General features: G+C 60.3%; 49 protein-coding genes and 2 pseudogenes (1 of these 51 running past the window's edge). 38 read left to right on the top strand and 13 right to left on the bottom strand.

Translation table 11 applies throughout. The annotated features are described in order from the left end of the window. Window positions 1-1,024 carry the 5' portion of an EAL domain-containing protein gene (locus FQ755_RS23345; RefSeq protein WP_144157380.1) on the bottom strand. It extends 446 nt beyond the left edge of the window, so the window shows 1,024 of its 1,470 coding nt (coding positions 1-1,024); its start codon is at window positions 1,022-1,024; its stop codon lies off the left edge, out of view. 146 nt (window positions 1,025-1,170) lie between these two features. Next, window positions 1,171-1,965 carry an EAL domain-containing protein gene (locus tag FQ755_RS23340; RefSeq protein WP_260858813.1) on the bottom strand — a complete coding sequence of 265 codons (795 nt, stop codon included), beginning with the start codon at window positions 1,963-1,965 and terminating at the stop codon, window positions 1,171-1,173. Between the two features lie 351 nt (window positions 1,966-2,316). Here FQ755_RS23340 and FQ755_RS23335 point away from each other — a divergent pair, with 351 nt between their 5' ends. From FQ755_RS23335 to FQ755_RS23320, 4 genes are all read left to right on the top strand, one after another. Further along, window positions 2,317-2,868: a recombinase family protein gene (locus tag FQ755_RS23335; RefSeq protein ID WP_144157379.1), complete on the top strand. Its 552-nt coding sequence runs from the start codon at window positions 2,317-2,319 to the stop codon at window positions 2,866-2,868. Window positions 2,869-3,444: 576 nt separating this feature from the next. Next, window positions 3,445-4,167: a hypothetical protein gene (locus tag FQ755_RS23330; RefSeq protein WP_144157389.1), complete on the top strand. Its 723-nt coding sequence runs from the start codon at window positions 3,445-3,447 to the stop codon at window positions 4,165-4,167. Window positions 4,168-4,777: 610 nt separating this feature from the next. Further along, a complete protein-coding gene (locus FQ755_RS23325) occupies window positions 4,778-5,050 on the top strand; it encodes an antitoxin (protein ID WP_144157378.1) in 273 nt (90 codons plus the stop codon). Further along, a complete protein-coding gene (locus tag FQ755_RS23320; protein WP_144157377.1) occupies window positions 5,047-5,451 on the top strand; it encodes a type II toxin-antitoxin system VapC family toxin in 405 nt (134 codons plus the stop codon). The genes FQ755_RS23325 and FQ755_RS23320 overlap by 4 nt, the downstream gene beginning before the upstream one ends. Window positions 5,452-6,117: 666 nt before the next feature. Here the strand turns inward: FQ755_RS23320 and dinB are convergent. The 4 genes from dinB to FQ755_RS23300 form a co-directional block, all read right to left on the bottom strand. Beyond that, a complete protein-coding gene (dinB, locus tag FQ755_RS23315; RefSeq protein ID WP_144157376.1) occupies window positions 6,118-7,275 on the bottom strand; it encodes a DNA polymerase IV in 1,158 nt (385 codons plus the stop codon). Window positions 7,276-7,309: 34 nt separating this feature from the next. Then, window positions 7,310-8,221 (bottom strand): DUF72 domain-containing protein, encoded by a 912-nt coding sequence (locus tag FQ755_RS23310; RefSeq protein WP_144157388.1) that lies wholly within the window; start codon window positions 8,219-8,221, stop codon window positions 7,310-7,312. 31 nt (window positions 8,222-8,252) lie between these two features. Then, window positions 8,253-8,612: a hypothetical protein gene (locus FQ755_RS23305; protein WP_144157375.1), complete on the bottom strand. Its 360-nt coding sequence runs from the start codon at window positions 8,610-8,612 to the stop codon at window positions 8,253-8,255. Between the two features lie 436 nt (window positions 8,613-9,048). Further along, a complete protein-coding gene (locus tag FQ755_RS23300) occupies window positions 9,049-9,330 on the bottom strand; it encodes a hypothetical protein (protein ID WP_144157374.1) in 282 nt (93 codons plus the stop codon). 89 nt (window positions 9,331-9,419) lie between these two features. On the opposite strand from FQ755_RS23300, the gene imuA reads away from it, so the two are divergent. The 4 genes from imuA to FQ755_RS23280 all read left to right on the top strand — a co-directional run bounded on the left by imuA (window position 9,420) and on the right by FQ755_RS23280 (window position 15,043). After that, window positions 9,420-10,127: a translesion DNA synthesis-associated protein ImuA gene (imuA, locus tag FQ755_RS23295; RefSeq protein ID WP_144157373.1), complete on the top strand. Its 708-nt coding sequence runs from the start codon at window positions 9,420-9,422 to the stop codon at window positions 10,125-10,127. After that, window positions 10,057-11,523: a Y-family DNA polymerase gene (locus tag FQ755_RS23290; protein ID WP_144157372.1), complete on the top strand. Its 1,467-nt coding sequence runs from the start codon at window positions 10,057-10,059 to the stop codon at window positions 11,521-11,523. The genes imuA and FQ755_RS23290 overlap by 71 nt, the downstream gene beginning before the upstream one ends. 6 nt (window positions 11,524-11,529) lie before the next feature. After that, window positions 11,530-14,679 (top strand): error-prone DNA polymerase, encoded by a 3,150-nt coding sequence (locus FQ755_RS23285; protein WP_144157371.1) that lies wholly within the window; start codon window positions 11,530-11,532, stop codon window positions 14,677-14,679. 115 nt (window positions 14,680-14,794) lie between these two features. Further along, window positions 14,795-15,043: a hypothetical protein gene (locus FQ755_RS23280; protein ID WP_144157370.1), complete on the top strand. Its 249-nt coding sequence runs from the start codon at window positions 14,795-14,797 to the stop codon at window positions 15,041-15,043. Window positions 15,044-15,091: 48 nt separating this feature from the next. Here FQ755_RS23280 and FQ755_RS23275 read toward each other — a convergent pair whose 3' ends face one another. Further along, on the bottom strand, window positions 15,092-16,105 hold the full coding sequence (locus tag FQ755_RS23275) for a zinc-dependent alcohol dehydrogenase family protein (RefSeq protein ID WP_144157369.1): 1,014 nt from the start codon (window positions 16,103-16,105) through the stop codon (window positions 15,092-15,094). Between the two features lie 101 nt (window positions 16,106-16,206). Between FQ755_RS23275 and FQ755_RS23270 the strand changes: the two genes are divergently transcribed. Then, the gene (locus FQ755_RS23270; RefSeq protein ID WP_144157368.1) at window positions 16,207-17,142 is read left to right on the top strand and encodes a LysR family transcriptional regulator; all 936 of its coding nucleotides are present in this window, start codon (window positions 16,207-16,209) and stop codon (window positions 17,140-17,142) included. Here FQ755_RS23270 and FQ755_RS23265 read toward each other — a convergent pair. Continuing rightward, window positions 17,135-17,467 (bottom strand): hypothetical protein, encoded by a 333-nt coding sequence (locus FQ755_RS23265; RefSeq protein WP_144157367.1) that lies wholly within the window; start codon window positions 17,465-17,467, stop codon window positions 17,135-17,137. The genes FQ755_RS23270 and FQ755_RS23265 overlap by 8 nt on opposite strands. Before the next feature lie 17 nt (window positions 17,468-17,484). Continuing rightward, window positions 17,485-18,015 carry a GNAT family N-acetyltransferase gene (locus FQ755_RS23260; RefSeq protein WP_144157366.1) on the bottom strand — a complete coding sequence of 177 codons (531 nt, stop codon included), beginning with the start codon at window positions 18,013-18,015 and terminating at the stop codon, window positions 17,485-17,487. Between the two features lie 93 nt (window positions 18,016-18,108). Between FQ755_RS23260 and FQ755_RS23255 the strand changes: the two genes are divergently transcribed. From FQ755_RS23255 to FQ755_RS23215, 10 genes and pseudogenes are all read left to right on the top strand, one after another. Beyond that, complete coding sequence (locus FQ755_RS23255; RefSeq protein WP_186308634.1) at window positions 18,109-19,029, top strand: Y-family DNA polymerase; 921 nt, start codon at window positions 18,109-18,111, stop codon at window positions 19,027-19,029. Window positions 19,030-19,135: 106 nt separating this feature from the next. After that, a pseudogene (locus FQ755_RS38265) lies at window positions 19,136-19,451 on the top strand (IS5/IS1182 family transposase); the annotation flags it as partial. Between the two features lie 1,222 nt (window positions 19,452-20,673). After that, a complete protein-coding gene (gene wecB / locus FQ755_RS23250) occupies window positions 20,674-21,897 on the top strand; it encodes a non-hydrolyzing UDP-N-acetylglucosamine 2-epimerase (protein ID WP_144157365.1) in 1,224 nt (407 codons plus the stop codon). Further along, a complete protein-coding gene (locus FQ755_RS23245) occupies window positions 21,894-22,631 on the top strand; it encodes a hypothetical protein (RefSeq protein ID WP_144157364.1) in 738 nt (245 codons plus the stop codon). Before wecB ends, FQ755_RS23245 begins: the two co-directional genes overlap by 4 nt. Beyond that, a complete protein-coding gene (locus tag FQ755_RS23240; protein WP_144157363.1) occupies window positions 22,621-23,892 on the top strand; it encodes an FG-GAP repeat domain-containing protein in 1,272 nt (423 codons plus the stop codon). The genes FQ755_RS23245 and FQ755_RS23240 overlap by 11 nt, the downstream gene beginning before the upstream one ends. A gap of 247 nt (window positions 23,893-24,139) precedes the next feature. After that, window positions 24,140-25,327 carry an acyltransferase family protein gene (locus tag FQ755_RS23235; protein WP_144157362.1) on the top strand — a complete coding sequence of 396 codons (1,188 nt, stop codon included), beginning with the start codon at window positions 24,140-24,142 and terminating at the stop codon, window positions 25,325-25,327. Between the two features lie 102 nt (window positions 25,328-25,429). Beyond that, a complete protein-coding gene (locus FQ755_RS23230; protein ID WP_144157361.1) occupies window positions 25,430-27,085 on the top strand; it encodes an FAD-dependent oxidoreductase in 1,656 nt (551 codons plus the stop codon). Window positions 27,086-27,323: 238 nt separating this feature from the next. Then, on the top strand, window positions 27,324-28,565 hold the full coding sequence (locus FQ755_RS23225; protein WP_144157360.1) for an efflux RND transporter periplasmic adaptor subunit: 1,242 nt from the start codon (window positions 27,324-27,326) through the stop codon (window positions 28,563-28,565). Continuing rightward, the gene (locus tag FQ755_RS23220) at window positions 28,562-31,750 is read left to right on the top strand and encodes an efflux RND transporter permease subunit (protein ID WP_144157359.1); all 3,189 of its coding nucleotides are present in this window, start codon (window positions 28,562-28,564) and stop codon (window positions 31,748-31,750) included. The genes FQ755_RS23225 and FQ755_RS23220 overlap by 4 nt, the downstream gene beginning before the upstream one ends. Continuing rightward, complete coding sequence (locus FQ755_RS23215; protein ID WP_144157358.1) at window positions 31,747-33,204, top strand: efflux transporter outer membrane subunit; 1,458 nt, start codon at window positions 31,747-31,749, stop codon at window positions 33,202-33,204. Before FQ755_RS23220 ends, FQ755_RS23215 begins: the two co-directional genes overlap by 4 nt. Before the next feature lie 93 nt (window positions 33,205-33,297). Here FQ755_RS23215 and FQ755_RS23210 read toward each other — a convergent pair whose 3' ends face one another. Further along, a complete protein-coding gene (locus tag FQ755_RS23210; protein WP_222105775.1) occupies window positions 33,298-34,200 on the bottom strand; it encodes a LysR family transcriptional regulator in 903 nt (300 codons plus the stop codon). A gap of 591 nt (window positions 34,201-34,791) precedes the next feature. Here FQ755_RS23210 and FQ755_RS23205 point away from each other — a divergent pair. From FQ755_RS23205 to FQ755_RS23135, 15 genes are all read left to right on the top strand, one after another. Then, window positions 34,792-35,967, top strand: coding sequence for an MFS transporter (locus FQ755_RS23205; protein WP_144157357.1), 1,176 nt, complete (start codon window positions 34,792-34,794; stop codon window positions 35,965-35,967). Further along, the gene (locus FQ755_RS23200; RefSeq protein ID WP_222105774.1) at window positions 35,964-37,184 is read left to right on the top strand and encodes an SGNH/GDSL hydrolase family protein; all 1,221 of its coding nucleotides are present in this window, start codon (window positions 35,964-35,966) and stop codon (window positions 37,182-37,184) included. Before FQ755_RS23205 ends, FQ755_RS23200 begins: the two co-directional genes overlap by 4 nt. Before the next feature lie 40 nt (window positions 37,185-37,224). Next, window positions 37,225-38,259 (top strand): aldo/keto reductase, encoded by a 1,035-nt coding sequence (locus FQ755_RS23195; protein ID WP_144157356.1) that lies wholly within the window; start codon window positions 37,225-37,227, stop codon window positions 38,257-38,259. A gap of 292 nt (window positions 38,260-38,551) precedes the next feature. Next, window positions 38,552-38,887 carry a tyrosine-type recombinase/integrase gene (locus FQ755_RS23190; protein ID WP_186308632.1) on the top strand — a complete coding sequence of 112 codons (336 nt, stop codon included), beginning with the start codon at window positions 38,552-38,554 and terminating at the stop codon, window positions 38,885-38,887. An 829-nt stretch (window positions 38,888-39,716) separates the two neighbouring features. Continuing rightward, a complete protein-coding gene (locus FQ755_RS23185) occupies window positions 39,717-40,097 on the top strand; it encodes a lytic transglycosylase domain-containing protein (protein ID WP_260858811.1) in 381 nt (126 codons plus the stop codon). A 347-nt stretch (window positions 40,098-40,444) separates the two neighbouring features. Beyond that, window positions 40,445-40,726 (top strand): toxin co-regulated pilus biosynthesis Q family protein, encoded by a 282-nt coding sequence (locus tag FQ755_RS23180; RefSeq protein ID WP_186308631.1) that lies wholly within the window; start codon window positions 40,445-40,447, stop codon window positions 40,724-40,726. Further along, on the top strand, window positions 40,723-42,489 hold the full coding sequence (locus tag FQ755_RS23175) for a secretin N-terminal domain-containing protein (RefSeq protein WP_144157352.1): 1,767 nt from the start codon (window positions 40,723-40,725) through the stop codon (window positions 42,487-42,489). The genes FQ755_RS23180 and FQ755_RS23175 overlap by 4 nt, the downstream gene beginning before the upstream one ends. An 11-nt stretch (window positions 42,490-42,500) precedes the next feature. Beyond that, window positions 42,501-43,064, top strand: a complete 564-nt coding sequence (pilP, locus tag FQ755_RS23170) for a type IV pilus biogenesis protein PilP (protein ID WP_144157351.1) — start codon at window positions 42,501-42,503, stop codon at window positions 43,062-43,064. A gap of 1 nt (window position 43,065) precedes the next feature. Then, entirely contained in the window at window positions 43,066-44,361 is a 1,296-nt protein-coding gene (pilO2, locus tag FQ755_RS23165; protein WP_144157350.1) for a type 4b pilus protein PilO2, read from the top strand. Next, window positions 44,358-46,142, top strand: coding sequence for a GspE/PulE family protein (locus FQ755_RS23160; protein WP_260858810.1), 1,785 nt, complete (start codon window positions 44,358-44,360; stop codon window positions 46,140-46,142). The genes pilO2 and FQ755_RS23160 overlap by 4 nt, the downstream gene beginning before the upstream one ends. Further along, complete coding sequence (locus tag FQ755_RS23155) at window positions 46,139-47,194, top strand: type II secretion system F family protein (RefSeq protein WP_260858809.1); 1,056 nt, start codon at window positions 46,139-46,141, stop codon at window positions 47,192-47,194. Before FQ755_RS23160 ends, FQ755_RS23155 begins: the two co-directional genes overlap by 4 nt. Window positions 47,195-47,236: 42 nt before the next feature. Further along, the gene (locus FQ755_RS23150) at window positions 47,237-47,737 is read left to right on the top strand and encodes a type 4 pilus major pilin (RefSeq protein ID WP_144157349.1); all 501 of its coding nucleotides are present in this window, start codon (window positions 47,237-47,239) and stop codon (window positions 47,735-47,737) included. 52 nt (window positions 47,738-47,789) lie between these two features. Next, complete coding sequence (locus FQ755_RS23145) at window positions 47,790-48,269, top strand: hypothetical protein (protein WP_144157348.1); 480 nt, start codon at window positions 47,790-47,792, stop codon at window positions 48,267-48,269. Between the two features lie 10 nt (window positions 48,270-48,279). After that, a complete protein-coding gene (gene pilV, locus FQ755_RS23140) occupies window positions 48,280-49,572 on the top strand; it encodes a shufflon system plasmid conjugative transfer pilus tip adhesin PilV (RefSeq protein WP_144157347.1) in 1,293 nt (430 codons plus the stop codon). Between the two features lie 2,902 nt (window positions 49,573-52,474). After that, on the top strand, window positions 52,475-52,879 hold the full coding sequence (locus FQ755_RS23135) for a hypothetical protein (protein WP_144157346.1): 405 nt from the start codon (window positions 52,475-52,477) through the stop codon (window positions 52,877-52,879). Between the two features lie 715 nt (window positions 52,880-53,594). Here the strand turns inward: FQ755_RS23135 and FQ755_RS23130 are convergent. Continuing rightward, a complete protein-coding gene (locus FQ755_RS23130) occupies window positions 53,595-53,822 on the bottom strand; it encodes a hypothetical protein (RefSeq protein ID WP_144157345.1) in 228 nt (75 codons plus the stop codon). 191 nt (window positions 53,823-54,013) lie between these two features. On the opposite strand from FQ755_RS23130, the gene FQ755_RS23125 reads away from it, so the two are divergent. Further along, window positions 54,014-54,967 carry an IS5 family transposase gene (locus FQ755_RS23125; protein WP_144157383.1) on the top strand — a complete coding sequence of 318 codons (954 nt, stop codon included), beginning with the start codon at window positions 54,014-54,016 and terminating at the stop codon, window positions 54,965-54,967. A gap of 72 nt (window positions 54,968-55,039) precedes the next feature. Here the strand turns inward: FQ755_RS23125 and FQ755_RS23120 are convergent, their stop codons facing one another. Then, complete coding sequence (locus FQ755_RS23120; protein ID WP_144157344.1) at window positions 55,040-55,606, bottom strand: DUF2971 domain-containing protein; 567 nt, start codon at window positions 55,604-55,606, stop codon at window positions 55,040-55,042. A gap of 242 nt (window positions 55,607-55,848) precedes the next feature. On the opposite strand from FQ755_RS23120, the gene FQ755_RS23115 reads away from it, so the two are divergent. Together FQ755_RS23115 and tnpA are read left to right on the top strand one after the other, a co-directional pair. Beyond that, window positions 55,849-56,430 (top strand): hypothetical protein, encoded by a 582-nt coding sequence (locus tag FQ755_RS23115; protein WP_144157343.1) that lies wholly within the window; start codon window positions 55,849-55,851, stop codon window positions 56,428-56,430. A 50-nt stretch (window positions 56,431-56,480) separates the two neighbouring features. Next, window positions 56,481-56,798: pseudogene (tnpA, locus tag FQ755_RS23110) on the top strand (IS66-like element accessory protein TnpA); the annotation flags it as partial. 110 nt (window positions 56,799-56,908) lie between these two features. On the opposite strand, the gene FQ755_RS23105 reads toward tnpA, so the two are convergent. Then, a complete protein-coding gene (locus FQ755_RS23105; RefSeq protein ID WP_260858808.1) occupies window positions 56,909-57,457 on the bottom strand; it encodes a hypothetical protein in 549 nt (182 codons plus the stop codon). A gap of 31 nt (window positions 57,458-57,488) precedes the next feature. Between FQ755_RS23105 and FQ755_RS37840 the strand changes: the two genes are divergently transcribed. After that, window positions 57,489-57,671: hypothetical protein (locus FQ755_RS37840; protein WP_222105776.1), on the top strand; the 183-nt coding region annotated here is incomplete at its 3' end.

The following is a 57,671-nucleotide window of genomic DNA, read 5'->3' as shown; positions in this document are numbered from 1 at the left end:
ACGACTTCGCCTTCGCGGCGATGAGGGAAAGGCATGCCTCATTGTCGAGGCACGTTTTCCACAGATTGATCATCAGATACAGCTTGCGGTCGTCGGCGAGACTGCCCAGTTCAGTCTCGGCAGTGGAAAGAACGAAAGCGACGATCTTCCTGGCTGATCGGCGGTCGACGAGCCTGTCCATATACCACGCCTCGCCCCGCAGGCCGTACGCAATGTTTTTCCAGCGCAGCGCGACTTCCAGCCCGATGCATTTACGGGTACCGATATAAAAGACGGGTTGATATTCGAGGTAGAACTCACTACGCCTCAATCCACGATTGACTGCGCGGGCGAGGATTGCATGTTCGCTAAACCATCGGAGGTACACGAGCATGCCGACCAGGCCGATCAGTGCTAGCAGAGCGAGTGCCAGAAGCAGGACAAATACGAACAGAAACCAGCGGTAGTGGGGCGAGGACACTGTTTCGTTCGCATCCCCGGCGCGTCTGCTTACCTGACGGGGGCGGATTCCAGGGATGGCCCGACCCAGCCGGTCAGGCGCAGACAGTCCAGACAGAGGTACCGCGGGCCTCGGCGTGGGAGTGGCACTTTCTATCTCCCGGTCGGCGAGGCGTGGCGAGGGATCCGTTTCGGCCGGAGACGCGGACAATGCCGTTCCCGGGAAACCATCAGTCGGCGTGTGGAAGGTTCCCGTGGCACGCTGTATTTCGTTCGTGTCAGAGGCGTCAAAGAAATTCAATCGGGATACGTCTTGGCTTCTGGTGTGGAACGCGCAGGTCGTCCGCGTACCGTCTGCCTGAACGAACGCATGCATTCCGGCATCGCCGAACGGCGCCGGTAGCAGAAACGCACTCGCTTCGACACATCCATGGCCGGGGAAGGCACCGGCCCCAGCGCGTTCTGAATTCGTAATTGCCGTCGCTTGAGGGATCAGGTAGGGAAAGGTGGCTTCGTCGTCGGCATGGCAGGCCGCAGATAGAGAGAACAAAAGGCCTGTGAGGAAGTAATGTGCTCCAGTTTTCATATCGGTCCCGAACCGGGGGACTGAGATTACCTCTCGAGCGTCGCGAGGAACTCATTCCACGAATAAAAAAGGCCGGAGTAAACCGGCCAAAAGCTTCGGCTATTCCGAGAGCATGCCGAAGCCTGAGAGAAAGCTGACGTCACGAATCAACCTGTTTTTGAAGCCGGCGCATCGGCAGCGTCGACGTAATAGCCCTGAATCCACTGCACCCCGGCGTCGCGCGCGATCAGGACATCGTCGGGCGTTTCGATACCCTCGATGACGAGCAGCGGCGCGATGCAACGTGCCATCCTGACCAGGCGACTCAATTCGGCAGCGCCAAGCGTGCCCTGCCGGACACGCCGCAGAAACGAGCGGTCCAACTTGATGATGTCGGGCTCGCACACACGTGCTGCGTCTGCGGAAAAGCCGACGCCGAAGTCGTCGACGGCAACGCGCACACCCAGCCCCTTCAAACGCCGGACAAATGCGCGTCCGTCAACCGGCGAGACCGGTGTCGATTCGGTGATTTCCACGATCAACCGCGTCGCAAGACCGGGCTCGGCCGCGAGCTCGAGAAAGAGCGATTTCCACCAGTGATCGTCTCGCGCACTTTGGGCCGACACGTTGCAGCCGAGATGCGCGCCGGGCGTCGCCCGCAGCGTGTCGAGCGTGCTACGCAGAACGAAGCAGTCGAACGGGCGCATCAGCGAAAGCCTTTCCAGCGCCGGAATAAAGCGGCCTGGCGGCAGAACCGTGTCACCCACCTTCATCCGCACCAGAGTCTCGCGATAGAGGGCACGTTCCGGAGCGTCGATCGAGCAAATCACCTCTTGCTGAAAGAACAGCCGATCTTCCTCAATGGCGCCGAAAACCTCCCGGGCAATCTCCCCGTCGGCAGTGTCCGGCGTCACGGCATCGCTGTGCCCGTCCGCAGCCAGATCACCCAGCATCGCAACCATCCAGCCGTGGTCCGGAACGTCGGGTCAAGTTTTCGACTGCTGGCATTTCGCCTCCGGACATGGGACGAAGCACGGTCACCCCTCGCGTTGCGCACAAATACTTACAGTTTCGTCAGTTCGTCGCCAAAACTTCGTGGTGCAAAATTGGCCCTTTTTGCCAATATCATCAGATGAATAGGTGATCATGGCGGAGCGGCCGCAGGCAAAGGCCTGAGCCATTGAATTTGCCGGGAGACAAAAAGGGCCGTTTTTGTCAACTGGATGGTGTCGGCGTTGCCGGGAGACCGACACAACATGCCGCTTCACTTACCACCAGTTAGGCAGAGGGCCTCTTCCTTTTCCGGAAAACACATGAAAATCGGTTATGCACGCGTTTCAACTCACGAACAAAGCCTTGCACTGCAACTCGACGCATTACGCGCGGCGGGCTGCCACAAGTTCTTCACGGATCACGGGGTGTCAGGTACGGAGTTCTGCCGGCGCGGGCTGGACGCCGCGCTGTCTGAAGCAAAGGAAGGCGACACGCTTGTCGTGTGGCGACTGGACAGACTTGGGCGGTCGTTGAGCAAGCTGGTTGACTTGATTACTCACCTTGAGCGGCGAGGCATCGAGTTCGTCTCGCTGAATGAATCGATCAATACCAGTTCGTCTGGGGGCATGCTCATCTTCCACATGATGGCCGCGCTCGCCGAGTTCGAACGGAATCTGATCAGCGAGCGAACCCGCGCAGGCATCGCGGCCGCCCGCGCCCGTGGGAGCAAACTCGGGAGACGACGGGCGCTTTCGCCGACGCAACGGTTGCAGGCACTTGAATTACTTCGCGTCCAGTCAACGGCCGAGGTGGCAAACCAATTCAATGTTCATCCGAGAACGCTCCTGCGCCTGAAGGCAGCTGGAGCGTAAGGTCTGCAGGAGCAATCAGCGAAGCTGGATCCGGCGCGATTCGTGGCCATACAGGGGATGGCAATCCCCTGTATGGAAGCCACACACGTTTGATTGCAGTAGCGCCGGCGAAAGGGGCGGGCCGCGAAAGATCGCGGGGGGGCGGCCTCGGAATACTCGCAGGTTCGCCCAAAGCGCCCCTGCAACAGGCCGCGATCGGCTGCAGCGAGTTCTCCGACCACGCTAATTCCAATGCTGTTTTATCGTTTCCGAAGGCGGGGCTAAAAACATCACAGCTTTTATGACGTACTGCAGCGCGATAGGTTGCAGGCGGTCGTAGGACAGGTTAACGTCTGAATACACCTTGCATAGGGGGGGCAGAGCGGGGATCGCTGACGCAACAGGGATATGCGTCTCGCCTGCATCATCGGGTGGCCTGCGCCAGAGGGGCTGGTTTCTCCTATCCGAACAGGCTGTTGCTCGTAATCGGTTCTCGTTCGGACGCGCCGAGGCGAGGCGCGAGGGGAGCCAAAGGCATCCGGCGAGGATCACCAGTTGTTCGCACCGCCCGTCAAAAACCAGTTTAGAAAGTTTCCAATGCGCAACCTCGATTTCAGTTCCTGGCAGACCCTGCTGTCCACGCTCCTCGGGCTGTCCGTCATCACGTTGATTGGCGTTGGCATCCGGCTGCTGCTCATGCAAACAGTGCAGCAGCGCCGCGAACGCGAAAACCGGCAGATTAACGAACGGCTGCGCACGCTCATTGCCGCCTACAAGTCCCTGGGCGGTTCGTTTACCGGCAACCTCGCTGTCAACCCCGCCCATCTGCGCGATCTGAAGCGCGCCGCAGCGGCAGCCGGGGGTCGGGTCTCGGCCGCCGCGGCCACTGGAGATACCGTGCTACCCGGCGAGGCTGTGAAGGCAGGTGATCTGGGTGGATCTGACCGCCACCGGCGCATCCGTGACACCGTCGAAGTGGCGCTCGCCGACATAATTTTGCTTGGCACCGAGGAGCAGGTGCGACTCGCTGCACACGCCGCGCAAGAGATGATCGAGGGACGCCCCGTCCATACCGGGGAACTGGTCGTCTCGCTGCGCAATTTCATCCGCGAAGTCCTTAATCTCGATCCCGTTCCGCAGGGCGTGCAGATTCCCACACAAGGCCCCGCAAGGATTTTGGGCGCGAAGACGAAGGAAGGAGGGAGGGATGGCGGTGGCGCGCAAGGCGGGAAGACGGTCGGCGGCGGTGGAGGCGGCGGTTCAGGTTCCAGCTTCGGACCGGCACATAGCTCTGACGAGGACGGCACGCACCACGCCTGATGCTTGGTTCAACCAGAGCGCGTGATGGTCAGGTTATTGCGGCTATCTATGCGAAGGGCGTAAGCGGGCCCGAAGCAGCCCATAGATTTTATCCGCTAAATGTCTGCTTCCGGCAGCACTGTGGCCGGTGCGCGTTGCGGTATGCCCATCGCTGCGCGTCGTTCAGCGCGTGGGGGGCATGGGTCCGAGCCAATGCGTACGCTGACTGGACGAAGCGGAAAGAACGGCTGGCGAATCGAGCGTCGTGAGAATCGGTTTTCGATCAACGTTGGCGAGGATCAAAGTGACCTTCCATTCGTCGCCAGCGAGGATCAACGGACAGTCGGGTTCAAGCTGAAGTATGACCCACACGAACCGACGGCTGTCCTGAAGGACTTTGTAAGCACGGGGTATTCTGGAAAGCCGAATTACCCAACTTCGAGGCCGCGCGTACGTGAATCTTCAATCCTGACCACCGGGAAGACGGGGCGCTCCTTCGCGCGGCGTTGGTGCCCTGCATGCCTGAACCCCCGAACGGCATCAAGATCGGAGTGCTCCTCCGGCGACGTGACGCGATCTTGACAGCCTGCACCTTGGCATATACAGTTGGCATATACAAGCGAGGTGTATCGTGCCGATTTCAACTTCATCCTCCCGACCCAAAGAAGCCAAGCTGTTTCGCAACAATCGTAGTCAGGCGGTGCGCATCCCTGTCGAGTTCGAGTTACCGGGCGATCGCGTTCTGATTCATCGGGAGGGCGACAAGCTCATCATCGAGCCCGTGACGACGCCTGCGAATATCATCGAATTGCTGGCCGCCTGGAGACAGGAGCCGCCGCTCGGACCTGATGACCAGTTTCCGGACATTGAAGATCCGCCTGTTCGACCGGAGGATGTACTTTGAGCGGCTATCTGCTGGACACAAACATCATCAGCGACCTGATCCGGAATCCGTTCGGACAGGTGGCTACCCGCATCGAGAAGATTGATCCGAGGGCGATTTGCACGAGCATCGTCGTCGCAGCGGAACTGCGCTATGGTTGCGCCAAAAAGGGATCCGCCAGACTGCTGGCTAAAGTGGAAAGCCTCCTGGCGGCCATTCCCGTGCTGCCGCTGGAGGTGCCCGCCGACACGGAATACGGAGGCATCCGCGCGGAGCTGGAGATCGCCGGCCAACCGATAGGTGCAAACGATCTTTTGATTGGCGCGCATGCCTACGCATTGAGGCTGACGCTCGTGACTGACAACACGAAGGAGTTCAGCCGCATTCGCGGCCTCACAATTGAGAACTGGCTTGACCGGTAGCCGACGCTTTCGGTAGGGATCGTTACGCGGCGGATAGACTCGGGGCGATTCACCACACAGCGTCGGCGTGCGTCGAGATGCGCACGATATTCTCGTCGGCGCTGCGCCGGGAGCGACGTTCGGTGTAAGTCAGACCGGGTGCATACGACAGTTGAGGGGCTAACCCGGGAAGTTTGGACCGGGCGGCGGTTGGTTTTGTGCCGTCGCCTCAGCCCTCAATTTCCGTAGCCGACCCCTATCCTCAGGTTGCAACTATGCGCAGATGGTCATCGCAAGCGAGGCCAGCCCCTTGAGGGGTGCGGTAGGGGCTGGCGAAACCTACGCATAGTTACAGCGTCCTCAGGAATCGAATCAACGCGTCCGGTGCCTGATACCGGCGGATAGCTTAGGTCGGATGCGGCTACGTATTATAGATACGTGCAGTCGCAATGTTGCATGCCCTGGTTACTTGTACCTTGACAATGTCAGGCTCTTTGATCGATGACACTTGTTGCTCACTCGACACCGGGCCCGCTAATGGGTGTCAACGATCTGTGGTCGTCGCTCGAATGTCGAGTTGCGGCCGACGTCTGCCCGAGCCAGTAACGCAAACCGTTTCCGTTATACGGGCGGTCTGAGAAATGTACTGGCCGGTTCCCTTTGAGGTCTGGCCACAGCGTCATCTTGCTATTCACTGGCTGTGAACAGTTCGATCTGGATCGGCGGCGCGGCCACAACCGGCGCATCTGCGAGTTGCAGTGCACTCACCCGTACGCCCAGTAGTCGCAGCTTTCTCGTCAATGGAACGCGCTTCAGACATTCGGTCGCCGCACGGCGGATTGTGATGGCATCCGAAGTGGGATCTGGAATGGTGATATCGCGTGTCACGGTGTCGAAGGAGTCGAAGCGCAGCTTGATGCCAATCGTGCGGCCAACGTAACCCTTGCGCTGCAGATCCTCGGCCACACGGGTACACAGATGAGTAAATGTCTCTGACAACGCTGGCCGGTCGTGACGCGGATGGAGATCGCGTTCAAACGTCGTTTCGCGGCTCATAGATTTCGGTTCGGACGACACGACGACCGGCCGGTCGTCGATGCCTTGGGCAACGTCCATCAGCCAGGCGGCATACCGGAGTCCGAAATGTTCCTGCAGGAATTCCGGTGCGGCCGTCGCGATGTCGCCGACCGTTTCGATGCCAAGTGCGGCGAGTTTTTCGCTGGCCTTTGGGCCGATACCGTTGACCTTGCGCGCTGGCAATGGCCAGATCCGTGACGCAATGTCATGGGGTGTGAGGATCGTCAGTCCGTCGGGTTTGTCCAGCTCCGAGCCGATCTTGGCGAGGAGCTTGTTCGGCGCGATGCAGATGGAACAGGTGAGACCCGTGGCATCACGGACAGCCCGCTTGATGTCGGCGCCGATCATCGCGGGTTCGCCAGGGATGTCGGTCAGGTCGATATAGATTTCATCGATGCCACGGTCCTGGATCTGCGTGGTAAAGGTCGCGACCGCCGCCTTGAACAGGCGTGAGTAATGCCTGTAAGAGTCGAAGTCCGTGGGCAGCAGGATGGCGTCGGGTGCGAGTTGTGCTGCCTTCATCATGCCCATTGCCGAGAAGACGCCGAGTGCGCGCGCCTCGTAGGTCGACGTCGTGACGACACCGCGCCCGGCATAGTCGCGCAACCGTCTGAAGCGGTGCGTGCCGTCCGGCAGCGATTCAGGGACGGCGTTCCTGCCGCCGCCGATCACGACCGGCTGGCCGCGCAGTTCGGGGTAGCGGAGCAGTTCGACGGACGCATAGAAAGCGTCCATGTCGAGATGGGCAATGCGGCGTGGTTGCGTCATGTTTCGAAACGATGTGCGTTATTGCAATGACGGATCATGTGGCACCTGCCTGAACGGCGTCCTTTCCCAGGATCGACATCATGGTCGTTGCGTTGCGTTGCCCTTCATCTTCGAAGCAGTTATTGAAGATGACGTGCGTCGTACCGACGCTCGCGGCGATGCTGCGGATTGAGCCCGCGAGATCAGACAGCTCATCGTCGCCATAGTCGTAATCGAAGCGGGCAGCAGCGGACTCGGCGCCGTTCCAGGTGGCCGCGTTTCTTCCGTGCAGGCGTACCAGAGCAAGGTCAGGATGGGTCGCTTCCCAGACGGTATGTGCCCGGTTTGAGACATCGGCAGGCGCGTCGACGATGACATGCACGAGGCGGGAATGGCGCAGCAATGCAAGCGTCGATGCCAAGTGCCGCTCATCGAGCCACGAACTGCTCCTGAATTCGATAGCAACCGTGTAGCCTTCCATGCGCGAGGCGCACTCCTCTACATGGGCAATACCCTCCGGGTTGCTGGTTAGCCAGTGCGGGAACTGGAAGAGCACGGCGCCGAGTTTTCCGGCCTGCCGGAGCGGTTCGAGCGCTTCGCGGTACAGCTTCCAGATCTCGTCAAGTACACTCGCAGGAACGTCGCGATAGTAAAGATTTTTCCTGCCGGTATCAGGCAACGTCATGGCGATGCTGGCCGGCAGCGTCTCAGGCTTTGTCTGATGGCCGGTGAGCAGGCGGAACGCCTTGACATTGAAAACATAGCCCTCCGGCGTGCGCTCGGCCCAAAGCTGTGAGTTCGACGCGGAGGGCATGCCGTAAAAGCTCGAGTCGACTTCCACCAACGGGAACCGGGAGGCGTAATAGCGCAGTCTCGCTTCTGCGCTGCTACAGCCGCGCGGGTAAAAACGCTTGCAAGCAATGAGCGTTTTATCGGTCCAGCCGGCCGTGCCGCAAAGGATCTTCATCGTCATCTCCGGTGCGGTTGGTCCATGTGTCCTATGCGTGCGCGCGGACGGATTCCAGGCAGGCGCGCCACACGTGGCCGACAACCGGGTCGGCGTAGTTCACCGTCAGCGAGTCGGCAAACAACAGTCGTCCTGGCAGCAATGTGGCGGGCTGGATCTTTCCATCGGCGACAAGTCGCCTTGCGATGTGCTGTGCGCGGTGGACAGCAGCTATGCGGTCTGCCCACACTGATACGCGTCCGCCGTGCGCAAACCAGAGTCTTGCAGATTCAACCAGGTTCGCCGCAGTTAGCCAGCGCCTGTTTATCGCGAACGCGGCAAGCTCATACACCACCAGGTGGCAGAGCAGTGCGGCGGTGTCGGTGTGACTGGGTTGTGTCAGTTTTTGCATGACGTAATCGAAGCAGGTGCGCCAGCTACGCGGGGCGTCGGTACGCCCCCTCGCCGCGAGGCAGGCGTTTCTCGTTCCCTGGCGGCAAACAGCCTGGCTTCACACGAAGCACTCTCCCGTCCGGGCCAATCTTCGGTGGAATCCTGGGAAGTGCGTCGCTGGCTTTCTGCGTCGGCGCTTCGGGCAGCTCAGCAGGTACGGGCGTGACTGCATTCGTTACCGGAGGCGTTTGCACTGCCGCAGGAGCACGTGGGTCCATATGCACCCGGCGGTGAATGTGGTGATGCCGCACGACAGATTTTCGCTGCGCCTCTGGCGGATTCCAGACTTCGACATAGCGCTTGCCGGCGAAGGCGGGCGAGGCTACGCCGCACAGCAGAAGCACGACCAGAAAATGGTTGGGCAATCCCGTCTCCCGTGGTGATATCGCACGTCATTATGCACGCCGGCAGGATGCACCGGTACCGATACAGGAGCCGTCGCAGCCGGGACAGAAATGACGGTCGAACAATGATCTGTCGGCCCTCCAGATGTTGACGGACAGGGGCGCGCGGGTGCCGACGGTTCGACCATTCTCCGACGCGAAAAAGGTCGGCTCGCCGGCCTTGCCTTTGCGGATAGCTTCGTCAATGACCTGATCGCCGAACGCCTCTCGCAGGCTTGCGACGAAACCGGCAATTTCCGGCATCGGATGTGGCCTGCGTACGGGCATGTCCATGTGCGCTCCAACCGAAAATAAGTGCCAGCTTGCCGCAGTGAATCTCCATGTAAGATACTGTACATCCATACAGCTTTTTACGCAAAACGATGCATGCAGCCACCACTCGTCCCGAGGAAATACACCCGTCGCTCTGGCGAGGCGCGCAGCTTGGCCACGCGGGCGGGCGCACGGTGGACACGGGTTACGCAGCGCTGTCGGCCGAACTGCCCGGTGGCGGCTGGCCGGTGGGCGCATTGACCGAGCTGCTGGTCCAGCAGGCAGGGGTGGGTGAGCTGCGCCTGCTCGCGCCTGCTCTTCGTTCATCGGACCGGGGGTCGATGGTTTTGCTGCAGCCTGCCATTACACCGAACGGGCCGGGTCTTGGTCACATCGGACTGCCGATGGACCGCACGATACTGCTCAGGGCGCCGCGGATGGCCGACGCCCTCTGGAGCGCCGAACAGATCCTGCGCACGGGAAGTTGTAGCGCGCTGGTTCTCTGGCAGCAACACCTCCAGGCATCATCGTTGCGTCGCCTTCATCTGGCGGCCCAGACGGCCGAGACGCTGCTGTTTGTCGTTCAGCCACTCACGGCTGCACAGAATTCATCACCCGCTGTCCTGCGGCTTGCGGTACGGCCTGCCAGAGGCGGCATCGAAGTCGAAATCGTCAAGCGACGAGGTCCGTTACGCGCAGAGCCTCTGTCCGTTGTCCTGCAACCCGCCCGGATCCTTCTGAGTCAACATGCGCGTTCTTCTCGCCGTTCATCTGCCCCGCCTGCCGCTCGAAATATTCCGGCCGCGGTGGCTGGTTGAGTCCGCGCACGGCTGCGTCGTGCTGGAGGGCGACAGGGTGGCGCTGCTGGACCGGAAGGCGGGCGCGGCAGGCGTGCGGCCAGGCATGCGACGCGGCGGGGTGCTGACGCTTGTGCCGGACATCGAACTGCACGAGCGCGATATGGCGAAGGAAGATGAGACGTTGCACGAAGTCGCTGTGGCGCTGATGCGGTTCTCTCCCGATGTCGCAGTCGCGGCCGAGGCCACGGTGCTCATGGATATCAGTGCGAGCCTGCGGCTCTTTGGCGGCGTCGCGGTGCTCTGTCGCGAGGTGCGGCGCGTGGTCGACGCGATGGGGGCGGGTGCGCGAATCACTACGGCGCCCACCGGCTCGGGAGCATGGTTGCTTGCGCGTGCCTGTACCCGGCGACTGTTGAAGCTCGCATCGCTCGAACGGAGGTTGTCAGCGTTGCCGTTCGGCACCGTGCCTGAACTGCGCCCGTTTGCGGACTGGTTCGCGGGTATCGGCTGCGTGAGCATTGCCGACGTCCGCCGGCTGCCGCGCGCAGGCCTGCAGCGTCGCTGTGGCGCTGACGTACTGGATTGTCTTGACCGCGCCTTCGGTACGGCGCCGGAACCGTGCGAGTGGCTTGTACTGCCTCCTACGTTCTCCGCGCGGATCGAACTGCCGGACCGGGTTGAGCACGCCGAGGCCGTGGTCTTCAGCGCGCACCGGCTGATCATGCAGTTGTGCGGCTGGCTCGCGGGTCGGCAGCTCGCGGTCACGGCACTGGACGTACGCCTGGAACACGAGCGGGGGCGCTCGGCGATCGCACCGACCATCATCAGCATCGCACTCGCGGAACCGACGTGGCGCGAACAGCATCTTGTCCGCCTGCTCAGGGAGCGTGTGTCCCGAACCGAACTGGCCGCAGCTGTGATTGCCGTCGGCATCGAGGCGATGAAGGTCGACGCGGCGGTGGCTGTTTCTGACCAGCTTTTCACGGAACCGGGGGGCACCGCAGCGGACCACACGCGGCTGGTCGAGCTGCTGGTGGCGCGGCTAGGTGCTGAAAACGTACTGCGTCCGGCGCCCACGGCCGATTACCGGCCTGAAGTTGCGAACCGCTGGGTGCCGCTTGGCGACGCCGTGCGCACCGAGCCATTGCCTTTGCACATGCCGAGGCCGGCGTGGCTACTCGACCAGCCGGTGCAGCTGATGGTCCGCAGGCATCGGCCGTTCTACGGCTCCCCGTTGCGCAAGGTGTCGCCGCCCGAGCGGATCGAGGCGGGCTGGCACGACGGCCGGCTCATCACCCGGGACTACTTCGTTGTTCAGGCGAATGACGGGACGTGCTACTGGGCCTATCAGGAGCGCGTCAGCAGTCGCGACGAGGGCGACGCGAAGTGGTTCCTGCATGGCCTCTTTGGATGATCGGCCATGGACACACCGTTTGCCATGCTGCCGGCGTACGCCGAGCTGTTCTGCTTCTCGAATTTCACGTTTCTGCGTGGGGCATCCCATGCGGAAGAGCTGGCGCAGCGTGCGGCGCAACTGGGTTATGCCGGACTCGCCATTACCGACGAATGTTCTCTTGCGGGAGTCGTCCGGGCGCACGTCGCGGCGAAAGAAGCGAAGCTGCCGCTGGTGGTTGGGTCGTATTTCCGGTTGTCGAACGCGGACGGTTCGCCGGCGTTCGGCCTGATCCTGCTTGCACAGAACCGGGAGGGGTACGGCAACCTGTGCGAGCTGATTACGCTTGCGCGCATGCGTGCGCCCAAGGGGCAGTACCGGCTCACGCCGCAGGACATCTCCCGTCCAGACCGGAGCGTGGCGCACCTGCATGGCATGTCCGATTGCCTCGCCATCCTGGTTCCCGACTATCCGGCCAGTGAGCCGGCGCTCGACGCACAGCTTGCCTGGCTGGATGAGACGTTTCCGGGACGCGGATGGGTCGGCCTGACGCTACACCAGCGCGCCATGGATGATATCCACCGCGGTAGCGTCGAATACGTCGCTGACCAGCATGGTATCCCGGTGGTTGCGACGGGGCAGGTCGTCATGCATGTGAGGTCGCGCAAGCCATTGCAGGACGTCCTCACGGCGATCCGCATTGGCAAGCCAGTGGAACAATGCGGTTACGAGCTCGCCCAGAACGCGGAGCAGCACCTTCGGGCGAGGTTACGGCTCGCGAACCTGTATCCGGGCCATGCACTTGACGAAACGATCTCGGTGCTCTCGCGCTGCCGGTTTTCGCTCGATGAACTGAAATACGAGTACCCCGACGAACTGGTTCCTGCCGGCGTCACGCCAGCCGCGTATCTGCGGCAGGAGACGTACATCGGCGCGCATCGCCGGTTCAGGGCCGGGATCCCGTACGACGTCCAGCAGCAGATTGAACATGAACTCGAGCTGATTGCCGAGCTGAAATACGAGCCGTATTTCCTGACGGTGTACGACCTCGTACGGTTTGCACGCAACGAGCACATCCTGTGTCAGGGGCGCGGGTCCGCCGCGAACTCGGCGGTGTGTTATTGCCTTGGGATTACGGAAGTCGACCCTGCGCGCAGCAACATGCCGTTTGAGCGCTTCATCTCCAAGGAACGGGGTGAGCCGCCCGATATCGACGTCGACTTCGAGCATCAGCGGCGCGAAGAAGTGATCCAGTACATCTACCGCAAGTATGGGCGGGACCGCGCGGCGATTGCGGCGGCCGTCTCGACATACCGGCCACGGGGCGCACTGCGCGAAACCGGCAAGGCACTGGGCGTTGATCCGCAGATCGTGGATCGTGTGGCGAAGACCCATCACTGGTTCGACAGCAGCGCGGATCTGCTCAGGCGCTTCGAGGAAGCCGGGCTCGATCCTGGGGCGCCTCTCATCCAGTTGTGGGCGACGCTGGCGATGCAGTTACTCGGATTCCCGCGCCATCTGTCGCAGCATTCCGGTGGGTTCGTGATCAGCCGCGGAAAACTGACGCGCCTTGTGCCGGTCGAGAACGCGGCGATGGCCGAGCGCAGTGTGATCGAATGGGACAAGGATGACCTCGAATCACTGGGTCTGCTCAAGATCGATGTGCTGGCGCTCGGCATGCTGTCCGCAATCCGTCGCGCACTCGATATCGTCTCGGAGCAGCGCGGTGAGCGCTTCGAGATGCAGGACATTCCGGCCGAAGATGAGGCGACGTACGCGATGATCTCGAACGCTGACACCGTGGGCGTGTTCCAGATCGAGTCGCGCGCACAGATGTCGATGCTACCCCGGCTGAAGCCGAAGGAATTCTACGATCTCGTCATCGAGGTGGCGATCGTGCGGCCGGGCCCGATCCAGGGTGGTGCAGTTCATCCCTATCTGAAGAGAAGGCAGGGTTTCGAGCCGGTGAGCTATCCGAGCAAGGACCTGGAGAGGGCACTCTCCCGAACGCTCGGGATACCGATCTTTCAGGAACAGGTCATGCAGGTTGCGATGCTCGCCGCAGGTTTTACGGCAGGAGAGGCCGACCAGCTAAGACGCGCAATGGCATCGTGGAAAAAGAAGGGCGGTCTCGAGCACTACTACGACAGGATCGTGAACGGGATGGCCGAACGCGGCTATGAGAAGGCGTTTGCAGAAGGCATTTTTGAGCAGATCAAGGGTTTTGGGGAGTACGGTTTTCCCGAGAGTCATGCGGCGAGTTTTGCCTTGCTCGTCTATGCGAGCAGTTGGCTCAAGTGCCACGAACCCGAAGCATTTCTCGCGGCGATGCTGAACAGCCAGCCGATGGGATTCTATTCACCCTCGCAACTCGTGCAGGACGCGAAACGTCACGGCGTTGCCGTGCTGCCGGTGGATGTGACGGTGAGCGGCTGGGACTCGTCGCTGGAGCGGTTTGATAGCACGCGGCGACCCGCGGTGAGGCTCGGCCTGTCACTGCTGCGGGGTATGCGTGATGGTGCCGCGCAGCGAATCGAGGTTGCGCGCGCGGTCAGGCCGTTCCGGTCAACGGATGATCTCGCGCGCCGCGCGCAGTTGGACCGGCATGACCTGCAGGTGCTCGCCGGGGCGAACGCCCTGGCCTCGCTTGCCGGCAACCGGCGCGAAGCACTCTGGCAATCGGTGGTGGCCGTGCCGGACCGGGATCTGCTCGCCGCGGCAAAGCCCGATGAGGTAACGCCTGCCCTGGGCGCACCATCTGAAGCGGAGGATATCGTAGGCGACTATCGCTCGACGGGCCTGACGCTCGGGCGTCATCCGCTGGAACTGCTGCGCGCCCGGCTGCTGAAACAGCGGCTGATGTCAGCGGAGGTATTGCACACGTACAGGAACGGACAGCTGGCACGTGGATGCGGCATTGTCACGGTGCGGCAACAGCCGGGGACGGCCAAAGGCGTGATCTTCATCACGATAGAGGACGAGACCGGCAACGTGAACGTGATCATCCGGCCAGAAGTGCTCCAGAGGCAGCGTGCGGAAGTGCTCGGTGCCTCGCTGCTCGGCGTCTATGGCGTTTGGCAGCGCGAAGGGGAGGTTCGTCATCTGGTCGCGCAACACCTTGTGGACCTCTCTCACCTTTTGGGGGAGCTTGCGACGCAGAGCCGGGACTTCTGCTGAGCGATGACGGATCGGTCCGTCCCACAGGGCAATTGCGTTGAGCGGGGGGCGATCCTCGCGCGATTACAGTGACTCGTAGCGCTGGCCCGCGCGAACGGGAACCGGCTGCAAGATCATGACTGAAGGCGCTTTGCGCAAGGATCGGCATGCCGGTGAGCAGATATGGCGCGAGCAGCTTCAGAGCCGGCCGATCGAGAATGAACGCGGCGTCAGGCAGGACAAGATCAACCGGGCCGCCGACATCGACAAGCGTGTCCCGCGCGTCACGCACCCGGATGTTGATCAGACCGTCAAGTCTGATTACTTCAAGGTTGACGCGCGCGTGCTTCGATATCGCCGCGCTCGCCGCCGCTCATCATTTTAGTTTCTGCTCGTGAGCGTGAGCTGGCCGAAGTTCTTTATCCGAAGTTCCTTATTGTGGATTGATCTCGATAGCAATCTTGCCAAAGTGCGTCGCGCCGTCGAGGAGGCGATAGGCGCCGCGGGCATCATTGAAACTGAAAACCTGATCGATCACAGGTTTGATGCCGCTCTCCGTGATCGCGCGAACAGCATCGGCCAGGTTTGCCGTCGAGCCCGTGTTGTTGCCGATGATGCGCAACGTCTTGAGATTGATCGGCAACACGGGAATTGTGAGATCCATTCCGCTCACAAAGCCCACTACGAAGATCGTTCCCGCGATGGCCGCCGCTTTGAGCGAGCGGGGAAACGTCGCCGCACCGACGGTTTCGACGATCAAGTCCGCACCTGCACCAGCCGTCTCTGCGAGGACGACGTCGTCCCATTCCGGTGTTGAGAGGTAATTGATGGTCACGTCTGCGCCGAGCTTGCGAGCGCGATCAAGTTTCTCGTCCGACGAGGACGTAATGATGACTCGTGCGCCAGCCGCTTTCGCGAACTGCAACGCGAACACGCTGACACCGCCGGTGCCCAGGAGCACCACGATCGACCCCGGCCGGACATTACCCGTGACAATGGCGTTCCAGGCAGTCGTGGCTGCGACAGGCAGGCTGGCGGCCTCTACAAACTGCAACTGATCAGGTATGCGAACCAGTGCGGTCGCCGGAACCACAGCATAGTCCGCGAGCGAGCCCGGCATGGTTACGCCTCGCAAACGCTCGGACGCAGCGCGAGTGATGGGACCGGAAGCCCAGTCCACCATCAGACCTGGGACAACCCGGTCGCCGGTCGACCATCCTTTGACCGCGCCGCCGAGTTCGATGATTTCGCCTGCGCCGTCGGTGCCGGGAATGAACGACGGAGCGTCAGCACGGCCCAACCGGCCCGACGCCACCATGAGATCAAGATAATTCAGGCTCGCGGCCCGCAGGCGGATCAGTACTTCATCGGCCGCGGGTCTGGGCGTCGGCACGTCGGTACGGTGAAGCGAGTCGATCGATAAAGACGGCAGCTGAAATGCCCGCATGGAAAGCCTCCGGAAGGTGCACCCGCGACGAGGCAATCCTAACAGGGCATGAACGCTATAATTCGTCGAAGAAACATAACATTGCTGCGTGCGGTGCATGAATGGGAAGTATTGAAGCAGACCAGAATGAGGCTCTCCTCGCGGTGCTTGAAACCGGCAGTTTCTCTGCGGCGGGTCGTCGTCTCGGTAGGGATGGTTCGGTTGTATCGAGACGCGTCGCGGCGTTGGAGGCGCGCCTCGGCATTCGCCTGCTCGAGCGCTCGACGCGTCGGGTCGCGGCGACCGAAGCGGGTGCCCGCTTTCGGGACCGGATCCGTGAGGCAATGGACATGGTGCGTCGCGCCGAAGACGAGGTCCGCGCCATGTCGTCTTCACCCACAGGGCTGTTACGGCTGAGCCTGCCCGTCGAGTTCGGGCGACTATGGATAGCGCCGCGACTCCCGGAGTTTTTGGCCCGGCATCCGGGAGTTCGCATTGACGCCAGCTACTCCGACCGATACGTGGACCTCATTGCGGAGGAGTTCGATGTCGGCGTGCGGATTGGCGAATTGAAGGATAGTCGTCTGGTGGCGCGCCGCCTCGCGATAACCCGACGGTTGATCTGTGCCGCGCCTGCCTATCTCGATGCACGGCCTTCGCTGAATGAAGCTGATGATCTGTCACAACATGAGTGCATAAGCTTCACCCGGCTGGCGACCCATCCGGTCTGGCATTTACATCGGGACGGCAAGAACCGTGCGATCAGCGTAGGCGGGCGACTTCAGATGGACGATGCGCGGGCGGTCGTGCAGGCGGCGCTCGCTGGCATGGGAGTGATCATGGCGACGGACTGGCTGGTCGGACGAGAACTCGCGGAAGGCCGGCTCGTGCAGGTTCTGACGGACTGGGAGGTGAGGGGCGAGACCGGGGTGAGCGTGATTCGTGCGTCCGTGAAACATGAGCCCGCAAAGACCCGCGCTTTTGTGGAGTGGGTTGCGGAGCTATTCGCCGTCCCTCCGTGGTGGTTGGCGCACGACGGAGAGGATGCGTTCAACTGAGGTGGTCAAGGATCAGCGAGTGCTTTCTGGCCGGCAGCGTGTCGGGGGCTGCGGGGACAAGTCCGACCTCCTCGCCCGAACACCATCTCAGGTGTGCGCGTTCACGATCCAGCGAGAGGCTCGCTTCTTCGAAACACTGGTGTTGCTTTGAATGCGACGTTATCGCGTCGACGGATTGCAGCGTGGTGACCGAGTGTTGAGCGATCCATAGCCAGTGGTGGACGCGATACCGGGGGGCGTTGCTGGGCAGATCTAGCCGTCTGATTTCGGCGAGATGACCTTCGGGAGAATGGAACAGGGAGAGGATCTCGTACACGGGCAGCATGGTTGGGTCGTGTCTGGTCACGCAAGTTCGCCAGAGCGCGGGTCCGCAGGGCGTATCGCATAGAATCTGGTATCGACCGCCATCAGCGGAAATGTGTCGGGGAGTGCGTCTTTCGCAATTTCAATGAATCCATTCTTTTCATAGAAGCGATGTGCGGCGAGGAAACTGGCCGTCGTGCCAAGGAATACGTCAGTGATTGCGCGGCGTGCGGCCTCTTTCAACAGGCGGTCGAGCAGATGCGCCGAGACGCGAAATTCCCGCCCCCTGAAAGGTGCCGACACAAACATCTTTCGCAACGCCCCCTGCGAGGAACCGATGTCCTTCAGACCGATGGTACCGACTACGGTGCCGTGTCGCCGGGCCACCCAGAAATCACCCTTACCGGTCTGGTAGAACTCCGGTATCGCGAGCAGGTCCGGCTGATTATCGAGCGTGACAGCAACGCCAAACTCGTCCTGCTGAATAGGCAATATCACATCAAGGACGCCTCGCAGGTCTGCCTGCTCAAAGCGATCAATCGTGATTCCACTGTCTGGTGGTACTTGCATGCGGGCGCTCTCCCTCTGGGTTCCATATGCGGCGACAGTCGGCGGTATTGTGACGTAAACTTTGCGCGGCCGTTCCGCAGGCACCTTCCACGCTTGTCGCTCGAAATATTCCGGCCGCAGTGGCTGGGTGAGTCCGCGCACGGCTGCGTCGTGCTGGAGGGCGACAGGGTGGCGCTGCTGGACCGGAAGGCGGGCGCGGCAGGCGTGCGGCCAGGCATGCGACGCGGCGGGGTGCTGACGCTTGTGCTGGACATCGAACTGCACGAGCGCGACATGGCGAAGGAAGACGAAACGTTGCAGGAAGTCGCCGTGGCGCTGACGCGGTTCTCTCCCGATGTCGCAGTCGCGGCCGAGGCCACGGTGCTCATGGATATCAGTGCGAGCCTGCGGCTCTTTGGCGGCGTCGCGGTGCTCTGTCGCGAGGTGCGGCGTGTGGTCGACACGATGGGGGTGGGTGCGCGAATCACTGCGGCGCCCACCGGCTCGGGAGCATGGCTGCTTGCGCGTGCCTGTACCGGGCGCCTGTTAAAGCTCGCATCGCTCGAACGGAGGTTGTCAGCGTTGTGGTTCGGCGGTTGCATCGACTGTCGTCAACATCGCGCTCGGACCAGCTTTTCACGGAGCCAGGGGGCACCGCCGAGGAATACACGCGGCCGGCCGAATTGCTGGTGGCGCGGCTCGGCGTGGAAAGTGTGTTGCGCCCGGCAGCCGGCGCCCACGGCAGATTACCGGCCCGAGACGGCAAACCGATGGGTGCCGCTCGGCGACGCCGTGAGGACAGAGCCTAAGTCTTTGCACATGCCGAGGCCGGCGTGGTTGCTCGACAAGCCGGTGCAACTGATGATCCGCAGGCACCGGCCGTTCTACGGCTCCCCATTGCGCAAGGTGTCGCCGCCTGAGCGGGTCGAGGCGGGCTGGCACGATGGCCGGCTCATCACCCCCGGGACTACTTCGTTGTTCAGGCGCATGACGGGACGCGGTACTGGGCTGCCAGGAAGGCGTCAGCAGCCGTGACGAGGGCGAGGCGGCAGCGATGAGGGCGCATGTGAGGCAGCAGATCGTCGACTTCGACGCCATGCAAACCATCTTCGCGCGCGCGATTGATCGTGGGGAGATCGCCGCTGCCCGCGGTGCCCATCCCTCGATTTCGCCGCGCGAAGGCGCGATGTCCCGGCCAGAGAGCACAGGCGGCGCAGGCTGGCGTAACGAGCCGATTGCCGCGATCGCGAAAGCCGGTCGCTCCAAATGAAAGAAGTGCTGCGGTTACCGCCAGCCCTCGCTTGTCGCGAACCTGATGTACCGAATCAAGACGCTCATGGGTAATCGCGCTTTGGGCGCGACGTACCGGTTCGCAGGCGACCGAAGTTACGATCCGCGGGGGCGCGCTCAGCCGCATGACGTTCGTCGCTCACCCGCAGTCCGTTCGTATTTCCTGAATTCATCACCACTGCAGCCCCTTTTGCTTTCAATTCGATTTGCGCAACGACGTCACATGTACGCGTAAAATTCCATTCGCATAATTGCGCGGACAATTTCGCTGTTTTAGCAGAAAATATGGAAAATCGTACATTTTAACCATCGTGTTTGTATGAGACTCATGCACCGATCGGCGCAGTGATTTGTAATGCATCGATCGCCATTTATGATGAACTGTCACAAGTCTAGTTCCACCAAAGATGGCAATAAATTTCTCTGCATTTGCTACCATAAGCTTGTGCATCGCAGCAAACGAGATGCCCAACAAGAACAAATTCGATCTGCAAGAAACGTATACGCTGTCGCATCGGCAAATGGAGTGCATCTCTCATTCCATTTGGAAGTTTATTTGAGGCTTCATTCCGAAGAAGTCGTGTGCGGAAAGCATTTTTCATAGTGCTGGAGTGTCGAGCCTAGATCTACTCGGGCGATTAATCGATCGGTTTGTCATTGTGAAAAGGCCGATATCTGCATCGAGGTTTAGGTTGTCAGAAGTCCTCGCGATGGACGCTGGCGATAAAGAACTAGCGCAAAGGGCGTCTGCCAACTGCAATCGCCTTGGCAATCCCTGCGAACTCGATGATGACGGGCAGTGCAGGGGCCGGTGTTGCGAGTGAGCGCTTTCCCGCGCGATGCCACGGATGAACAAGCGTCATTACGTTATGTGAATCACCTGCTCCGTATCTGCGTGCTGGCGACGGATACGGTGTCTCACCGAGTTGCAGAAATATCCCGCGAGACGAACGAGCGATAAGCTAAGGCCAACGGCACATACGTATGGGTTGATAAGACTTAAAGATCTGGTTTGTATGTCAGCTTTCGTGTTTTTGTCTTAATGCATTCCGTGCCCGGTTTGCATTGTCGGTTTGCCATTCGCAGAAGGTTTGGCCGATAATTTTTTGCTGGACAGATGAGTATGATTCGATATTTGTAGGTGGTCATCGAATAACAATGTGTTGATTTGCACTGAATCCTGACCCAATAAACAATGGGCTGATTTTTTATCTAATATTGAAGATCATATAGAGAATTAATTGGTGACCAAAATGTCAATCGAGGCACTTCATGAATCTCGTGCGAAAGCGGACACTGTGGTAACTCGTGTTCTTCGGAGGGGCGATTTAACGTCTTTTTACTGATTGGATGAATTTTTAGGCATTTCGATAACCAAGGGGTTAAGTCATGTTGAAAATTGGATATGTCATCGGTACACGGCCTGAAGCCGTAAAATGCGCGCCTCCGATATTGGCGATGGCTCAGGACGTGCGATTCGACCCAGTCCTGATATCGACCGGCCAGCATGCGGAAATGCTTTACTCGGCTCTCGATGTCTTCGGTATCGTGCCAGCCGCAGATCTCAAGGTGATGCGCCCAGAACAAACGCTTTCTGGAGTGACCGAGCGCATTCTGTCGGGTCTTTCGCAACTCCCATTGATGCGTGAGCTTGACGCGATCGTCGTGCATGGCGATACCGCGAGCACAGTCGCCGGCGCGATATACGGGTTTCAGAACAAGATCCCTGTCATCCATCTGGAGGCGGGGCTGCGTAGCACCCGCATCGACTCTCCGTTCCCGGAAGAAGGGAATCGACGCCTGGTCGCCCAGATCAGTTCGTATCACCTTGCCCCAACCACGGGAAATTACCTGAATCTGCTCCGTGAGGGTATTGCACACGATCGCATCGCCATAACCGGAAATACTGTTGTCGACGCGTTGCATTGGAGCGTGCCGAAGGCCCGCAGCTATCACGACCCGATCCTCGACGAAATAGACAGCGATTCACGCCGGATCGTATTGGCATCGGCTCACAGGCGCGAATCATGGCCCAAACTACCTGTACTTGCCGAAGCACTGGCAGAAGTTGCACGCCTGCCGGCTGTGCGTCTGGTTATCCCGCTTCATAAGAATCCTGTTGTGCGCTCGGCGCTTCTGCCTCAGCTTGAGGGCCATCCAAACATCACATTGCTCGAGCCTCTGCCTTACCTTGGCTTCGTGCGTCTCATGCTACGCGCCGATCTCATTTTGTCGGATAGCAGTGGCGCTGAAGAAGAAGGACCGGCGATGGGCAAGCCGACGTTGATTCTCCGCGACATCAGCGAACGCCGCGAGGCGATCGATGTAGGCTCGGCGAAACTGGTCGGCCGGACCAAAGAGGAGATCGTCCACGAAGTTAGCGCAGTTCTGTCCGACGAGGCGGTCTACAAACGCTTCGTGTCTGGAGGCTGCCCCTACGGAGACGGATCTGCTTCACCTCGTGTGCTCAACGCCATCGCACACTTCCTTGGCGACAAATGCAATATCGACGCCGACACGAGCAAGGGCCTAAGGGGTTCTTCGGTACCAGCCTTCGCTCACAATCTGGCCGCTGCCGTCGAAAACAAGGATTTCGTGGGAGCGGCGCTGTGATTCTCGACGGTCCGTGCGAATGGCGGCCGCTCGCTTTTTCTAGCGATCTTCTAAGGGCCTCCGTAACTCTCGGGAGCGGCCAGATTTCCCTCGAGGGACGTGCCATCGTCGTCAATGCGGGAGGCAAGGCAGCGGGTGTCTTCGGCTGGCGACCAGAGCGAGTTGCGCCGATGTCGTCCACCCAGCTTCGCGACGTGAGGATAGACGCGCCTCCCAATCTTCTGCTGCTCGCACCGTCGACCGGCATGCGCGCAACCGATATTTCCGGCGCCCCCAATTGGACGCAGTTTCGGAGCGGCGGTCACCCAGTCAATCTCTGGTCCTCGTCACGAGACACGATTGGCGACGTATTACTCGACGTCGGCCCGCTCTGCGAGGCGGGGAATGGCAATGCAGGCGCAAAGCCCTGGTGGAAACGGTTCAGGGTCACCGTCAACCTCTGGTTTGCGCCGGCCGGAACGAATTGCCTGATTCACCGGGACCATTCGTTTATCGAAATTCATTCGCAGATCGTCGGCATGGGCCATATGCAGAAGTTCCGCTGGCAGTCTGACACGAGCCTATACGAGGATATCGCTCTTGCACCCGGCGCGACGACGGAGTTGCCGTTTTGCGTCCTGAATGACGAGGGCATACCGGCTTATCCATGGCATCAATATTTCGCAGAGTCGGACTGCATCTGGCTCGCGATTGAATACCACCCCCTCACGGAGAAAAACGAAAATGCAAGATAATCAGCCCACGCTGCCGGTCCCTGTTTTCGATAAAGTGATCGTCGCAGATCAGCTTCGCGATGGATACTGGCTCGAGGCTCCCGACATCAATCAGGATGGCAAGCCGGATCTGTTCGGGTATGGACTTTCGCTGGGAGAAATCTATTGGTATGAGAACGACAACTGGACACGGCATCTGGTTGTCGATGGCATTCACATGCCAGTCGGTGGCGACTATGCAGATGTGAGCGGGAACGGATATCCCGACGCCATTGTCTGCTATGACCTTTATGGTCCCGGAGGGACGCTTTACGACGCCAATCCCACCGGCGGCAAGATCGACTGGATAGAAAACCCGGGCCGTAACCTGACTTCGGGTGTGCGATGGAACCGGCATTATGTGGGGAAGACCACCGGCATGCACCGCCTTCGTGCCGGTCACTTCACGCAGGAGGAACGTCTGGAGATAGCCGGCGTGCCAATCGTCCCGCATGGCAACATTCACTCGCTCTTGCCGATTGTCCTGTTCTCCGCGCCCGAGGACGTTTCGACCGCAACCGAATGGCCAATATCGACGATTGACAACAGTAATTTTCGTCTCGTCCATGGTGCGGAGAAGAAGCGTGGCCTTATTCCAGGCTCCAACCGTGACTCGCTTCTGCTGGCATCCGACGAGGGCGTGACCTGGCTCTACTATGACGAGTGCGCACAGCGGTGGCAGAGGGTCCTGATCGGCGAAGGCGAGCGCACACAGTTTCAGACGACAGGCTTTCGTGGTAGCGGCGATCTCGACGTCGGCCGGATTGGCGCCGACTCCTTCGCGTATGTCGCGGCAGTAGAACCGTTCCACGGCAACACAGTTGCTGTATATGTGAAGGAAACGCTGGGACAGCGTCCCGCCGAAGCAAAATGGAAGCGTTTCATTCTCGATGTATTTGGCGATCCTAATGAAAAAGGAGAGGGCCCGGGTCACCAGATCGTGTGTGCGGATTTCGACGGAGATGGCGAGGACGAGTTTCTCGTTGCGCTGCGTGGGCCATGGCCGTGGCAGGGCGTTTTCTACTATAAGGCGATCGACGTCACCAAAGGGATATTCACTCGCTGGCGCGTCTCGGACGAATCAGTGGCCCGTATTGCCGTCGCCGATTTCAATGGCGACGGGCGGCTCGACTTCGCAACGATAGCCTATTCGGTTCCAAAGTATTTCGTCGCGAAAGAAGCGCGTATTGCCGTCCACCGAAACGTGTTCGCTCCTTCCGGAGTGCACGACCGCGGTAAATAAGTCCCTTGCTGTCAGATCGGGGTCGTGACAACCCGGGGCAGAGAAATGCGTTTCTCACGGTTCCGACGTCCCCGGTGTCCATGTTGCCGATGCCGCCGGAATGAACGTCCTTCGATTCTCGCGGGTGGGGGCTCTTCACCTTCCGCGAGGCATGCTATCCGACTGTCTGCGAATGGTGTCCACAGTAACGCAACTTCGAGTACGCCGGAATTGATAATCTGTTTTCAGATAGAGGAAGGTAACGGAGATGAACAGGCAATCGGAGATATCTGGATTAACTCTTAAGGGCGACAGGTTACCGCCCTTGCCCTCTCTCACTGGGCTGCGATTTATTGTTTCGTTGATAGTGTTTCTCTTCCATGTATCGGTAGTCAATTCGCCAATACCGCCGTATCGGGTCGTCAACCCATTCAGTAACGGGGTGATTGCTCAATGGTTTTCGTTCGTTTTCGCACAACTTGGTTATATGGGTGTTTCATTTTTTTTCGTTTTGACCGGCTTCATCATCGCCTGGTCGGCATTTCCGTTTAAAGAATCGAAATTATCTTTCTGGCGGCGACGGGCCGCAAAGATATATCCGAACCATATAGTTGTATCGTTGATTGCGTTGGGACTCTTTTCGTGGAGTTACACTTCGATATCGACGATGACGGCAAACTTGCTTCTCATTCACGCTTTTTTCCCGGCGCCCGATACATATGTCAGCGTGAATCCACCGGCCTGGTCCCTGTGCGTCGACATAGCGTTTTATCTGATCTTTCCATTTCTTATAACGAGAGTGCTGCCTTTGCGCAGGCGCGGGCTCTGGATTTTTTCGGCCTTTGTGGTGCTTGTCATTGTCGCCATTCCGTTTGTTAACGATCACTATATAAGCAGTTATCCAAAGTCGCCGATCACACCGATATCTGCCCATCAGTTCTGGTTCGGATACATATTCCCGCCGACAAGAATTTTCGACTTCATATTAGGGGCTCTGCTGGCGCGCATTGTCATGCTGGGAGCATGGCCTCGATTCAGAATTCTTGATTCGCTGGGACTGGTCGTGGCCGGCGCTATCGTTGCGAAATTCGTACCGTTCATTTATAGCCTCGACGCGGTCACGATCGTTCCGGTCGCGGCATTGATCTGCTCGATAGCCTCAGCGGATTTAAACAAGAGAAATTTTTCCTGGCTGGCGACAGGAACCATGCAAAAACTTGGCGAGGTGTCTTTCGGGTTCTATATATGCCAGGGAATCACGATATTTTATTTGAGGACATTGATCCGCGGCAGCTTTGGAATATCCGGGGCCATTGCATTGATAGCTGCTGGTTTCTGCTTGAGTTTACTGGCCGGTTGGGCTCTGTACGTTGGCGTCGAACGTCCCGCTTTGCGACGTTGGGGACGCAGCCGACGCACACACGAGTCAGACCTGCAGCAAAAGGTTGTTCTTTAAGGTTGAACGTATCCTCGGAACGAAATCGCCATAGCAAGACGGGGTGCAAGTTCAACCTGCGCATTACTGGATTGGGTAGATCTATTTTAAAAGGAATAAATCATGTCACTCAACAGGCGGAAATTTATCGGTACTGGTCTCGCTACCGTGGGCTCGAGCGTGCTCCTTTCCAGAAAGGCCCCAGCGGCGGATGCGGCGCAGCCCGCTTTTAAAAAAGGCGAAGAAATCGCGCCGGGCGATTTGCGCTACCCGGATCTGACCAGCGGGAATAACCAGAGATTTGTTGCAAAACCAGATTATGTTCGCATGATCCGTTCCCCTGAGGATGCGCGAGTGGCGGTGCAAGATGCCGTTACCGCTGGAAAGCGGGTGTCTATTCGAAGCGGAGGGCATTGTTTCGCGGATTTCGTGTGCAATCCGTCTGTTCAGGTCATCCTGGACATGTCTGAGATGAACGATGTTTATTTCGATGAAGCGGAAAAGGCCTTTGTGATCGAACCCGGCGCGCGTTTGCTGAATGTTTATGAACAGCTCTACAAAGGGTGGGGAGTGAGCCTGCCGGGCGGCATATGCTACAGCGTCGGTGTCGGCGGACACGTCGCTGGCGGCGGATACGGCCTTCTTTCCAGATCTCACGGTCTGGTGGTCGATCATCTCTGGATGGTCGAACTGGTGGTGGTCGATCACTCGGGCAAGGCTCGCCTCGTGCGTGCATCAAGAGACAGGAACGATCCGAACCACGACCTCTGGTGGGGCCATACCGGCGGTGGAGGCGGCAATTTTGGCGTCGTGACCAGGTACTGGTTTCGCTCCCCAGAAGTGCAAGGGGGCCCGTCTTCAAAGCTGCTAATGTCACCGCCTTCGACTGTGCTGGTCAGCGCGGTGTCGTTCGACTGGAGTGAACTGGACGAGGCGGTCTTTTCCAGAATCCTGCTGAACTTCGGGGCCTGGCATGAAAAAAATAGCGCACCGGATTCCCCATTTACCCGTCTTTCCAGCTTGTTCAACGTCAGCCCGAAGGCCACCGGGTCGATGGGAATGTTTACCCAGGTCGACGCGACGACCGGCGACGCCGAAAAACTGCTGAATGATTATATGACCGCCATTCTGGAAGGGACCCATGTCACGCCCAGACCCGCGACAAAGCCCCTTGGCGAGATTCGTGCCCTGCCGGACCATTTTTACCCGACCAGAATGCCGTGGCTACAGGCTGCTCGCCTCGTCGGCACCAACAACCCGACGATCACTAATCCTGCCATGCGTGGTGGGCACAAGTCCGCCTATATGAAGCAAAATTTCACGCAGCATCAGATCGACTCACTTTACAAAGCCATGACCCGAGAGGATTTTTCCAATCCTAATACGATGCTCGTGCTCTTCTCTTTCGGTGGACAGGTTAACGCCAGACAGTCTGGAGACACGGCTAATGTCCAGCGTTCTTCGGTGTTCAAGATGTGCTTCCAGACCTTCTGGCAGTCGGAGAGCGAGGATGCTTATTATCTCGGTTGGCTGCGCGGACTTTATTCGGATTTCTTCTCTGCGACCGGCGGCGTGCCGGTTCCGAATGCGCAGGCCGAGGGCTGTTATATCAATTACCCGGATCGGGATCTCCGCGATCCGAAGTTCAATACATCCGGGGTTGCTTGGTCGGAACTCTATTTCCAGGGAAATTATCCTCGCCTCCAGGCAATAAAAGCCAAATGGGATCCGAAAAATTTCTTCCACCACTCGCTTTCCATTGAGCCGAGCGCCGGATAGCCGGGATGTCCTTCGGCGCGTCGACGGCTCGATTCGTCGCGCGCGTCGAAGGATTTCTGCTCTGCGGGTGGGGATCGCACGGCGCAGGTAGGTGCCGCGCCGCGTCCTGCGTGCAGGCGCGTGTCGACGGGTCCTCTCAACCGAAACCGCCCGGTTCTCTTTCCTTGCGTGAATGCACTGCTCGTCACCTGTCGACGACTAACCGACGCGATCAACCCATATTTTAGTGAGCGAAGTTATGAAGAAGCGACTGATTCTTATCCTCGCCTCTCTCTTGATAACCGGTGGCGGGTGGGGCCTGTTACATGCCCGTAGCGCCCCGGCTGAATCCTCCGGCAGGACCGATGCCCTGCCGGTGGTCAGCGTGGCTCCGGTGCTGGTTCGTATGGTGACCGATACGAATCATTTCACGGGCTATTTACAGGCGGTGGACACCGTGCAGTTGCGCCCGCGCGTGAGCGGCTATGTCGAGTCGGTGAATTTTCGCGAAGGGGCGATGGTGAAAAGGAACCAGCTTTTGTTCCAGATCGATCCACGCCCTTACCAGGCCGAAGTGGCACGCCTCGCGGCGAAGCTTGTTCAGATGCGCGCTGAGTTGGTGTTGGCGCGGACCAACGCGTCTCGCGCGGGCCGCTTGCTCGAACAGCATGCGCTTTCGCAAGAGGAAGCCGACCGCCAGGCCACGGCCGCGCAAAGTGCCGCCGCCCAGGTGGCTGCCGCAGCGGCGGAGTTGGATGCCGCTCAACTCAACCTGGGCTATACCCAGGTGCGGTCGCCGATCGACGGGAGGGTGAGCAATGCGCTGATCACCCAGGGCAACCTGGTCACCAGCAGCGACATTCTGACGAGCGTGGTCAGCGTCAGTCCGGTTTACGCCTATTTCGACGTGGACGAACAGTCCTACCTGCGTTTGCTGCATACCCGGGACCCGGTGACGGGCAAACCCGCCGGTGTCCGGGTGGCAATGGCGCTTGCCGACGAGGATGGCTACCCGCATCCTGGCCAGATCGATTTCGTCGACAACCGGTTACAGGCGAATTCCGGCACGATTCATTTACGCGCGGTGTTCGACAATCGAGACGGCGCCTACACGCCCGGCCTGTACGTACGCATGCAGGTTGAAGGCGGCAAGGCGGAATTTCGTGTGCTGATCGACGATCGCGCGGTGGGAACGGATCTTGGCAACAAGTACGTATTCGTGGTCGGACCGGACCATAAAGTGAGCTATCGCAGAGTCGATATCGGCACGCTCTTCGATGGGTTGCGGGTGATTAAAGACGGGCTCAAGCCCGACGATCAGGTTGTAGTCAATGGCATGCAGCACATTTTCCCCGGCATCGAGGTGAAGCCGGTACCGGCGACGATGACGGCCAGTCTCACCGATCTCGAGCGTGCGCAGATAGACGCCACTGCATCTCCAGCCGGTGCGGTTGCCACCCTCGTCGATGCAGGGGAGTCGAGGGAGACGCGCAAGCCATGAAAAACTTCGCCCGATTTTTCATCGACCGGCCGGTCTTCGCGGGGATTCTTTCGGTTTTGCTTGTGATCGCGGGCGCTATAGCAGCATTCAAGTTACCGGTCAGCGAATATCCGGACATCGTGCCGCCCACGGTGATCGTGACGGCCCATTATCCCGGCGCCAATCCGGAGACCATCGCCCAGATCGTGGCCACGCCTATCGAAGAGCAGATCAACGGCGTGGAGGGAATGCTCTATACGTCGTCGCAGTCGACCAGCGATGGCCAGATGACGCTGATCGTGACCTTTGCCCTGGGCACCAATCTGGATACCGCGCAGGTGCAGGTGCAGAATCGCGTTGCCCAGGCATTGCCGAAGTTGCCAGAAGAGGTGCAGCGACTTGGCGTCACGACAGAGAAAAGCTCGCCGGATCTAACACTGGTCGTCCATCTGATTTCGCCGGACGGACGCTACAACCAACTCTATCTCGCCAACTACGCACGAGTACATGTAAGGGACGAGTTGGCGCGGCTTGACGGCGTGGGACAGGTGATATTTTTCGGCGCGGGCGAGTACTCGATGCGGATATGGCTCAACCCTGAACGCATGGCGTCTTTACGGCTGACCACGGGGGACGTGGCCCGCGCAATCCGCGAGCAGAACGTGGAAGTCGCTGCCGGGTCGCTCAACATGCCACCCAATCCCGACAATTCGGCTTTCCAGCTCAGTGTGAATACCCAAGGCCGGCTGGTCGACGAGGAGCAATTCCGCAACATCATATTGCGCCATGATCCCGATGGAGGGGTGGTCCATTTACGGGATGTCGCGCGAGTGGAACTCGGCGCGGATACCTACGCTCTACGTGCAACGCTCAACGGATTACCGGCCATCGCCATGCCGGTTAATCAGCGCCCAGGCTCCAACGCAATCCGGGTCGCCGACGAGGTACGCGCCACCATGGAGCGACTAAAAAAAGACTTTCCCGAAGGTCTCGAATATCGCATGGACTACGACACCACGCTCTTCGAGCGAGCCTCGATTGCGGCGGTGGTGCATACCCTGTTCGAAGCAATTTTGCTGGTGGTGCTGGTGGTGATCCTGTTCCTGCAAACCTGGCGTGCCTCGATCATTCCACTAATCGCCGTGCCAGTGTCGCTGATCGGCACGCTATCAGTAATGTATCTGGCCGGCTTCTCCTTGAACGCTCTATCCCTGTTCGGTCTGGTGCTGGCGATCGGCATCGTCGTAGACGATGCCATTGTCGTGGTGGAGAACGTCGAACGCCATATCGAGTTGGGACTGAGTCCGAAGCAAGCCAGCCACCAGGCCATGCAGGAAGTAACGAGTCCCATCGTGGCGACCGCGGTAGCGCTATGCGCGGTATTCGTACCTGCGGCTTTCGTCAGCGGCCTGACCGGCCAACTCTACCGTCAGTTTGCCCTGACCATCGCCATCTCCACGGTGATCTCCGCGTTCAATTCGCTGACCTTGAGCCCTGCGCTTGCCGCGTTACTGCTGAAATCCCACGACGCGCCCCCGGATACCGTGACTCGACGGATGGAATATCTGTTCGGCTGGCTGTTTCGCCCGTTTAACCGCTGGTTCGCCCGTGGCACCCAACGTTACGTCGACGGTGTGCGTCACCTGCTGCGCAGGGGAATGATCGCGCTGCCACTGTATGGTGGCCTGGTGGCGCTGGCAGCCTTCGCATTCGTGAAGGTTCCCACCGGGTTCATACCCACTCAGGACAAACTGTTTGTCTTGACTGTCATCTCGCTCCCCAACGGCGCTTCGCAGGATCGTACCGAAGCGGTGACGCGGCGCGTAAGCGAGATTGCTGCGAGGCAGCCTGGCATCAAGGAAGTATTTTCGTTCTCGGGGTTGTCGCCCAGCAATTTCACCAATAGCACCAACTCGTCGATCGTCCCGCTGATCTTGCAACCGTTTGAAGAACGCCGTGATCCATCGCTCTCGGCCAACGCGATTATCGCGGCGTTGAACAAGAAGTTCGCTTCGATCCAGGACGCCAACGTCGTGGTGGTTCCTCCTCCTTCGGTGCAAGGGCTTGGCACGATCGGCGGTTTCCGTCTGCAGATCGAGGATCGTGCCGGGCTGGGCTACGCGGAGTTGCAAAAGCAACTGGGCAGCATCATTCAGAAAGCCCGCAAGCTCCCGGAGCTGACGCCGCTTTTCAGCGGCTATCAGGCCAACGTGCCGCAGATCGAAGTGGACGTGGATCGAGAGAAAGCCAAGGCTGAAGGCGTCGATCTCGCCGACGTGAGCGAAACGATGCAAGCCTATCTCGGCTCGCTTTACGTCAACGACTTCAACCGCTTCGGTCGTACATATCAGGTCAATCTCTCCGCCGAGTCAGGCTTTCGGCACGAACCAGAGGACATCGCCGACCTCAAGACGCGTAACGCGCAAGGGGATATGGTGCCGCTGGGTTCCTTCGTAAATATTCGCCGGACCGCAGGTCTCGAACGCGCCATGCGTTACAACGGGTTCCCTACCGCCGAGATCAATGGTGGCCCCGCTCCCGGCTATAGCAGCGGTCAGGCGCAGGCGGCGATTGAGAAATTGCTCAACGATAACCTGCCCAACGGCATGGGCTTCGAGTGGACCGAGCTGACCTATCAGCAGATCCTGGCGGGCAACACGGCGATTCTGGTGTTTCCGCTGTGCGTGCTGCTGGTGTTTCTGGCGCTGTCGGCGCTGTACGAGAGCCTGTCGCTTCCGCTGGTGGTTATCCTGATCGTGCCGATGGTGCTGCTCTCTGCAATCGCCGGCGTGTGGATCACCGGTGGCGACAACAATGTCTTCACCCAGATCGGTTTGATCGTACTGGTAGGCCTCGCCTGCAAGAACGCGATTCTGATTGTCGAGTTTGCCCGCGAAGCGCAGATCCAGGGAATGGAACGACATCAAGCCGTGCTTGAAGCGGCTCGCCTGCGATTGCGGCCGATCCTGATGACGTCGATCGCCTTCATCATGGGGGTCTTGCCGTTGGCGACCTCGCACGGCGCCGGGTCCGAGATGCGTCGCGCGATGGGCGTGGCTGTGTTCTCCGGCATGCTCGGGGTGACATTCTTCGGTCTGCTCTATACGCCGCTTTTCTACGTTGTCCTGCGTGGCTGGATCGAACGGCGCGAGGCGCACAGGCGCGAAGCCGCGAAGCATGTACAGACTTTGCGAGAACTCGAATGAAAATCATGTTTCAGGCCACGCTTCTGGCAATGGCGTTGAATCTGGCGGGTTGCATCGCCGTCGGGCCGGACTATCAGCCGCTCGCCGGCAAACCGGTGGAACAGCTGCAAGGTTTCGACACCGAACTGCAGAGCACCGCGTCGTTCCAGGCCGAATGGTGGCGACAGTTTGGCGATCCGATCCTGAATGCCCTGGTTCAGCGAGCGGCACGGAACAATCTCGACCTGCAGATGGCCGTGGCACGGCTGCGCGAAGCTCGCTGGCTACTGAGCGGCACTCAGGCCGACCGGCTGCCTGCGGTCGATGTCGCAGGCACTGCCCAACGCAGCCGCGAGCAGATGGCCGGACTGGGTTCCACGCCGGTAAGTCTGGACACGTACCAACTCGGTTTCGACGCTATTTGGGAGCTGGATTTTTTCGGTGGCATTCGCCGCTCGGAAGAAGCCTCCAAAGCCAGCCTTCAGGCCAGCCAGGCGTCGCTGCGAGATGCCCAGGTCACGGTTTTCGCGGAAGTTGTTCGCATTTACTTCGAGTTACGCGGAACCCAACTACGGCTGGATATCGCTCGGCGCGATATCGGCAATCAACGCGACACCTTGAAACTGATTCGCGCCCGCAGCCAGATTGGCAGCGGTTCGGAGCAAGACGTGGCCACGGCCGAGGCGAGGCTGAGCGCGGTCGAGGCGCAGATTCCCCGGCTCGAGACCAGGAGTGCGGATGCCCAGCGCCGGCTTGCCGTGCTACTCGGTGCGCGGCCAGGAGAGCTTGATATCGATCTCTCGCCCAAAACTTTCACGCCTGTCGCTACCCGGCTGCCGATTGGAGGTGCCGGCGAGGTACTGGTTCGCCGACCGGATATACGGGTTGCCGAGCGTGAGCTGGCAGCGGAAACTGCACGCATCGGCGTATCCAAAGCGGACTTCTTCCCGCATATTTCGCTGGGTGGTTTTGTAGGTTTCCTGTCTATCAAGGGAGCTGGGTCGGACGGCGGCTATTTTGGCGGGCCTGATTCACTGGCCTGGTCGCTAGGGCCAAGCATCAGCTGGTCGGGGCTCAACGTGCAGCGGGCGAGCGCGAAATTGCATGCCAGCGAAGCACGCACGGACGCTGCCATGGCCAACTTTCAGCAGACCGTGCTGCGCGCCCTCGAAGATGTGAGCGATAGCCTGACCGCGTACAACGAGGAGCGTATCCGGGTGGGCAAGCTGCTCGAACAAAGCCAACAGAGCAAGCGGGCAGCGGATCTGGCCCGCGTGCGCTACCTGGAGGGCGCCACCGATTTTCTGGAACTGCTCGACGCGGAACGTACCCAGCTCGCAGCCGAAGACGATCTAGCCCAAGCCGAGGTCGCAATCAATACCGACACGGTAGCGATCTACAAAGAGATTGGCGGCGGCTGGGAAGCGTGCGGCGACGACTCCTGTTCGCAGGTTGCCCGCGGTTCTCGGGAGTAACGGAGTCAGAACTGGCACGCAACGACCTTGCAGCCGGTCTGGCTCATCATTGCCGATAAAAATGCGCGGCCAGCCGCTTTGTCGTGCCTGTCTTCATTCGACCCGACCTTCAGCGGTAAGGTAGTCCAGGAACACGCGGATACGCGCGGGGAGTTGGCTGGACTTGCCAGCGTAGACGGCGTGAAAAGGTTCACGCTTTACCGGAAGCAAGTCGGGTAACAACGGCACAAGACGGCCTGCGGCAAGATCCTTCCTGATAGTAAATTCAGCAATCCGCGCAGGCGCCACACCTGCTAACGCCAGTCGCCGGATTCCTTCTCCATCACTCACTCTTACCCGTTCGAGGATAGACTCGGTGGGCCGAAGCCACTCTCCACCGGCACGCTCATAGGCGAATCCCAGTCGATCGACCGCAACGAGATCTTCCACACTCGCCGGCATCCCATGCTGCTCGATCCATAGAGGAGACGCAACCACAATCAGGCGCGTATTCCCCAGTGAACGAGCGATCAGATTGGATGCCGGGAGTTCGCCCGCACGAATCGCGATGTCTGTGCCTTCTTTAAGCAGGTCAACCACCATATCACTCTGGGTAATGTCGATGCTGACCTCGTGATACTGGCTCAGAAACTTCGGCAGGATATCCGCCAACATATGCGCGACATAGCTTGCCGAACTGCTTACACGTATGCGACCTGACGCGAGCTTCGTGCCGCTTGCCTCGTGTTCCGCGACTTCGATATCGGCAAGGATGCGAAGCACACGGGTGTGGAACAGTTCGCCCTCGAGCGTGAGACCGATGTGGCGGGTCGAGCGACGCAAAAGCGCGACGCCAAGTCTGCGCTCGAGCCGGGTCATTAACTTGCTGACCCCGGACGGGGACAAGCCGAGCACACGCCCCGCTTGAGAAAAGTCGCCGTGTTCGACGACACTCGTGAACACCACCATCTCGTCGGTTCGGTTCGACTCGAGTCGCATTCCCAGTCTTTTGTTCATAGTTCTTGTGCCCACGGAGGATCTAATATTATAGAACTGCCTGTGATTATAATGGGCTTGTCAAAAAGATAGAATTTAGAATCGCAAGACTATGCGAATCGAATTGATCATGGTGGCGTGTTAAGCTTTACACGTCCATGCAGATAATCAAAGCGGTATTGATGGAAACCGCCCGTACCGGGGGATTGGATAATATTCTGAAGTCGTTTCAAGAGATTTTTAGCCTGCATATTTCTGGAGAGCCCTGTTTGCCCTGGGGGGCGATCGAAGGCCTGTTCACATTACGCAAATTTCCCGTCCCTTTGGAAATGGGTGCCGGTCTATAAGCAGTTTCATGTAGTCCGCGCCGAATATCCCGACCGGGTAAGAGAGCGTGCCTGTTTCCTCGAATGGACGGCCGGCTCGCAGCCCGCATGAATGTGGGCATGGCTATCTCTCGAGTCGCCACCGCTTTCGCATGAGGAGCGAGCTGTGCTTTGTACGTCCGCATCGCGCTCGCTTTTTCCAGGCTTCCCCGCAATAGAAATGGAGGAAATAATATTTGCAGTCTGAATTTCGCCGTCATTTTATGAAATTTACAGAGTTAATTGCATGTTAAAACTTCCTATATCTCTCCTTTCTCTCACGGTCGGGGCTTTCGGGATTGGCGTTACCGAATTCATCATTATGGGATTGTTACCCGAAGTCGGGGCCAGTTTTGCTGTCTCTACGAGTGCAGCGGGCCTGCTTATATCCGGCTACGCTCTTGGTGTCGTGGTGGGCGCTCCGTTGATTACGGTTGCGACCGCGCGTTGGCCCCATAAGCGCACGTTATTGACCATGATGGTGATCTTCGTCATCGGCAACATTGCCTGTGCAACTGCGCCAACCTATGGGCTCATGATGGCCGCGCGTGTTCTGACCGCGTTTGCACATGGCACTTTTTTCGGGGTCGGCTCCGTTGTGGCAACACGGCTCGTGGAACCTGAACGCCGCGCATCGGCAATCGCCATTATGTTTACCGGGCTAACCGTCGCAAATATTCTTGGTGTCCCGTTCGGAACCTGGATCGGACAACATGCCGGATGGCGGGCCACCTTCTGGATCGTGGCCGCGATCGGGGGCGTTGCTTTCGTAGTCATCGCATGGCTGATTCCGAGGGATCGCGACAGCGTCGTGAATTTCGATCTGGGCGCTGACCTTCGAGCGCTTGCACGACCGGCGGTATTGCTGGGGCTCGCTACGACTGTGCTGGGTTACGCCGGGGTGTTTGCGGTCTTCACCTATATCGCGCCGATTCTCACGCAGATCAGTGGCTTCAGCGAGCAGGCAATTTCGTCGATCTTGCTCCTGTTCGGAGGCGGTCTGGTGATCGGCAACCTTGCAGGCGGCCGGCTGGCAGATCGTGCATTGATTCCTGCCATTTTTGGCGTACTGGCGCTTCTGCTCGTCGTTTTGCTTGCCAGTGGCCCGCTCCTCGGTTCGAGAGCCGGAGCCCTGTTCACGATGGTGGCCCTTGGATTCGCGGCTTTTTCGACGGTGGCGCCGCTTCAGATGTGGGTACTTCGAAACGCGCAAGGTGCAGGAGAGGGTCTGGCATCGAGTTTCAATATCGCTGCCTTTAACCTCGGCAACGCCATTGGTGCGTGGGCCGGTGGACTGGCTTTAGATCGGGTGGGACTGTTCTCCATTACCTGGTTCGCGGCGATCTTTCCACTGTGCGCAATAGCTGTCGCGGCAATTGCTGTACGCCTGCCCCCACCAAGCATGGAGAAGCAATTCGTATGAGTGACAGTATTGATGTAACCAGAGCCGCCGGGCCGGCGATGTCGAATAATCGATGGATCCCCGCATGGATCGCCAGCCCACAACCCGTATGGGCCGACGAATACCCGCTCGCGGCCGACCTTCCGGCTGATCTGCGCGACGTCACCATACGGCAAATCGTCCGCGTAGGGTACCCGGGCACTCGAATCCGGATCGTGATGAGTAACAGGTACGGGGAAAAAGCGGTGCGACTGGACGCAGTGCATGTCGCTCCCTCGGTGCGGGGCGCACAGATCGATGCAAGCCGGGACAGGGCCGTAACGTTTGGAGGGCGAGGATCTGCCGTCGTTCCGCCTGGCGCGAATCTTACGAGCGACCCAATCGCTTTGGCCGTGATGGAAAGTGACGACATTGCCATTTCCATACGGATCGTCGAGGCGCCCGAGATTGGTAGTTTTCACTGGGATGGGCGTCGCACGGGCTACGTTTTGCCCGGCGATCAGCTCTCGGTCGTTTCGCCAGCGGCGAGCGCGACCACCGAGCGCAGACTCTTCCTCGCCGGACTTCTTGTCGAGGCGATCGATTCGCGCGGAGTCGTTGTCGCATTCGGAGATTCAATCACGGATGGTGCCAGTGCGACCATCGACCGGGAAGTACGCTGGCCGGATTTTCTGGTCGGCAGAGCAGCGCAAAGAGGCCTCTCGGTCGTGAATGGCGGCATCTCCGGAGCGCGTTTGCTCAGTGACGGGATGTGTGCGAACGCACTCGCAAGGATCGACCGCGACGTGATCGCTCAGCCGGACGTCCGGGCACTCATTCTTCTTGTCGGCATCAACGACATCGCCTGGCCGGGTACGCCCTTTTCTCTGGGCGAGGCCCCAATGACATTTGACCGTATGGTTGTGGGCTATCGCGTGTTGGTCGCGCACGCGCATGCCGCCAATATCCGCGTGATCGGCTGCACGCTTCCGCCTTTTGCGGGTGCACTTCCCGATACCCCTATGGCAGCCACTTACTACAGCACAGAAAAAAACGAGTTGCGCTGCCGGATCAATGCGTGGATACGCGATAGCGGGACGTTCGATGCGACGATTGACTTCGATCGTCTGCTTGAGGACCCACAGCGCCCGGGGCATCTCCTGGCACGCTATGACGGAGGCGACCACCTTCATCCTGGCGACGAGGGCAATCGCGCAATGGCAAACGCGATTGATCTGGACATGCTCCTCTACAGCTAACTGTTCCTATTCTGCAAACCCTATCAACAAGGAGAAACATATGGAATATCGTCAACTTGGAGCATCGGGCCTGAAGGTGCCCGTACTGAGTTTCGGTGCAGGGACCTTCGGGGGCACCGGCCCGCTGTTCGGGGCGTGGGGCACAACTGAAGGCGACGAAGCCCGTCGTCTCGTGGATATCTGTCTGGAGGCGGGCGTCAACATGTTCGATACCGCCGACGTCTATTCGAACGGTGCGTCCGAAACCGTACTTGGCGAGGCGATCAAGGGGCGCCGGCAGGCAGTCCTGCTGTCCACGAAGATGAGCCTTCCAATGGGTGATGGTCCGAACGACGCAGGATCCTCGCGCATGCGGATCATCAGGTCAGTCGACGACGCACTCAAGCGTCTGCAAACGGATTACATCGACCTCCTCCAGTTGCATGCCTTCGATGCGAGCACGCCCGTAGACGAGGTGGTCTTCACGCTCGACCAGTTGGTACGGGAAGGTAAGCTAAGGTACACGGGCGTATCAAACTTTTCCGGCTGGCAGGTCATGAAGTCGCTCAGCGTCTCGGAACGTAATGGCTGGAACCGTTACGTCGCACATCAGGTTTACTATTCGCTGCTGGGCCGGGACTATGAATGGGAGTTGATGCCAATGGCCGCAGATCAGGGACTGGGTGCTTTGGTCTGGAGCCCGCTTGGGTGGGGGCGACTCACCGGTAAGGTTCGGCGCGGGCAGTCATTGCCGGAGGGCAGCCGTTTGCATGCGACGGCCTCCTTCGGGCCGCCCGTGGAAGACGAGCATCTCTATCGGGTAGTGGACGCTCTTGAAGTCGTCGCGGAAGAAACACGTAAAACCGTGCCGCAAGTCGCGATCAATTGGCTGATACAACGTCCGACCGTCTCTTCCGTCATTGTCGGCGCGAGGAATGAAGAACAGCTCATTCAAAATCTGGGCGCGGTGGGATGGACTTTAACCGCGGAACAGATGTCGACGCTTGATGCCGCAAGCAAGGTAACGGCCCCGTATCCCTATTTTCCCTATCGACGGCAGGAAGGCTTTGCGCGCCTCAATCCGCCGCTATGTTGATGACGAACTGCGAGGCGTGACGCTTAAGCGCTCGGGGGATTTTTCATGTTCTCGTTGAGATGTGAGCGTTGACATTTTCGTCCGGTCTACGGCTTTCAATGTTTGACGGCGAGATCGGCGCGTGGCTCGTGAGCGTCGTAAATGTTCAAGTGATCTGCTTCGACCTCAGCCGAACGGGCAGTCCGATGGACAATTGCCACATCGAGACGTTTACCACTCTCGAGCGTAATCAGGTCGAATCCCGCAGTCGCAGCAGTTTCTTGCATCTGCACGGCAAAGGACGGAGAGATGCGTGCCGCTGTGGACCAAAACTGCCGACGCGCTCAGGAAATGGATACGCGAGCGGGATTGGAGGACGGCGGCACTGCTGTTCACCAACTATCGCGGCGAGAGGCTGACTCGCAATGGCATTGACTACGTCTGGAAGAAAGCTGTTACGTGTGCGATGCACGACTGTCCGGGGCTGGCTACGAAACGCGTAACGCCTCACGTTATCCGGCATGCGATGCAGGCAGGCATCGACATCCGTGTCATCGCGTTGTGGCTGGGCCATGAGAGCGTTGACACGACGCACATCTACATGGAAGCAGATCTTACACACAAGGAAGAAGCACCGAGTCGGCTATAGCCCACCGGGCAGTGTACGCCCGCCTTCATGCGACGGACAAAGTCATGGCGTTCCTCGCGGACTTCTGATTATGCGCAACACGACGGCCGGAGTCGCATGCTATGAGCAACGTTCCGACCGTCGCTTCGGCTAATCTGGCGCTGTAGGTAATCGTCAATATCTGAAGCTTCAGATATTGACGAGTCCCGGTCAACCCCCTGCTTGTCGCGCGACCTTCTCTGCAGACATGACGGGCACGCCGGCGGCGCAGTGCCGGCGTATGAAAATCCGATCCCACCCGACACGCCATTTCGATCCTGGACTCCAACCGGCGCGCTGCACTGACGTGAGTGCTTCGTGACTAAAAATATTTTCTGGAATAGCGGGGAACGCCTGGGAACGCTGGGGAATCTGGTTGCGCGTTGTTGCGCCCGGCACGTACTTGCAAGCGTAGAAAACCTCGCCTAGAGTGGCACTACACAATCTGGTCCGGTCAACGTGCGATGCACGACCGAGTACGCGTTAGCGGCCCGAAGCACCGATGAAATCGAGGTGAGAGAACAGTACGGAGTGATGGGCCGTTCTACAGAATCTGTTTCTATGTAGTCCTTATCTGATCGAGAACGAAAGCAGTCGAACCCGCCGGGCCTGATGGCCTCGCGGGTTTTCTTTTTGTCACCACGAAAACGACATCGGTGCTTCGGCGCATTACCGATGGAGGCAGTGAGTGATGAATACGGCAGTGGGTAGCGTCTGGAAGACGTGGTGCAGCAGGTGGTCGCGCGCGGCGCGTATCGGGTTGGCGCCGGCAGTTGTGCTTGCGCTTTCGTGCCCGGTACACGCGGACTGCATGGATGACGCGGCTGCAGGCGAAGGGGTACCGCCCGTGCTGTTGCGCGCGGTTGCACAGCACGAGTCGGCGATGCGCAGCGACGCCGTTCATCGCAACGCGAACGGTAGCCTCGACATCGGTCTCATGCAGATCAATTCGGGCTGGCTACCCGTGCTGAAGCGCTACGGCATCGCGGCGCATGACCTGCTCGATCCGTGTGTCAATGCCTATGTCGGTGCATGGATCATCGAGTCCAACGTTGTGCGTTTCGGGGCGACGTGGAAGGCGGTCGGCGCGTACAACGCGTCGAGCCCCGACGGGCAGCTTCGATATGCCGATGCGGTGTATGGCGTACTGGTTCGCCAGTCCGCGCCGGCCAATGCGCCTGCGCGTTGGTAGGGGGCATGGTCATGGCCCACGCGACAGCGACCCTCACCCACCTCGTCCTGGCGACGCTGTGGATCTGCGCAGTTTCTCATGCGAACGCCCGCTCCCCGGCGGACATGCATGCGGCGGGCTGTACAGCCGCCGCCCCTGCCGCACCTCCGGCACCTCCCGCACCAAACGGAGCGTCATATGCGGCCGCTGCGGCGCCGGCCCCGTCTGCGCAGGCCCGTTGCCGAATGCACCGGCAGCACGACAGCGGCCGACACGACCGAGGCCACGCAAGCGCTGCGACTGCCGGCCGGCGCGAACCGTCCGGCGCACGGTCATCCATCACGGTGGACGCGAAGCAGCCGGTACCCGTGACGGCCGTATCGGCAGCGTCAGAGCCGGGCTTCGCATTGCAGGCCGGGCAGTCGCTTCAGGCACAACTCCAAAGCTGGGCGACGGACGCAGGCTGGACCGTTGTGTGGACGTCGCCCGATGACTGGGTGGTGCCGGGCGGGCAGCGCTACGCGGGGCCATTTGCTGATGCCGCCCGGCAGGTGATTGAGGCGCTGGCGCTCGATGGCGCGGACATTCGTGCTGATCTTTACATGGGCAACCGCACGCTGGTCGTTCACGTTGCAGGAGAGGACGAATGAACCTCCTTCTGTGTGCACGATCGGCTGGTGCGGCGGCGCTCGCCGCGGCCTGTGTGCTCGGCGGATGTGCGATTCCCGGGACACACCGGGAAGAGGCGCAGATTGGTGCTGATGCCCGCTCGACGGCGGCGAGTCAGCCGGCTTCGCGCCCCGTCGTGAGCGTCCACGAAGGGGCGTGGCTGATGGGGCAAAAGCTCGCCGCCAACGAGCCGCAACCGGCGATCTTCGATACGCATGTGGTGTTCAACGATAGCGCGCCGTCGCTTGAAAACGTGGCTGACTGGATCGCGCAAAGCGTTGGTGTGCGGGCGGTGGTCGACGCATCGGCACAGTCGTCGGCGGCGTCCTCGGCGTCCCTTTTGCGGCCGGGCGGCGGCCTGCGGACGAGCGCAACGGTCGTGGCACAGCCGGGACAGTCTGGTGTGCGCCCTGACGGGCTAACAGGGCCGCTGGCGCAACTTCCGGTCCTGCCGCAGGGTCTGGCGACCCGTCTGGATGCACTCCCGGTGCCGATGGCGGCCCAGACGATGGCGCCGGTATCACGCCCCTTACGTTATGAGGGCACGTTGCGCGGATTTCTCGACGTGGTGGACACGCGCTTTGGCGTGTGGTCGCACTACCGGGACGGCATCCTCAGCTTTTACCGGACGGAGACGCGCACCTTTACCGTCCCGAGTCTGCCCGATGCCTCCAGCATGTCGGGGTCGATCTCGACGGGGGACTCGGATAGCGGGCAGGGCTCGGGCAGCGCGTCCGGCCCGCAGTCTTCCGCAGGGGGCGGGTCGGGCGGCACGTTCACGCTGGGCGGAGGATCTGACAGCAGCTCGTCAGGCAGCGGTGGCCAGACGATCAGGCTGTCGGTGCAGGCGAGTCCCTGGGCGAATCTGGAGAAGACTGCGCTCGCGATTGCCGGGCCCGGCGCGCAGGTCGTGGCGGACAGCAACCTGGACGTCGTGACCGTGACGGGAACGCCGCCGCAGTGCGACCGGATTGCCGCGTGGATCAAGGGACTCAATGCGATCTTCAACCGGCAGATCGCGATCGACGTGCACGTCTATCAGGTGCAGCTGAACCAGGAAGACAACTACGGCGTCAACCTGGGCCTCGCCTATCAGAGCGCGGGCGGCCACACGGGCGTGACGGTGACGGGTGCCTCCATTCCCCTTGTGAGCAGCAACGCGTCGCCGATGACGCTCGGCGCGAGCATCCTGGGTGGCCGGCTGGGTGGCACACAGGTCGCGCTGCAGGCGCTCTCGACACTGGGCAATGTCTCGCAACTGGTGGCGCGCTCAGGGGTGACACAGAACGGCAAGCTGCTTGCGCTGCAGGCGGCGAAGCAGCAGGGCTATGTCGCCTCGACGCAGACCACGCTCGCCACGAGCGTTGGATCGTCCACCTCCATGCAGACGGCGACGCTCGTGCCCGGATTTACGAGCAGCTTCCTCCCACGGCTCGTTGGCGACCGGATCCTGATTGCCTTCGACATGACGCTCTCCGATCTGCTGGGTCTGCAGACCTTCACGTCCGGCACGGGCACGGGTGCCTCGAGCGTGCAGCTACCGACGATGCAGATCACGCGCTTCGAGCAGTCGGTGAGCCTGAGGCCCGGAGAAACACTGGTACTGACCGGCATGCGTCAGCAGTCCGACAGCGTGACGAACAACGGCATCGGATCGCCGTATATGGCGTTGCTCGGCGGAGGCGTGGATGCGCAGACGGGCGACACGATCATCGCAGTCGTCATCTCCGCGCGTCTGCTGTGAAGGGGCCCAAGATGATTTTCGCCAATACGAAGTGGTTCGCGGCGTTGCTGATGGTGCTATTGCCGGTAGCTGCCCACGAAGCCTGTGCTGCAGGTACAGATGCGCGGGCTTCCACGCCTTCCATCCCTTCCGCGGCTGTACAGGCGTTGCCAGCAGGTGCTGGCAACGTAGGCAGTACCGCGCCGTCAGTGACGGATGAACTGGCCGCGCTGCAAAGGGAAATTCCGGTACTCAGGGCCCGGGCCGAGATCGCGAAGCTGCAGGCCGACATCGCGACCGCGGCGGCTGCCGGGCAGTCCACCCAGCCCACCCAGCCAGCGCGCCCTGCGACGCAGGTGACAGGCGCGCACGCCGCGGCCGGCGCGCCGGAGCAGCAGATGGATGGGGCCGATGACCTGGGGCTCCTGTCGGTCGCGGCGTGGGAGGGCCACTACGTGGCCATGCTCCAGACGGGGGGACGCGGCATCGCCGTGAGCGAAGGGGACGTGCTCGACGGCGGGTGGCGGGTGGTGCACATCGACGGCACGAGTGTCGAACTCAGCCGGCGTGGCCAGGCCCGCAGGGTGGGGCTCTGACATGGCGGCGATCGTGAAGCTTCCTGGCGTGAAGGGCTCGTTCGCCGTCGGCCTGTCCTGGCGGCACGAGGAGTCGGTGCCAGGCCGCGGGTCGTTACATGCGCTTGCGGCGGCGAAGGGGCGGTGGGCGGTCATCCGTAAAACGAGCGCCGGCACTGTACAGGTGGGATTGTGCGACACCCCGGACGGCATGGAAAGCGGCAAAGGGATGCACGCACTCGCGGCGGTTGTCGCTGACCTGCGCCCGCAGCCCTGGATGGGTGTCTACCGGCTCGCTGAGAACCAGTACTGGTACATCGCGGTGCGTGACGCGCAGGAGGTCCTGCCCGATGGCGACCAGGTAGGCACGCTTGAGGAAATCTCGCGGGTACGGCAGCGCCATCTGGCTTACGGCGAATGGATACCCATCGAAGGGTCGATTGACGACCTGTGCGAGATGGCAATGACGGTGCCGGTGACGTCTGTCCTGCGCGATATGCGGCGCGGGCAGGGAACACCGGTCCTGCTGGCCGTCGCGTTCGTGTTGGGCATCGGCGTCGCGCTGGCGACGTGGCGGGGTCATGAACGCGCGATCGCGCAGCGGGCGTGGCTGGCGCGTCAGCATGCGCTTGCAGCCCGCGCGCCAGTACCTGAAGCGGCGCCGTGGAGGCATGAACCGAGGCCTTCGGCGGTTCTGGGCAGTTGCGGCAACGCGTGGCAGGTTCAGCCGCTCGCCACCGCGGGATGGACGCTCACGCGGTGGCGTTGTGAGCTCCAGGCTCACGAGGCGCAAGGGCTGCGGCTGACGACTTCCTGGACCCGTAGCGGTGGGCTGGCGAATGCCGCACCAGGCGTGCTCGCGCCAGACGCGCAGCATGCCAGTGCCTCGACGCTGGTCGACGTGTCGTTTGAGGTCGCGCCCGAAGTACTGCTGCATGCGGCCGATGCGCGCCGCGCGGTCTGGTCCTTCGCCCAGACATACGGACTGAGGCTCGAGCCTGAGAGCGCGCCTACCGTGGCCGTGCTGCCCGGTGCGACGCCAGGGCGAGTGCCCGCGGTCAATGCGTGGAGCGCGACGGCCTACCGCCTTACGCTGGATTCGCCGCCGTGGCCGGATTTGGGGAACGCGTTCGATGCAGTCCCGGGCTTGCGCATCAACCGGGTCGACTTTGATTTCGGCACGTTGCAGTGGACGGTCTCGGCCACGCTGTATGCGTGGCAGGAGGCAGCCGGCGCTGCTGTCCCCGGACGGGGTGCGCTGGCGGGCAAGGATGGAAAGTTCGCGGGTGGAGCGTTCGCGAACGGGGGGCAGCCATGAACCCGTTCGCCGCTGTCGCACAGGTGCTGTCCGGTCGGCGTCCGGGAGTTCTGTCCGGTTTCGCACGCAGCGCGTCACCCGTTCTGCCTTCCTTGCGCGAGCCGCCACTCGCCCTGCAGCCGCATGTCGTGTACGGGGAGACGGACGGGCATCCGTTTGCGCGTGGTGCGATGGCCCTTGGTCTGCTCACCTCAACGCAGATCCGCACGCTCTCGCGACGCCAGACAGAGAGCGGCATGCCGCTCGGGGAGGTCGCGGTCGAGGCGGGCGTGCTTACGCCAGAGCAGGTGCAGCAGATCACGCAGGCCTACCCGTTCACGGTCCACATCGATGCGCGACATGCGGGCAACCCACTTTTCCTGACCTGGCTGGAGGATCTGCACCACGCGGGCGTGGCGCCGGCCATCCACACAGTGACGGCCCAGGAGCTGGCGAGCCTGCGACACGACGAGGCGGCGGGGAGCGTTGCCGACGAGCGGAACCTGAACACGCTGAACCTCGCACGCAGGATCTTTACCGACAGCGCGGCGATGGGCGCAAGCGACATCCACATGCTCGTGCGCGACACGCATGCGCAGGTGCAGATCCGCGTGAAGGGAGACCTGAAGGTTGTCACGAACCTGAGCATGCGCCGGGAAGAGGGTGAAGCGCTGGTGCGTGCCACTTACACGGGCCTGTCGACGGTCAAGCAGTCCACCTACAACCCGCTCGACTTCCAGGACGCGCAGATCAGCGGCGAGGCGTTGCCCGATTCGGGCCTCTCGGGCGTGCGGATCATCCGCGGGCCGGCCTATCCGGTGGAAGCGGGCGGTGGCTTCATGGTGGCGCGGCTGCAGTACGGACAGCAGACGACCCGTGTACGGGCTCACCGCCCCGTGATGCAGACGCGTGCGCCAACGGCTCCGTCGGGCCACCTGCGGCTCCTGGAGATGGGTTACACGCCAGTCCAGGTGGAACTCATCGAGCGGCTCGTGCGGCGACCCATGGGCATCGTCGCCGTGACGGGGCCGACCGGCAGCGGCAAGACGACGACGCTGTACGAGTGCATGCGGCACCAGGCGCGGCTCTTCCCGCAGGTGCGCCAGGTCACGATCGAGAATCCGCCGGAATATCCGATGCCGTGGGCGATCCAGCTCTCGACGGAAAGCGAGAAGTTCTCCGCGATGCTGCGCATGGCGCTGCGGATGGATCCCGACATCCTGCTGCTCAGTGAGCTGCGCGCGGCGGAGGAGGCGATTGCCGCCGTGCAGGCGGCGATGACCGGGCACTTCGTGTGGACGACGCTGCACGTGACGGACCCGTACAAGACGGTTGACCGGCTGGAGACGCTCGATCACGTACGGCTTGCCCGCAAGGTGGTGTGCGACCACGAACTGCTCGTCGGGCTCATCGCGCAGCGCCTCGTGCCGCGCCTGTGTCCCCACTGCAGCCGGCCACTGGCGACCGCGGTGGATACGCTGCCCGCGTACATGGTGCAGGCGCTGCATTCGTGGGGCAACGTCTCCGCGATGCGTGTACGCGGGCGCGGTTGCACGCACTGTGACGGCGACGCGACGACCGGCAAGCGGGCAGTCGCGGAGATCGTGCTGACCGACGAGCAGTTCATGAGTGACTGCGTCACGCAGGGCGTACTCACGGCGCGCCGCAACCACCGTCGCAAGCCTGGTGTGGATCGGCCGATGATCGCGCATGCGATGGACCTGGTGCTGGCCGGTGTGGTCGACCCACGGGACGTGCAGCGCAGTGTGGACGACATCCCATTCGCCGGAGCCGAGCTGTGAGCGCGGGCCTCTCGTGGCGCATGCGGCGTCTGCTGTACGAGCAGGCATCGAGCCAGATCGAAAACGGCCGCACGCTCACCGAGGTGCTGGTGGATTTTCGGGACCGGCTGCAGCGTCGGGGCCGGGCGAAGGCCGCAGCGAGCGCGCACGACATCTACCGCAAGGTCCGCGACGGCAAGACCCTGATGGTGGCCATGGCGGGAAGTCTCACGGATCTCGAATACGCGGTGCTCGGATCGGGCGAGCGGGCAGGGCAACTGCCCCAGGCCATGCAGCTTGTTCTGGAGACGCGTGAGCGCATGGCGCGCATCCGCCGAAGGCTCTTGGCGAGCCTGTTTGCGCCCGCGGTGTACCTCGTGACGCTCTATGCGGTGCTCTTTTTTATCGGCGCGTTTGTGGTCCCGCAGTTCGCTACGGTACTGCCGCGCGAGCGCTGGACGGGCTGGGCGTACGCGCTCTATGTGATGGGGCAGGTTGCCGCCGGCTGGTTTGCGCCGATGGGCGTCGCGCTGCTTGCCGGCGTCATTGCGGCGGTGATCGGGTCGCTGCCGCGCTGGACCGGCGAGGCAGGTATTGCGGGACGGCGCCGCCTGGACGCGCACGTCTTCCCGTACACGGTCTATCGGGAAGTGACGGGCTTCGCGTGGCTGCTGTCATTTGTCACGTTGCTGCGCGCGGGCGTGACGGATAGCGAGGCGCTGGCAGGCCAGATCCGCACCGCCTCGCCGTGGCTTGCATCTCGGTTGCGCCCGGTCGTGGCGGGTCTGAGAAACGGACTGGACATGGCGGCCGCCATGCGTCTGTCGGGCTACGGATTCCCGTCTGAGGACCTGATTGACGAGATCGGCGCGTACGTCGGGTTCGCTGACTTTCCCCAAAAGATTGAACAGGTCGCACGCGGGTATGCGGACGTGCTCGAGCGGCGCCTGATGGTCAGGGCGATGGTGGTCTCGGCCGCCTTCTCCGGGCTGATGTTTCTGTCGTTCGTCGTGCTGCAGCTCGGCGCCAATTCAATCTCATCGATTCTCGCGTCGTCGATGGGGGCGTTCTGACAGGCATGGACGCGCACGTACGTCATTTCAGAGGAGAGGGTCATGGACGGGATTCTGGGCAGGATTGTGGCGATTGTGCTGGGGCTGCTGGCGCTCTCGGGAGTCAGTTACGCGGCGTACAAGGGGTTTTCGGGTAGCAAGGCAAGCCAGCTGTCAGGCGACATCGCGCAGATCATCACGCAGGCGCGTGCCCAGTCGGCGCAGGGCAGTGACGGATACACGAGCTTTACGACGGGCAATGAAGGCGCGCTCATCACGGCGGGCATTTTCCCCGGCGACATGGTGCGCAACGGCACGGTTGTGGATCCGTGGGGCAACAACGTGTCGCTCACATCCGACGGCAATGCGACTGAAGGCGTGCTAACCGTTGGCGGCGGAGGCTCCGAGACGGCCGATCAATGCACGAACGTTGTGACGGGCCTGAAGGACTACGTGAGTCTCGCGGTCGGGGGGACGACCTTCACGCAGGCCACCCCCCCGGACTCGGTGTCGGCCGCGAACGCGTGTGCAGCCGGGCTCAGCATTACGGTGACTTTTCAATGAGCCTGAGATTTAGGACTACTACAGGAATATCAAGGCAACTGAAGAGGCAACCATGACTTTCATGATTCTGCCGCTAGTGGCGGTCCTGTTCTTTGTGGGACTCGCCGCGCAGGCGGCCGGGTTTGCAGAGGCGCTGCCCGGCGCGGGCGTGGCCGGTCGCATGCAGAGCGCCGCCACCGTGTCGGCGCATCGAGCAGAGGTCTTTGCCGGCGCATGCGTCGAGGCGGCACTCGAGGCGCCGGGCGTGATCGCGGCGACGCTCCCCGTGCCACTGCCCGCAGGCGTGATCGCCCCCGTCGGCGCTGGCTGCATCACGACGGCGGGAGCGACAGGCGGGCGCAATGTCTATGCGGTGGTACCGGCCGTGCCGGGCGCCGCCGGACAGGTGATGAGTGACACGCAGGGCAGTGCGGCCTGGCTGAGGGTGGAGGAGGCCGGACTGGCGTTCGATCTGGTGACGGGTGTTGCAGTGGATGTTCCGGCGACGTTGACGCCGGGCGCGCTGCTCGCCTGGACCCTGGTCGAGCAGTGAAGGGCGCCCGATGGACGCCATCGTCGGTTACATCGTCGCGCTCGCGCTGTCGGTGCTGGGCGCAGCAGGCTTTGCAGCGTGGGCACGCGTCGGCGTAACCAATGTGCAGACCGCGGCGGCGGCGGGGCAACTGTTGCTCGTTGACAAGGCTGCGCAGCAGTATGTGCAGGACAACAGTGCCGTCATTGCGCAGACGGCGACCGCCGCAACGCCGGCGACCATCACACCGCAGATGCTCGTGTCGGCAGGCTATCTGCCGGCGGGCTTTTCGCCGACGAACCTGTTCGGACAGACCTGGCTGCTGCAGGTGTTGCAGCCGGTAGCGGGCCAGTTGCAGTCGCTGGTGACCTCGCAAGGAGGCCGCGCGATTTCGGACACGAAGGAACTGGTGCAGATCGCGGCGCAGGCGGGGGCGCAGGGCGGATTCGTACCGTATGCAAACCAGGGGGGCGACACGACGATGAGCACGGCGAACGCCTACGGTGCCTATGGCGGATGGCGTGTGCCGCTTGTGGGTTATACGAATCCGGGCAGTGGACATCTCGCCTCGCTGCTTGCATTTACCGGAGCGCAGGCCAATGGCAGCTACCTGTACCGTGTACAGATACCAGGTCAACCGCAGCTGAATGCGATGCAGACGGATCTCGGCATGACCGATAGCGGTGGCACAGCTCATAACATTACGGGCGCCGCGACGGTACAGGGCGACCAGGCGATCCTCGCCGGAGGTCCGAGCGGCAGCCTGAACGTGGGCGCGGCGCAGTTCTATGGCGACACCGCAAACGCGGCGGTGCGCCAGCCGGGCGGGCTGTATATCCAGACGCCGGGCGGAGCGGGTCCGGCGGATCTGAGTGAGGTCAACAACATCAACGCGAGCGGTACGGTCAGCGCGCCGATACTGAATTTCAATACAGCACCGGCGACTTGCGCCTGGGGCCAGGCAACGGTGCGGGGCGACAACGTTCTCTATATCTGCAACCAGTGGGGCAACTGGGTGCTCGCGAGCCAGATGATCGGCAATGTGCTCACCGCTGCCAGATACCTGAACGAGCCCGATGGCGGTGCTGTCGGCAAGCCGACCTGCACGGGAGGAACAGCGACGGCGGCGATCATTCCTCAAACGACAGGCGAGAACGTGGCGGCCGATCCACCGTGGGAAAGCACCATATACCGCCTCGTTGATGAAGGGACGTGGTGGTACGTGCAGATCACGCTCTACGACCCGTATGGCAACGCGTATTCGGGCGGCAACCTGAACCTGAGCGCGGAGGTGGATACGCAATGCCAGTACGCAAACACATGAACCGCATATGGCGGGCGGTGCAGGCAAACCTGCGAGCGTTTGCGGCTGTGCCGACGCGTGCGCAGCAACGCAACGCTTTTTGTAGAGGCAATCGATGAAAGGCGGATTGATTATGAAGGGCAGATTGACGCTTCTTTCGATAGGTGCCATTGCAGGATGCTGTTTCGCGTTCCTGTCGGCGCCGGTGCGCGCACAGGTGTACGGTAGCACGCCCGATGGACAGATGGGTTATGTCAGTACACCTAATCCTGTCGCGCCGAATTGTAACGCTCCATTGATATGGACGCTTAGCGGCGGGCATTACACATGCGGGTCCCCACCGCCGCCGCCGCCACCACCACCGCCTCCCGTAAATCCGGGCCAGTCGCTTCTGGAAATCTGCACTCTCGCTGTGCAGGGAGTGTCGGGCTACACGGATTTCCATCTGGAGGGAAGCTCGGAGATCGTGAAACTGCCCGCAGATGCAGCGTGGTACTGGTCGGCGGTTGGCCCCGGATACGCGACAGGCAATTGTGGCGACAGCACGGGTGACGTCTATTACGTGGTTTGTGGCGTCGATCCCGCGAGCGGGAGCATCAACTTCCTCCAGGCATCTCCGGCTGGAGGTTCGGGACAATGTCACTAGAAGCGGTTCGTTCGTTCGGGGCGGGGAGGGTTTGAATGTATGCGATCGATTAACGACGCCCTGCCTGCAGGGGATGAGATGTCCGGGAAAGGTGTCCACCAAAATTGAATTTCCTGGGCGGGTCGTTACAACACGGTAGGAGAGGGCGAGACCTTGGGGCTCACCGGGGCCAACGGACAACGCGTATACGTGGAAGGGGTAAATGGGTCATTTCGTCCGGTGCACAGCGCGTGGACCGCACAACTGTTTTCTGTCGATCGGTCCGGCAACGTCGTTGCGAGTGACGATGTAAATGGCCTGAGCGTAACCACGAATACGTTGAATCTGAATTCGGGAGCGGCCAATTGCTCATGGAACGTGGTGGTACACGCAGTTCACGTTGATTGATGCGAACGGGACCGGATATACCGGAAGTGCGCTGCGCCTAAGCGCTGAGATTGACACTCAATGTCAGTTCAGTGATGAATAGAAGGAGAAGAAGCAATGGCCGGACGACTTTCAGCGATCTATCCTGGTGCGGTACTCCTTGCCATACTGGCGCCAACGGTTGTATGCGCGCAGGTATGGGCAACGGGGCCAAACGGGGTGATGGGCTATATCAGCGCGCCAGTGCCGATTTCACCGAATTGTGTGCCGCCGGCGATCTGGATGCAGCAACCGAACGGGGCATACACCTGCGGGGTGCCGGCACCCCCACCGCCTCCGCCACCACCACCGGCGAACACGCCTCCGCCACCCGCAATCCCATTAGATCAAACCTGCGCTGCCTCCCTGGGCATCAGCCTGAGACTGTTCGACGGCGAATTCACCCAGACGAGCGCGAATACGTTTCAGTTCGGGCCCAACCTCGATCAGTCGTGCGGGGACGTAGAAACGGATATTTGCACTGTCACTAATGGAGTGGCCAATATCCAGAAAAGCGAACAATTTTTAGGTACCTGCAATCAGGGAGGGCATTAAAACGGTACGCTGAAAAGGCGCCCGCGAACAGCCGTACGCTTTGGTCACCGCAGTCCAGTACGGACCTGGTTCGCTCCGGTGGTGAAACTCCATGTTGAATTGATTGGGGTATCGTCACGTGCATCGCTGAAAACTACGGTGCATAGCGTGTTGGCGGTTAATGGTACCGGTAGCAGCAGAAACGCCACACCGGGATACAGACTTGAGTTCAAATCAGCGGTGACCCCAGTGGACGGTCCTTGTAGCGCAGCGGATGGCACGACGATTCGGAAGCCGCGGGAATTCCGCTTTCGGTCGTGAGCGTCAAGCTGCCAACGGTAAGTTCGTCCCCAGCGCTTGCGGCGCTAACTGGCGAAGCAAGGGTATGTGGCAGCGGGTGGCGGATGCTTTGGCAGGCGAGACGGAAGGGGGCTGTTCGTATAGGGGAGTTTGCTCCGCGCCTTCCGATTCGATTGTCGCGGCGGTGGCGGAATTTGCGGACCTGGATGCGCGTGCCGCGAAGATTGCACCCGCGCGCAAACCGGTCGTAAGCAAGCGAGTAATGACGTGGGACGTGGGACTGGATTCAGGAAAGTATCAAGCTCAGGCGCGGCCGGACCGGTGCAAAGCCAGAGGCCGTGCGCCATTGGGCATTCGAACGGCTTGCGCGACACCCGAGGACGAACTGCACGACCTCTTTCCAGTAACTGGGACCGTAGCGCGCGTGGCGCACCTGGCAGGGAAAATCCGTCTTGCCGGAGTCAGTTTCCGGTCTGACGAAGGACCAACGCCCCTCGCTGGATCCCGAGGCTTTCGAGCGTGTTTCGCCGCATGCAAAGCGGGCAGATAAAGTAGATCCCGAAATCGTCGATAGCAGGATCAACCCGGTTTGCAGGGATCGATTGATGGCAACGGATGCACTTCCACATGGCAGTACCCCGGTCGGTGATACACGGTAGCAGCATAGACCATGAGGGCATTTTCGCCAGGAGAGAAGGCATATTCCGACGGGGTGTCTTGCGGCCACAACCGTTTCCAATGCCCGTATGCCAGCAGGAAGCGAGGCGCTCGGTTGACGGGCCGTGAACCGGATCCTGTGGCGTAGTGGTCGGGCCTCGGTTGTCGAGCCGGCGGTCGATTCTCCTGGATACAGAACGGTGCCCGCCACGCCACGCTCCGGGAGGATTTCGCCATCAGATCCGGTTGGTCGGCATTCAGTGCAATGCCACTTTCGCGTCAGATACGGAAAGCCGTTTTGCGTGACGAGACAGCTATGGACATTCGGCGCGTGTGTACTAATATGATTGAAGCGTTCCCTGCAGAAGAGAGAGGCATGCGATGCATCCCGTGCTTGAAAGAACTTTCGGTGGCCTGTCGCGCGAGTATTACGTGCGGCAATTTCTGTTTGGACTGATCATCCCGGCGGTGATAGCGCGCGTGTTTATCGAGCACCCTACGCATCTTCCGTTCTGGATGATCTGCCTGCTGGTCGTGAACTCGCTGCTGTATCCCTATGCGCGTTTTGCCTTTGAGTGTGTCGCAGGTTTTCTGTTCGGACGCACGGTCGTGGCAGTACCGTTGCTGGTGCTGCTCGTCGTGAAGGCGGGTATCATGGCGCTGTGCTGGGGATATGCGATTTTCATCGCACCCGTCACGCTCGCCTGCCTGTATTTTCTGCACGGCCGTGGCGACCCGGCGCGCTGGCAGACCCGCTATGGTAGTAACGCGAAAGGCGGGGCGTGAGTGGGGCGCAGTACCTCACGGCTGCTTTCGCACAACCCGCCTGACGGCTGGTGAGCAGATGAAGCCGGCTGATCATGAGACTCCCGCAGGCCGGGCAATGATTGGCCAACAGAACCTGCCTTATTTCGCGCCATCACCCGCGATCAAAGATTTCAGTAGCGTACGTCGCAAGGTCCGGCAGACAGAACAGCGGTGCAACGACGGCGTCATCGTTGGGGGCGGACTTCGCTAATACGTCGGATTCACGTGCCAACGATAACGTGCTGTTGGTTGCAGGGCATCCGCGGGAGCAACGAACCGCCGGAGTTCGCAAAAGTGCTAAGACCCGCGGGTGCAGTTTCTCGTGTTCGACGAGACGGAAACCAGTCCAAACGAAGACTATCTGCGGTTTACCCATCGAAGGCCCTGGCTTGCATCGGCCCGTTCAATTGCGGTCGTGGTTGACGCGATCGACCCAGTGCTGCCGTTCGTCCGAAGTCACATCAAGGACGGTTTAAGAAAATATAGCGGTTGTTCGGGCGCCATTCGGCCTGCGAGGCATGCGGCTCCGTTGACATTTTGACTCCCTTTGGTGTGGAACTGCGACTAATGTCGCTTCGTCGCGTCTAGCGAGAGGTATCTCATCACTGCAAGCGCAATATCAACATTCGCAATGCGGCCGCAGTGAAGAGCGATTTCTCGGCGCGACCGCCGATGGTGGTAAGAGCAGTTACTATTATCGAACCGAAACTTTGAAACCTGCGCCTAGAGTGAAACTGACGTTCTTCAACTCAACGTGAGGTGCACACGCACGAACAATACCTTCGACTTTGTTTGCAACGTTAGGGCTGACCTTTGATCCAAAGATGACTTCTTTCACTGCATTTACGGGAACGGAAAAAAGGTGGATTTTAGTCCCGTTGACGTCACGCGTTTCGTCAGCTTGTACCAAGTACTTGATCATGCGCCATTCACGTTCATATGCCCACCGCGGCGTCTTTGTGAAGTAGACTTCTCTAGGGATATCCAATTTTTTTCCCGGCTCCACGTAGACGACCGGAGTAGTCTCGGTATAGGAAGGTCTGCAAAAGTCCTGGCATTGCGTTGTTGCTGAGCTATCCTGGAAGCAGAGCGAATGAGGTAAGGAGCAAGATGATGACGCAGCTTGGTCTTGGTCTGGATCTGTCGACGAAGCGCACGCGCAAGCGGGAATTTCTCGATGAGATGCGACGCGTTGTGCCGTGGTCGAAGCTGATTGCGCTGATCGAGCCGCACTATCCCACGGGAAGAACCGGTCGGCCGCCGTTCCCGATTGCAACGATGCTGCAGATTCATTTCATGCAGCAATGGTTTGGTCTGTCGGACCCTGCTATGGAAGAGGCGCTCTATGACGTACCGCTTTATCGCGAGTTCGCGGGTCTCGACGGCGGGATGGTTCGCTTGCCGGATGAAAGCACGATTCTCCGGTTCCGCCACCTGCTGGAAACGCACGGACTGGCGGTGCAAATGCTGGCACTGGTCAATGAAATCCTCACGGAGAAAGGCCTAATGCTTAGGGCTGGGTCGGCAGTCGACGCCACCCTGATTGCCGCGCCCAGTTCCACAAAGAATGGCTCCGGCACGCGCGATCCGGAAATGCAATCGACGCAGAAGGGTGGCAACTGGTACTTCGGGATGAAAATGCATGTCGGCGTAGACGCCGACTCGGGCCTGGTCCATACGGTCATCGGAACGGCGGCCAATGTTCACGACATCACCATCGCCCAAGCGTTGCTGCATGGCGAAGAAACGGATGTGTACGCGGATGCCGGTTATCAGGGTATCGAAACACGTTGTAAGACCGACGCGGTTCATTGGCATGTGGCAATGCGACCGGCAAAGCGCAGGAAACTGGATCTGAGTGATCCGTTGGACGCGATCTACAATCAGATCGAACGCCTGAAGGCGGGTATTCGGGCCAAGGTCGAACACCCGTTTCGCATCCTCAAGCGACAGTTCGGTTACGTGAAGACCCGCTATCGTGGTTTGATGAAGAACACCGCCCAGATCACCACGCTGTTTGCTTTGGGCAATTTATGGATGGCGCGTAGAGCTTTGCGCAACGCTTGAAACACCGGGCCGATAAAAGGTCATATGTCTGGTTGGAGCGCTCCGGCGTGCGGAAAAACCGTGGCAATCAACTCAACAGCAAAATTCTGAAGGCCCGAGGCTGCGCTCGATGTAAAAGGTAACGTGGCAAAGGCGGGTTGTGCAGACCTTCCTATACAAGACATTCATTAGCTCGCCACAATTTCGAGGATCGTCCGGCTTTAGTTGGAAGAAATCGCTTTCAGAGTCAAGCCCGATAGCGAATCCGCGGTTGCTATCAGCGTAGTTCCCCCACATTACTTCGTTCTGGGGATCATCTGTCAGCGACAATACGCCCACGTTTGCATTCGTGACTGTCATAAACATATCGAAGATCTCTTCCCTCTTGGCGTCAGCGTCGAACCGCTGCATATGCTCGTCTGTTAGCTGGCGGCACATCTGCCACACTTCCTCAGAAGTCAAGTGCGGGTGCGCAATCTGGAGCTTCAAGTACGTGTGCTGTATGTTCCTGTTCACGATGTGTTTGTCATAACCAAGAGGGTCTCTCAGACGGATATCAGGAACCAGTTCGCGCATATCGTTGAGGTCTTCGGCAGGGGTAAAGCGAAACATAAAGTTTTCGAAAAAACGCTCGTTGGGGACGTATTTGTAGACAAGCATCGATTTCCTTATTGAAGAATGGTCAGCGTGCGGTCCTCGGGAGGTTCGGGCACGTCGTTCAAACAGATTTCCCCGCGAACCTTCGTCGGCTTCGCCTTGCTGTACTAGGGCTTAGGCATGTCCGCTCCTGCCGATCGAGATATTTTTGGGGTACTGCGGCCTTCAAGGCCAAACGTTTTCCTTGGGCCATTCTTTCGTTAAAGTGATGGCTTTTGCAACGCAGATGATAACCGGAAGAGCTTGTGGCGCACTTTGGATGGATCAACTGGAATCGACTGCACACTCAACAAGTGGCAGGTCTTCTACCTCATGGACGGGAAAGAGAGGCTTTAAAATTCCTTCACGGGCGCTCGTCACTATCTGTGCTTGCAGCCCGCGTTGCCGCGCAGAGTCCGGGTCTCGTAGTACAAACAGAATCTATTTGGGTGGATGGGACCCCTCAGACGACTTTCACTGACTCAGCGGGTAAGTTGGCGAACTGCGAACTTGCCGACCTTTTATTGATTGTCAGGAAGGAAGAGACGAATGGGACCTTGTTATCCGAACGCGCACTGCTGCTCCAAGCCAAGATCACGCCAAAATACAATCGACTAACGAGCGGGTCGTCTACAAAGCTTGAGCGGCGACTTTTTGAAAAATTTAATAGGCTTATACCTGTTCATTTGCATAGAGACACGGCGCGGACCAACCTTATTAATACTTACTTGCTGGGCGCTGGGGCGTTCGGGGCGGCAATCGGCCTGAACGACTGCGCTCGTTATCTTCTCGCGCCAAAAGGTGCATTGTGGAGCAATGCAAATCGCGCATTTCCACCTTATCAGTAAGCGGCTCGTCCCCACCGTCGTAGGCGGTTGCTGCGATACACAGCAAAGTGATGTCCATCATTTGCGATTTGATGGACATCACTTTGTCAGAGTCTCCAGAGAAGAAGCATGGAAGTCGAGCAGGCCGTCCGAATTACCCACGGGAGCTTCGGGACCGGCTGGCGGCAGCAGCGTGTGAGCCGGGCGTCTCGGTCGCGAGACTGGCCCGTGAGAATGGCATCAACGCGAACATGCTGTACACCTGGCGGCGGCGATATCTCGCCGAGCAGCAAGCTCCGTCTACCAGCCTCCTCCCGGTCGTACTGCTGAGTGACGCGCTGACGCAGGTCGTTGCGTCATCTTCGGGGGTTCCGCGTGTTGCCTCACGAAGGAATGTTACCCGACGGATTGTTGTCGTTTCGCTTTCCTTCTTCTTTTCTTTCGTGGTTTGCCGGGCGCGAAGCGCCCGGCCCCCGCTGACTTTCAACTTTTCTGCAGCTCACACTTCAACTGGCGTCTCGGCGGACTTGCGCAAGCTACCGAGCACCATCTCTTTCACGCGCTCGGCGCGCCATGCCTTGACCCGGCGCTGCAGCGTTCGTAGTTGCGCCTTGCTTGCATAGGCGTCCGGAACCATCGTCGCCAACCGGTCCATCAATTCATTGGCCGACACAGCGGGTTCGGCGATCAGCCACCCTTCGATAGCCGGCCACGCATCGGCGAACGGATCCACCCGGGTTTTCCACCAGTGCTTTGTTTTGGGTTGCTTCCGGTGTGTCGGACGTGCTTCCCCTTCCTTCCATGCCGAAGACAGGCTCGCGAGGAAGACAGCAACGTCTGATTCGCCAGCTGGCGCTGCTTCAGCGCGCACACCGTGGGCCGCGAACTCGCTCAATGTCTGCTGGGCCGTTCGCATCTCCTGCAACAGTCGCACAGGGTCGAGACTGTTGAACTGTGCCTGCAGCTTTTCCTTGATAGCCGGTTCGACGCTGTCGTGCGCCACAAGCCGATCGCACGGCGTCGCCGCCGCGAAGTAGACCTTGTGCACGCGTGCGCCGTCGCGCGTCTTGGACTTCAGCTTGAACGAAGGCTGGAAGAAGTTAATGTATAGCCGCGATGACGCGTATAGCTGCGCGATGCGTATTTCGGACGAACGTGACCGGCCGTTTCGGGATGGTGACCGGCGATTTCGGGAACGTGACCGGGCATTTCGGGCACGTGACCGAGCGGACCGGAAGGCAGGATTGGCGTTGCGCATGAGA

This window comes from Paraburkholderia sp. BCC1885 (assembly GCF_900996235.1).
Taxonomy (GTDB): domain Bacteria; phylum Pseudomonadota; class Gammaproteobacteria; order Burkholderiales; family Burkholderiaceae; genus Paraburkholderia.
This window is presented reverse-complemented; position numbering and strand designations above follow the sequence as displayed.

Bases quoted from the DNA above. Each gene is read 5' to 3' on its own strand.
- FQ755_RS23135 (WP_144157346.1), top strand. From the start codon at position 52,475: ATGCATCCCGTGCTTGAAAGAACTTTCGGTGGCCTGTCGCGCGAGTAT.
- FQ755_RS23275 (WP_144157369.1), bottom strand. From the start codon at position 16,105: ATGCGGGCATTTCAGCTGCCGTCTTTATCGATCGACTCGCTTCACCGT.
- FQ755_RS23280 (WP_144157370.1), top strand. From the start codon at position 14,795: ATGACTGAAGGCGCTTTGCGCAAGGATCGGCATGCCGGTGAGCAGATA.
- FQ755_RS23235 (WP_144157362.1), top strand. From the start codon at position 24,140: ATGAACAGGCAATCGGAGATATCTGGATTAACTCTTAAGGGCGACAGG.
- imuA (WP_144157373.1), top strand. From the start codon at position 9,420: ATGCATGCAGCCACCACTCGTCCCGAGGAAATACACCCGTCGCTCTGG.
- FQ755_RS23300 (WP_144157374.1), bottom strand. From the start codon at position 9,330: ATGGACATGCCCGTACGCAGGCCACATCCGATGCCGGAAATTGCCGGT.
- FQ755_RS23175 (WP_144157352.1), top strand. From the start codon at position 40,723: ATGAACCTCCTTCTGTGTGCACGATCGGCTGGTGCGGCGGCGCTCGCC.
- FQ755_RS23150 (WP_144157349.1), top strand. From the start codon at position 47,237: ATGGACGGGATTCTGGGCAGGATTGTGGCGATTGTGCTGGGGCTGCTG.
- FQ755_RS23215 (WP_144157358.1), top strand. From the start codon at position 31,747: ATGAAAATCATGTTTCAGGCCACGCTTCTGGCAATGGCGTTGAATCTG.
- FQ755_RS23260 (WP_144157366.1), bottom strand. From the start codon at position 18,015: ATGCAAGTACCACCAGACAGTGGAATCACGATTGATCGCTTTGAGCAG.
- FQ755_RS23240 (WP_144157363.1), top strand. From the start codon at position 22,621: ATGCAAGATAATCAGCCCACGCTGCCGGTCCCTGTTTTCGATAAAGTG.
- FQ755_RS23230 (WP_144157361.1), top strand. From the start codon at position 25,430: ATGTCACTCAACAGGCGGAAATTTATCGGTACTGGTCTCGCTACCGTG.
- dinB (WP_144157376.1), bottom strand. From the start codon at position 7,275: ATGACGCAACCACGCCGCATTGCCCATCTCGACATGGACGCTTTCTAT.
- FQ755_RS23335 (WP_144157379.1), top strand. From the start codon at position 2,317: ATGAAAATCGGTTATGCACGCGTTTCAACTCACGAACAAAGCCTTGCA.
- FQ755_RS23220 (WP_144157359.1), top strand. From the start codon at position 28,562: ATGAAAAACTTCGCCCGATTTTTCATCGACCGGCCGGTCTTCGCGGGG.
- FQ755_RS23340 (WP_260858813.1), bottom strand. From the start codon at position 1,965: ATGGTTGCGATGCTGGGTGATCTGGCTGCGGACGGGCACAGCGATGCC.
- FQ755_RS23120 (WP_144157344.1), bottom strand. From the start codon at position 55,606: ATGCTTGTCTACAAATACGTCCCCAACGAGCGTTTTTTCGAAAACTTT.
- wecB (WP_144157365.1), top strand. From the start codon at position 20,674: ATGTTGAAAATTGGATATGTCATCGGTACACGGCCTGAAGCCGTAAAA.
- pilV (WP_144157347.1), top strand. From the start codon at position 48,280: ATGGACGCCATCGTCGGTTACATCGTCGCGCTCGCGCTGTCGGTGCTG.
- FQ755_RS23310 (WP_144157388.1), bottom strand. From the start codon at position 8,221: ATGAAGATCCTTTGCGGCACGGCCGGCTGGACCGATAAAACGCTCATT.
- FQ755_RS23225 (WP_144157360.1), top strand. From the start codon at position 27,324: ATGAAGAAGCGACTGATTCTTATCCTCGCCTCTCTCTTGATAACCGGT.
- FQ755_RS23205 (WP_144157357.1), top strand. From the start codon at position 34,792: ATGTTAAAACTTCCTATATCTCTCCTTTCTCTCACGGTCGGGGCTTTC.
- FQ755_RS23200 (WP_222105774.1), top strand. From the start codon at position 35,964: ATGAGTGACAGTATTGATGTAACCAGAGCCGCCGGGCCGGCGATGTCG.
- FQ755_RS23185 (WP_260858811.1), top strand. From the start codon at position 39,717: ATGGATGACGCGGCTGCAGGCGAAGGGGTACCGCCCGTGCTGTTGCGC.
- FQ755_RS23290 (WP_144157372.1), top strand. From the start codon at position 10,057: ATGCGCGTTCTTCTCGCCGTTCATCTGCCCCGCCTGCCGCTCGAAATA.
- FQ755_RS23265 (WP_144157367.1), bottom strand. From the start codon at position 17,467: ATGCTGCCCGTGTACGAGATCCTCTCCCTGTTCCATTCTCCCGAAGGT.
- FQ755_RS23210 (WP_222105775.1), bottom strand. From the start codon at position 34,200: ATGAACAAAAGACTGGGAATGCGACTCGAGTCGAACCGAACCGACGAG.
- FQ755_RS23195 (WP_144157356.1), top strand. From the start codon at position 37,225: ATGGAATATCGTCAACTTGGAGCATCGGGCCTGAAGGTGCCCGTACTG.
- FQ755_RS23160 (WP_260858810.1), top strand. From the start codon at position 44,358: ATGAACCCGTTCGCCGCTGTCGCACAGGTGCTGTCCGGTCGGCGTCCG.
- FQ755_RS23305 (WP_144157375.1), bottom strand. From the start codon at position 8,612: ATGCAAAAACTGACACAACCCAGTCACACCGACACCGCCGCACTGCTC.
- FQ755_RS23130 (WP_144157345.1), bottom strand. From the start codon at position 53,822: ATGATCAAGTACTTGGTACAAGCTGACGAAACGCGTGACGTCAACGGG.
- FQ755_RS23145 (WP_144157348.1), top strand. From the start codon at position 47,790: ATGACTTTCATGATTCTGCCGCTAGTGGCGGTCCTGTTCTTTGTGGGA.
- pilP (WP_144157351.1), top strand. From the start codon at position 42,501: ATGATTTTCGCCAATACGAAGTGGTTCGCGGCGTTGCTGATGGTGCTA.
- FQ755_RS23330 (WP_144157389.1), top strand. From the start codon at position 3,445: ATGCGCAACCTCGATTTCAGTTCCTGGCAGACCCTGCTGTCCACGCTC.
- FQ755_RS23125 (WP_144157383.1), top strand. From the start codon at position 54,014: ATGACGCAGCTTGGTCTTGGTCTGGATCTGTCGACGAAGCGCACGCGC.
- FQ755_RS23270 (WP_144157368.1), top strand. From the start codon at position 16,207: ATGGGAAGTATTGAAGCAGACCAGAATGAGGCTCTCCTCGCGGTGCTT.
- pilO2 (WP_144157350.1), top strand. From the start codon at position 43,066: ATGGCGGCGATCGTGAAGCTTCCTGGCGTGAAGGGCTCGTTCGCCGTC.
- FQ755_RS23285 (WP_144157371.1), top strand. From the start codon at position 11,530: ATGGACACACCGTTTGCCATGCTGCCGGCGTACGCCGAGCTGTTCTGC.